Genomic DNA, 57,671 nt, shown 5'->3' with positions numbered 1-57,671 from the left:
AACTTCTGATAATAATATTTATAGAGCTATAATAGAGAATAATACAAAAAATAAAGAAGTATTCATAGAAAAATCTGATTCAGCCGCGGAAGAACTTAATGCTAAAGTAAGATTATTAAATGATAGTCCTGGTAATGATGAAATCGTAATCAAACAGCTATTGCAAAATTTATCCATTGCGGAAACTTATCGAAAAGACTTACGTAATGGAATAAAAAATAATGATCCAAATAGTAGTTTAGCCTCAAAATTAGATACATATAGTTTTCAAAGAGACATCGTTGAAAATTATATTTCTAAATTATACGAATCTTCAAAAGGAAATGCAAAAACTTTTGTTGACAGTTCTATTATTTATAGAAATATAGCTATGACTATTCTTGTTATTATAATGATTCTTTTAGTTATAGTTCCAAGACTACTAGGTAAAACACTAAAAGCAGTTCTTCTTGAAGGAGTGAATAATGTAAAACGAATATCCTATAATCTCTCTCAAGGAAAGTTATATATAGATAACGAATATAGTTCAAAGGATGAAATGGGTGAAATGTTTAATGATCTAAGCAAATCCATAAATATGTTAAAAGACTATATCAAAGATATAACACATAAATTAGAGGAATTATCTAATTGTAACTTAAATCTTACTATAGATAAATCAGTTAACTATATTGGAGATTTTATACCTATACACATATCTTTAGAGAAAATAATAAATAATCTAAATGACAGTTTCTCAGATTTAAATAAATCAGTTGATTTCACTGCAAATAGTTCAAAAGAAATTGCATCCATAACAAAAGTACTTTCTGAAGGCGCTTCTGAACAAGCTAATGCCGTTGAGCAGCTTCAAAACAACTTTAGTTTAATGATAGATAAAGTTAAGACCAATACAAAAAACTCTGAGAAGGCATATGATTACTATAGTGAAACCAGAAAGATTATAGACGAAGGAAACAATAAGATGGAGCAGTTAATGAACTCAATTAACGAAATAGCTGTTTCATCTAATCAAATTTCTGTTATTATAAATGCTATTCAGTCAATATCAGAACAAACAAATTTACTTGCATTAAATGCAGCTATTGAAGCAGCTAGAGCCGGAGAGGCCGGTAAAGGATTTGCTGTTGTCGCTGATGAAGTAAGAAAACTTGCTGATCAATCTTCTGAATCTGTTAAAACTATTACTCAAATTATTGAAAATTCATTAAAGGCCATATCTAAAGGTGAATCTATAGCAAATGAAACAAAAATTTCTTTAAATAATATTGTTAGCAATGTTGAGTATACATCACTGCTTGTAAAAGAAATAGCAATTTCTTCTGAAGAGCAAACAGCTTCTGTATCAAATATGACATCACATGTAAATATTATATCCGATATAGTTCAAACTAATTTAGCAACTGCCGAAGAAACTTCTGCTTCAAGCGAAGAGTTAGCATCTCAATCACAAATTATGTATGATCAGATTTCTGAGTTTAAGCTCCGAGGTTAGTAATATCCATTTTACTGCGGATCTCTGATAGACTATTAGTCCTTAGTTACCCATTCAAATAGTTGATAGTAACAAAATGGTTGTTTTGTTACTATCAACTATTTTTTATATGTAAAAACTATGTTTATTACAAACTTCTCACCTATAGGACTCGATGAATCAAAAGAACTTTTTGTAATTCAAATATCACAAAAAGTTCTATTAATTTTCCTATATTAATATTAAATTATTAGAATTCAACCATGACTTTTTCAAAAAACTTTATTATATTATAGGTAAGCCGCTTAAGAGTTTGGCTATAGTTATAACTAGTATCTATAAATGTAACTTAATTGCATCACTATACCAGAAATAAGTAACATATTGTTTGCAGTGTTTCATTTGAATTTTATTGTAATGATTCTTGACTAGAAATCGAAACATAATATGTCACTTGTTCCAGTAAGTCACACATGAGTCTAAGTTATATATGCTTATTTATATATACAGCGCAACTATATTATAAGTTTGATTTATGCTTCAAAATATATCACCAGAAAGAGAAGGTGCTCTTTTACGCAGTGTTTCATTGAGAATTAGGCTGTAGGATTTCTTCAGTAGAAGTTGTTCCAGTTATGCTTGTCATTTGCTTGTCAAATGAGCATGCATAACTGGGTACAACTTCTGCTGTTAGAAATCCACAGACAAATTCTCTAGAAACCGAGTAACAGAGCACCTTCTCTTTCGGTAAGTTATCACATAATTCTAAATTACATACTGTTTATCTATGATCTTCAAATATATATTGATTAACTATTGATTCAAGTAATTCTTGTCTTCCAGATTTATTAGCAATAGCATTATTATTTAATGCATATGCTTCTAATTCCTTGAATCCAACTTTTCCTTCAATTATTTCTTTACCTATGCCTTGAGTAAAGCTTGAATATCTATCTTTTACAAAGTTCTCTAAATCACCATTTTCTAAAAGTTTATGTGCAACTCTTAATCCTTTAGCAAATGTATCCATTCCAGCTATATAGCCTAAGAATAAATCTTCTTTTTCGAAGGATGCTCTTCTAACTTTAGAATCGAAATTAACTCCACCTGGTGCAATTCCACCATTTTTAAGTATTTCATACATAGCTAAAGTTGAATCGTATATATTTGTAGGGAATTGATCTGTATCCCATCCAAGTAATTGATCTCCTTGATTAGCATCTATACTTCCTAAGAAATTATTAACTCTTGCAAAATGAAGTTCATGTTGGAATGTATGTTGTGCTAAAGTAGCATGGTTTGCTTCTATATTAACTTTAAAATATTTATCAAGATTATATTTTTTAAGGAATCCTAAAACAGTTGCTGTATCGAAATCATATTGATGTTTTGTTGGTTCCTTTGGTTTTGGTTCAATAAGGAATTGACCTGTAAATCCTATTTCCTTTGCGTAGTCAACAGCCATTTGAAGTAATCTAGCGAAGTTATCTAATTCTAATCCCATATCAGTGTTTAATAAAGTTTCATATCCTTCACGTCCACCCCAGAAAACATAATTCTCTCCATTAAGTTCTTTAGTTACTTCTATAGCTTTCTTAATTTGTGCTGCTGCATAAGCAAATACATCTGCATTACAGCTAGTACCTGCTCCATGAACATATCTTGGATTACTGAAACAATTTGCTGTTCCCCATAAAAGTTTCTTGTTGTATTTTTCCATTAAGGATTTACATAACTTAACTATTTCGTCTAAATTCTCGTTAGTTTCTTGTAATGTTTTTCCTTCTGGAGCTATATCTCTATCGTGGAAGCAAAAATATTCGATATTTAGTTTATCCATTAATTCAAAAGCAGCTTCCATTCTTGCTTTAGCTAAATCCATTGGGTCTGTTTCATTATCCCATGGACGAATCATTGTTCCAACTCCAAATGGATCTGATCCGTTAGCAGTTAATGTATGCCAATAAGATAAAGAAAATCTTAGATGTTCTTTCATTGTCTTATCACCAACTACTTCATCTGGATTGTAATACTTAAATGAATATGGATTTTTAGAATCTGCCCCCTCATAATTTATTTTCGAAACGTTTTCAAAGTATTCTCTCATATTAATACCCTCCTTATTTTAATTTACAAATAGAAATTATTTGTAGTAAATAACTTAATTCTATACCTTTAATAAAAAAGGCCCTCAACCATTTTTAAATAACTTTTTAAATGTTATTTTATAAGTTTATAATACTTTCTTTTTTTTAAATCGTCAATAGATTTTTTGAAAACTTTTTCATTTATTTAGAAACAAATTTCCACTAGTAGCTTTAAGTACTTGTTATTCTAAAAATATGCAATTTCATTTCTAAAAATCGATAGTAGCAGGCACCTAAGATAACCTGCTACTATGACTTATTGTCATCTATTTATAATAATTTTAATTAAGGGCTTAATTTATTATTTATTTAAGACCTACTTTTTATTCTTAGAAGATATATCCAACCATACTGCGATTAATAATATTAATCCTTTAACAATATACTGCCAGAATGTTGGAGTATTCATCATACTCATACCATTATCCACACTTGCCATTACAAGTGCACCAACTAATGCTCCGACAACTGATCCAGTACCACCTGCTAAACTTGCACCACCTATAACACATGATGCTATTGCGTCTAATTCTGCATTTTGCCCGGCAGCAACTGATCCAGCATTTAATCTTGCTGTAAGTAATATTCCTGCTACTGCTGCTAGTAATCCAACCATTGAATATACTACCAAAATATGTTTCTTTACATTTATACCTGATAATCTTGCTGCGTCTCTATTACCGCCAATTCCATATACTCTTCTACCAAATATAGTTTTTGTTCCTACAAATGATAGTACCAAAGCTATAACTAACATTATAAAAACTGGTATTGGAAAACCTTGATAATCGTTAAGAATTAATACCAATCCTAAAGACAATATTCCAATTGCTGCTATTATTGATACATCAAAAGCCATAGGTTTTACTTCAATGTTATACTTAATTTTGTTTTTTCTATTACCTAATATTAAATATGCTGAACCTGCAACTGCTAGTACAACTAATACATATCCAAATGCAGTTGGCAAATACGCTTGCCCCATTGTCTTGAAGTCTGCTGTCAGTGGAGCTACAGTATTACCACCTGTTATACCTATTAATATTCCTCTAAAAACAAGCATACTTGCTAAAGTAACTATGAATGATGGTACATTTCTAAATGCTATCCAATATCCATTCCAAGCTCCTATTACTATCCCAAGTAATAATGTTATAACCATGGTTGGAATAGCTGAAAGACCAAACCAAACATTTAATATAGCTGCAATTCCTCCAAGTAACCCAAGGGTTGATCCTACCGAAAGATCTATCTCTCCCAGGATGATTACAAATACCATTCCTATTGCAAGTATTCCAGTGATTGACATTTGTCTAAATAAATTTGATAAATTTCTAGTAGTCAAGAAATTTCCGCCTGTCAAAACCGTGAATAAAATCCATATTGCTACCGTTGCTATCAATATTGTTGCCATTTTAGATTTGAATATATTGCCTAATCCTATTTTTCTTTCCTTCTCCGAACTTACACTTTTGCTTAATTGCATATCTATACCCCTCCTACAGACGTTATAATTTCTTCATTATCTATTGCGTCATTTTCTTCGTTTTTCTTACCAACTGAATATGCCATAATCATTTCTTGAGTTAAACCATTATTATCAAGACTCGCTTTTATTTCACCTTCATTCATAACTAGAACTCTGTCACTAATTCCGAGAACTTCTGGTAATTCAGATGAAACCATTATTATTGATATACCTTGCTTAGCTAACTTAAAAATCAATTTATAAATTTCAAACTTAGCTCCAACATCAATCCCTCTAGTTGGTTCATCTAGTATTAGAATCTTAGGCTCAGCTAAGAGATTTTTTGCTAGTATTACTTTTTGCTGATTACCACCACTTAGGTTCTTTATTGCTAATTCTGTTGATGCAGTCTTTATCTTTATTTCATCAATGTATTTAAGAACATCCATCATTTCCCTGTCACTATCTATTACATCAAGTGCTTTTTTATATTTTACAAGATTACTTATAGTCATATTCTTAGCAACACTCATTCCAGCGATTATTCCATCTTTCTTTCTATCTTCTGGAACCATAGCTATACCTTTACTTAAAGCATCATCTGGATTTTTGATATTGACTTTTTCACCTTCAAAATATATTTCACCATTTCTTTCGCCTTGAAAACTTCCATATATACTTGCTACCATTTCAGTTCTACCTGAACCAACTAATCCTGAAATGCCAAGTATTTCTCCACGCCTCAATGTAAAACTCGCATTTTTAACTCTCAATAAATTACTATTAAATGGGTCGCGAACATTGAGATTTTTCACTTCAAAGAATTCTTCTCCAATTTTATGTTCTTCTCTTGGAAATAAATTTTTCATTTCTCTTCCAACCATCATTTGTACTAATCTATCTTGATCTATTTCTTTTATAGGGACTTGACCTATTGTCGAACCATCTCTAATTACAGTAACATTATCACATATTCTCGTAACTTCGTTAAGTTTGTGAGAAATATAAATACAAGTAACTCCGTCTTTTCTTAAGTCTTCTAAAATTCCCATTAAGACTTCTACTTCACCTTCACTTAATGATGCTGAAGGTTCATCTAAAATTAATAATTTTGCATCTTTAGATAATGCTTTTGCAATCTCAACTAATTGCTGATGACCAATTCCTAAATCCCCTGCTCTAGTAAGAGGATTAATATTTAATTTAACTCTATTTAATAATTCATTAGTTTTATTTAATTGCTCACTAAAACTTACTAGCCCATGTTTGCCAATTTCATTTCCCAAAAAAATGTTTTCTGCAATAGAAAGCTGTTTTATCAGAGCTAATTCTTGGTGAATAATCGCTATACCAACTTTCTCAGAATCTTTTATGCCAGTTTGATTTAACTCTTTTCCCTCAAAGATTATTTTTCCTGAAAAAGATCCTGCAGGATGTTCTCCACTTAAAATTTTCATTAGAGTAGATTTTCCGGCTCCATTTTCACCACAAAGTGCATGTACTTCTGCTTTCTTAACTTTTAATGTTACTCCATCTAATGCCTTTACTCCAAAGAACTCTTTTACTATATCTTGCATTTCTAAAATATACTCACTCATGAAATACATATCTCCTTTCTATATTGGGGTTTGAAACTATAATTTCAAACCCCAATATTCTAATTACTTACTTGGTCTTTTATCTTCTGGCACGTTTTTATATACATCATCAAACTTTTGGAATCCATCTTTTATAACAGTATCTTTCATATTATCAGCTGTTACTGCTATTGGATTAAGTAACACTGAAGGTACATCCTTTTGACCATTATTTGTTACACTTCCACTTGTTTGAATTTCTTCACCTTTACCCATTTTCACTGCCATTTCTGCAGCTTTTGCAGCAATATCCTTAATTGGTTTATATACTGTCATAGTTTGAGTTCCCTCTACAACTCTTTGGCATCCTGCTAAATCTGCATCTTGTCCTGAAATCGAAACCTTACCTGCTAAGCTTTGAGCTTGTAACGCTTGAACAGCACCGCCTGCAGTACTATCATTAGATGCAACAACAGCATCAATCTTATTGTTGTTTGCAGTTAATGCATTTTCCATTATCTTTAACGCTTCTTCTGCTAACCAGTCTTTTGCCCATTGGTCTCCTATTATTTTAATGTCACCTTTATCTACATAAGGTTTTATAATATTCATTTGACCTTGTCTAAATAATTTCGCATTATTATCTGTTGGAGAACCTCCCATCATAAAGTAGTTTCCTTTAGGAGTTTTATCAACAATTGCTTTTCCTTGTAATTCTCCAACTTTAACATTATCAAATGATACATAATAATCTAAATCACTATTTGTAATTAATCTATCATAAGCTAAAACTTTTATTTTATTTTGATGAGCTGATTCAACGATAGGTGCTATAGATTCTCCATTATGAGGAATTATTACCAAAACATCTATTCCTTGAGATATAAGATTTTCACATTGTGACATTTGAGTTGGATCATCTCCATTTGCAGATTGGAAAACAACATCTGCCCCAAGCTTTTTAGCTTGTTCTTCAAATATATCTTTATCATGTTGCCATCTTTCAAGTCTTAAATCATCAAAGCTTACACCAATTTTTATTTTCTTATCCCCTCCAGCTGATGTTTGAGCATCTTTCTTCCCACTACAACCTGTTAGTGCTGAAAATATTAATACTCCACTTAGCGCTAAACCTAACAATTTAACCATTTTTTTAGACTTCATTATTTATCTCCCCTTTTTTCATAATTGTTTATCTCTTTTACAATGCTAATTATATTATCAAAAGTAAACGTTTCAAATAGACCCATTTGCTGACTTATAATTTTATATTGCCGTATTCAAACAGCAATTTTTTACCAGTAAATAAGCTAAAATAGAAAATAATCTAGGTTAATCTCTTAAATATAAGAGGTCGACCTAGATTATTTGTTTATTCTACAAATTAGTGTAGTAAAATATTGCTCAATAGATATCAAACCGAAATAGAAGGTACTCTATTACTCGGTTGCTAGAAAAAACATCTATGGATTTCTACCAGTAAAAGTTGTTCCAGTCCTGCTTGCTCCTTAGGCAAGCTAATGACAAGCAGGACTGGAACAACTTTCACTGAAGAAATACCTATAGATATTTTTTCAATGCAACACTGCGTAAAAGAGTACCTTCTATTTCTGTTACAGTATATATTTAAAATCATAAATCAGCTTCATAGTTTAGATACCTATATGGATATTTAAATTAAACATTAGATTTATTAGTAGAATAACTATTCATATTTATTAACTTTAAGTTTTAGTTTAGCACTATACCAGAAATAAGTAACATATTGTTTGCAGTGTTTCATTGGAATTTTGATGGTAATGATTCTTGACTAGAGGTTGTTCCATAATGCTTGTTCAACGCATGTCGTTGAGGCAAGCATTGTGGGTACAACTTCTAGTCGTAGAATCATCCATCGAAATTCCTAGAAACCGAAACACAATATGTTACTTATTTCGGTTTGTTATCACATAAATCTAAGTCATATATTGTCTATCTATTGATATTTTAAAATTTACTGGACTTACGCCTTCATATTTTTTAAACACTTTGCTAAAGTAATTAGGGTCATTGTATCCTACCTTATAACAAACTTCTTTTACGTTCATCTCACCACTTAATAATAATTCCTTAGCAATATCTATTCTGCATTTATTCACATAATCAGAAAAATTAACTCCCGTCACCTCTTTAAATGTTCTACTAAAATAATATACACTCAATCCGAAATTATTAGCTACTTTCTCTAATTCGAGTTCTTCCTCAATATTTTCTCTGATATAATTCTTCACATCTTCAAATAACTTCATTTTTATTTTATTAGTGTTCCTACTTTTATTTTCCTTAACGTTAATAGTATATTGGTCCTTGAGTAACTTATCGTTCACATCATCTATATAGATTATATTTACATTATCCGAATTATACACTAAACATTTAGTCGCCTGTCTATAAGACTCAACTATTTGTTCCACTGAATCAAATGTTTCCCCAAGTCCAGCCCTTACTGAAACGTTGAATCTCTTTTTTATTTCTCTCCTCAGATTAAAGGCAAGATCTATCTTTAGGTTCTTAAAGTCACTAATATTTTCATTTTCTATTTGTATAAAATATGTTAGTTCTTCATAAAACACATAATTTCCTATACATTTATATTTTCTATTAATATATTCCTTAATATACTCCCCTATTTTTATTTTAATCTCATCTTTTTCATTTCTGCCTATATCTGTATAAGCATATTTATCCTTTATAGATATGACCATTGCATAACTGCTTACAAAGTTCATATTTAAGCAGCGTAAGTACATTCCATAATCAATACCTTTTAACTTATCATTTATGATTAAATCACTTAATTGATTTTCGAGAACAGGTAATAAGGTATATATCTTTTCTTTATCTTCAATTTCACTTTTTCGTTTATTTTGTTCTTTTTTAACCGAGCGAATACCTGCAGAGACTTTTTCAACTATCTCTTCTTTTGTGAATGGTTTCAAAAGATATTCTTTTACGTTTATTTTTACAGCTTCCTGTGCAAAATCAAAGTAATCATATGCTGTTAAAATTATGCTATATAAGTTTGGCAGTGTAGCACTTATTTCCTTTAGGGCTTGTATACCATCAATTCCTGGCATTTTTATATCAATTATAACCATGTCAGGCCTAATGCTTTCAGATAATTCTATTGCCTCTCTTCCATTTTTAGCTTCATATACCTCTAATTCTTCGGAAAAATTATCTTTTAATATATGCTTAACTGTTTCTCTATCATATTTCTCATCATCAGCAAGTAATATTTTCATCATTATTATCCTCCCCCATTATAGGTATTCTCAAATAAACTTTTGTCCCCTTACCCTCTTCACTTTCTATTTCAAACATGTTTTCTCGATCATATAAATATCTTAACCTTTTTTCAACAATATTTAACCCAAGGCCTGTTGTATGTCCAGTATGTTTCATTTCGTAGTTATAATTATTAATCTTGTCCAAAATTTCTTTTGGAATTCCAATACCATCATCCTCAATCATGATCATACAAATTCCATTTTTCTCATTAATGCAGATATTTATATATCCGCCTTCTTCTTTGGGTTCTATTCCATGAATAAATGCATTCTCTACCAAAGGTTGTATTGTCATTCCAGGAACCTTTACTTTTTTCATATCCATATTGGTGCTTAAATTAAATTTTATTCTGTCGTCAAACCTACATTCTTGAATATAGATATAATCTTTTATTATGTTTATTTCATCTTCCAAAAGTGCATTTGTGCTCATGGACCTCAATGAATATCTCAAAATATTAGATACTGATTTTATCAACTTGCTTGTTGTTGTAGCATTTTCCATCATAGCCGTAGCATTTATACAATTCAAAGTATTAAATAAAAAATGTGGATTTATCTGAGATTGTAATACTTTTAAATCAAATTCCTTCAAAGCATTCTCGTATTGAAGATTTTTCATTTCCTCTTCTTTTAATTTCTTTTCTAATGTAAGTTTTTCACTTATAGATCTTATAAGATCTTTTATATCCTTTATCATTGTATTAAAAGTTTTCGTGAGCAAATCTAACTCATATATATCTGTTTTATCACCTTCATAGTATTCGAACTGCCCCCTGGATACCTTATTTGAAATATCAACAATTCCTTTTAAACCTTTTGAAATATTTTTAATAAATAAAAGTGCATATGAAACACACATTGATAAAATTAATATAAGGTATATAGTTAGGGATACATATATTAATCTACTATGTTTATTTAATTCTTTATATGCTACGCTATTAGTTTCTAAATAATTCTGCATTAATGTAGATGCATATTCTTTAGAATATCCGGCAATATTTTTAGCTGATACAAAATCGTCATAATAAAAAATATATCCTTCTTTGTTTTCATAAGCCGAAATTGTTTTCTTAGAATTTTCCACATAAGAATCTAAGGTATTATCTAAATCTCTTAAAATATATTGGCTCGTATTATCAGAATTACTTTTAAGTGTCTCGATTTCCTGTTTAGCAATAAATATCTCATTATTATAGCTTTCTTTCTTATCTTCAGCCCCACTTAATATATATTGATTAAATCCATCTAAAGAATTATCAATATGCTGCTTAATTTCATTGGTAATAAGCATATTATTAAGCATATTTACATAACCATCTTCAATTTTCTTACTCATAGCCAAGGATATAATATTACATATGCCTACTGGGATAATTAAACATATAACAAATATAATAAATTTGCTATTTAAAGTTTTGATTTTCAAACTTATCGTCTCCCTGCTTATAAATATCTATATTACGTTTATTGACTAACTTAACATTTGTTAAGGATTTAGGATTAACTTCAGACTTTTTTTGAATTTTATCCATTATAATATTTACCGCCTTATACCCCATCTCATCACTTTTTTGAACTATCGTTGCTGAAACTAGTCCAGTTCTTATGTTATTTAAAGTTTCTTCTAAATCATCAAAACATATAATTTTCACTTTACCTTTAGCATTTAAATCGTTTACTGCTTTAGCGGCTCCTATTCCATCTAATGCTGACGTGCAAAACAGTGCATCTATTTTATCATTTCTATTTAGTATTTTTCTTGTTACAATCTCCGCTTCAAGAAGCATTGCATCAGATGAATCCACATCCACAATCTTTAGGTTTGAGTTTGATGTAATATAATCTTTAAATCCGTCCACTCTTTCCCTTTGATTTTTAACATCCTTCCCCCCCATTACTATTGCAACATTTCCATCTACTCCAATTTGCTTTACAGCTTCTTCTCCAGCAACTTGTCCCGCAAGAATGTTATCTGTTCCTACATATGCTATTCTATTGCTATTTTCTTCATCTGAATCTATTGTCACAACCGGTATTCCTTTTTCTATAGCACTATTAATTTGCTTTGCATACTTTCCTTCTTCTTGGACATAAGTTATTATTCCACTAACCTTAGCCGATGTGGCCATGTCAAAAAGTTTTAGACCTTCTTCTGTATTTGCAGTAGTAGGCCCCAAAAATTCAACTACCGCCCCTCTTTCTGCTGCTGCCCTTTCTGCTCCTTTCTTTATGCTAAGCCAATAGGGATTTGTCTTAATGTGAGATATTAATACTATTTTAGGTTTTATATTTTCATTTTCTACCTTCTTGTCCTTTAATAGATTGAGAAAAAATAAATTACTACCTAAAAAAAGCACTACAAGTATAATCCCTAAAATACTCTTTAAGTATTTCATTAACAAGTTCTCCTTTTCATTAGAATTAATTCATAAAATTTATTTAATTAAAAACTACTTTTTAAATGTTCTTTAATAATGTTATTCTATATTTCTTCTTTTTTTAAGTCAATGTTTTTTTGTATAGCTTTTCATAAAACTAAAATTAACCACAATCTTTTCAAAATAAACCTCTGACCATATTTACATTTATTAAATACTAAATTTGAGTAATAAAAAAGAAATATGAGAAAATATTTTTGTTTTTCTCATACCTCTAAATCATTGTTTTAAATTCTATAACTAGCTTATTTCAAATTAAAATTTATATTTATAATTTTCATAATTCCACTTTTGCAGATCATATTTTAAATTTCAACACCATTTCATTAAGTTTTTGAGCAAGTTCAGCTTGATTTTGAGCTGTTAAAGCAACTTGTCCTATTGCTTTTGTCGTTTCATCCACACTTCCTTTTATTGTTTCAGCATGTTCTGATGATTTTTGCGACGCCACTGCAACATTTTGTATTGCCTCACTTACTTGTCCAATTGTAGCAGCAAGTTCCTCAGACATAGATGCTATTTCCTCAGACATTTTGCTTACAAACTCTGAATCTCTATAATATGTATTTCCAACTTTCTCAAACTCTTCGAACTGTAGATCTACATCTTCATTTATAAATTTCAATACTTCATCACCGTTTTCAGATAGATTTTTAAATGCATCTTGAACCTTAGTAATAGTATCCTTAATCCCTATTACTGCTTGTGATGATTGTTCTGCAAGTTTTCTTATTTCTTCAGCAACAACAGCAAACCCTTTGCCTTGATCCCCTGCTCTTGCAGCCTCTATAGACGCATTTAATGCTAATAAATTTGTCTGTTCAGATATGCTTGCAATTGTATCTGCCATTACCCTTATATTGCCTACAACCTTGCCATCTTCAATCGCCATTAACATATTATTTTTCTTTTCCTTATATAAACTTCTAACGCTTCTTATTGCTTCTTTCCCTTTTCTCTCGACTTCAGCAGCTCTTTCTTTTGATTGATTAGCATTATTACTTCCAACCATTGCTTCTTCTGAAAGTTCATTAATACTTGAATCTACTTCTTGAACAGATGCTGATACTTCTTCTGAAACTGCGCTTGTTTCTTGAACTCCCGATACAATATTTGTTAGTGCATTATCAATTTCTTCAGTTTTTACCGATAATTCTTCTACTGTAGCTGACAGTTCTTCACTTGATTCACTCATGACCTGTGAATTACTTATTATTGTCGTTACAAGTTCTTTAATATTCTGCTGAGCTTTTATTAGCGCTCTGCCCGTTTCTCCAAATTCATCCTTCCTTGCAATTTCAAAGTTCTTAGACAAATCAAAGGCAGCAAGATTTTTTGCGATCCCCATCATTTTAATTAATGAACTGTTTATATCTTTCGATATAAGTAATCCTATGACAATAGCTAGCAATAATCCTACAATCATTAATACTGTCATAATATTATCACTATTTAAGTATATAGAATTATTCTTAATATTATGTTGTTTTGCACTTTCAATATTTATATTTATTACCTTATCAATATTCTCCATCAATTCTTCTCTAATCTTTGGTATCTGTTGATATTCTTTTGCTGCTTCGTCGTATTTTCCACTATCAACAAGTTTAATCACATTATCTGTTTTTATTCTATATTCGCTAAGCTGATTTTTAATTGTTGGCCATACTTCTTTTTCTAAAGGATCCATAAAAATATTTTCATAATTCAATATATCCTCATCATACTTCTTTATATTTAGTTGAATATCTTTCTCTAAATCAGTTTTTTTCGAAATATCTCTTATATAAACAAGTTCTATAACATCACTTTTAGTACTAACTAATGATTGTTTTATTTCAGTAAGTAATTGTATAGATTGTAAATCATCACTATACATTGATTTCGAATTTGCATCTACTGTTTTTAGTGATGCTTTTCCTATTATAGCAACGACAGATATCAATATCGCCATAATAAGAAAAGATAAAAGTAATTTAGTCTTTACTTTAATATTTTTTATAAACATTATAATTTCCCCCTTTTTCTCAATTAAAAATATATTTGATAGAATTATAATATTTTAGTAAAACATGTAATGATAGTATGTCAATTATATAAATTTATTATGTCAAAACCATGACAATTGGATTATTATGGAATCAAATAATCTTTCCATCAAAAAAAGGACTAAGTTTTTTCCTTAATCCTTTATTTTAATCAAAATCTATTTCATTTCTCCAACTTGTTCGTATACATGCATCTCAAAAATCCGCCCCATTTGTCCAATAGATTCTTCAATAAAAGCGAATCCAATTGATATGATTCTAGAAAAACATAAGCTACAGTATCGATTAGATTACCATAGCTGTTAATTAGTACATTAGTTCAACTTTTCCAAAAAATTTTGTAGCATTTCCGCAGTAATTCCCCATATATTATAGGTTTCATATTTATAAAATAAAGATTTGTAATTAGCTTCTCTAAATTTGTAATTTTCTCTATTAACAATCAAATCGTAGGGAAATTCTTTGGCTCTCTCTATATTTATTTTGTTGTTAAACTCAAGGGGTTGATGTTCTAAAAGATAAGATAATGGTACATAAAACACATGATCAACTTCATCTTCACTTATTTTTATTTCCTCAATATTTTTAATAACCCCTACATATGGATGAATTATTATACCATCATATCTAACTACGGTATCTAGTTCATTTATTAAATTAATATTCTTTATACCAAGCTCTTCTAACATTTCCCTAAGAGCCGCTTCTTTAGGAGTTTCATTTTCGTCTATCTTCCCTCCCGGAAAACAAATATCACCCGGCTGGCTATTTAGTTTCTTTGATCTAACCTCAAATAATACATGCACTACTTTATTAATTTCTACTAGCGGAATAATTATAGATGATCTTCTCATTCTTTCCCAGCCATTGATATATGGCTTACTATTTCCTATTTTATTCGTTATATTCTCTAAATTCATATGCTATAATCTCCCCCTAACTAGTTATTCTATAGATATATTATATCAAATTCTTAACTTTAAAAACACAAAAGCTGCACTTTGCTAATAATTATTATATAACGAGCTCGCTCAAAGATACCTCAATAGTGTAAACTTTTTCTTCTATTTAAATAATGCAACATAATGACCTCTATTTTCATCTTTCGGTATCCGAACAATTTTATTTTCTCCTCTATACAAAAATAAACAGAGTTGTTAGAAATTTAGTTTCTATTTCTAACAACTCTGTATGCTTCTAATAATATACTAAAAAGCTATTTCCTCATACAATTCCTTAATTGAACTAAAGCTATATGTGGGTTTAAATTCCGTGTTTTTCAAATCTTCCTTTGTTGCTTCTCCTGTGAATACTACAGCAGTATCAACGCCGCCATTTATCCCACAAGCAATATCAGTATACAGTCTATCCCCTATAACAAGAGTTTCTTCTCTTGAAAACCCAGTTTGTTCTAAACACATTTCTACAATGGTCTTATTAGGCTTACCTATATATAAAGGTTCCCTTTTTACTGCATGCCCTATCATTTCGCATATTGATCCACAGTCTGGAATAAAGCCAAAAGTAGTTGGACAAACAAGATCAGGGTTTGTTGCTACATAATCAATATTTCTTGTAAGTAATAATTCACATATATTTTCTACCTTCTTATAGTTTAATTCATTATCAAAACCTACAACTGCACAAACTATATCGTCATCTTGTTCTTCTGTAACATTCACATTAAATCTTCTAAGTTCTTCAATAAATGATTTTGTTCCAAGAACAAATATTTTTTTATCATCATAAGTTTCTCTTAGATATAATGCTGTTGCATATGATGATGTTACAAAGCTTGTTTTATCTACCTTGATATCAAACTTTTCAAATTTTATGATATAATCCTCAATACTTTTAGTAGAATTATTAGTTATAAAAATATATTTTCCACCAATGCTTAAAACATAATTCATAAACTCTAAAGTTCCAGCAATTAATTTAGTATCTAAAGCTATTGTTCCATCAATATCTAATAAAAATAGTTTTTTATCTTTTAACATAATATTACTCTCCGTAAAATAAATTTGTTAATTTATCTGCACATTCTTCTAATTTATTTTCATTTTTCGCATATTGTAAAATAGTAAACCTTGGTCTTATTTCAAGAGCATGAATTATACTTCTGCGGAATAATTCTTTTTCAATACCTAGCGTTTTAGGACTTGACTTTGCTCCAATACAATCTAATAACTTTATAATTTCTTCAGCAGTCGGAACTTTAATCCCATATCTTTCTTCTATTTTAAGTTCATTATATATCCATGCTGATATAATGGTACCTACTCCGACTGAATTTCCATGAAGCGGATGTTCCAAATTCCTTGAAAGTTTATCTATTTCCCAATAATGAGAAAGATGATGTTCTGCTCCTGACGCTGGCCTTGAATTTCCTGATAAAGTCATAGCTACACCAGATAAAATAAGTCCTTCTGCTATATATCCAATTGCTTTTGGATCTCTATTAACTGCACCTTCTATATTATCAAAGCATTTATTCATAGCATCTCTTACTAGCTTTTCAGTAGTATGACAAAAATATTCGTCATTTTTTTTATGAGACAACATCCAATCTGAAAGCGCTGTATATTTTCCAAGTATATCTCCAAACCCTGCACATATCATCTCAAAAGGAGCATTTTTCATAATATTAGTATCTGCTATAATAGCATATGGATGAGTTCCTGGATATGTTACTTTTGCTCCATCAATAATTAATGGTGATACTGTTGATGCATACCCATCCATAGACGGAGCAGTTCCAATGATAACATATGGTATTTTGGTTCTTGCACTAACCATCCTGCTTATATCATTAATACTCCCTGACCCTACTGCAACAATAAGTTCTGTTTCATCATCAACTTCAACAAGTATTCTACCTATTGCTCTTTCATCAGGAACTAAATCTCCTTGACTGCTTAAAATAATGTTTTTAGTTCTATAGCCTGCCTCATCAATTATACTTTTCACATCTTTACCTAATACTTCATAAGTGTTATTATCACTTACTAATAAAATTTTACTTGGCAGGATTTCTTTCACAACATCTAAAATTTTAATATATACACCTTCTCCGACATATATATGTTTCATTTCTATCTTATGTTGCTTTCCACAACTGCACTCAAACTCCATATCTGCCATTTCTTTAATTTCTTTACTTAAAATATCATCCAAAATAAAATCCCTCCCTAACCTTGTGCCTAGTCACTATGATCCTTACGATTTAATTTAAATAAAAATATCATGCTAACAAGAACTAGTATGATTTCAACAAAGATTTCAGATGCTGATTCCACCTGAAGCAAGTTTTACATAATTTACAATTTAGTTTAGCCACATCTAAATTATATAATATATTACCTCTAATTAACAGCGTACAAGTTCCTTATATTTAGTGTAAAAAATCATAGTCTTTTTTAGTCTATATTACAATATTAAGCTATTGAAGTTAATGTTATAATATAAGGATAAAACTAATATTTATCCTATTTAAATGTTCACTTTAGAAAACCTTCAAACAAACATTAAGGTTCTATTTTTTCTGCTTTATTTTATTAATTATTAAAATAATTATTCACATTTATTCTTATACAATGTATAATTAAATTAATGTTATGTTTAAATTTGTATATAAAAGTATAATGTTTATATACAAACTATAAGAAAAATCTATAATTTTTCTTAATATTTTTATTTTAACTTTTATGAGAATTACATTTTATTAAAATAAACACTAAATTAATTAGAGGAGATTATTTATGATACATATAACTAACTTAAAAGACAGTTTACCTATTTTTAAAGCTTTAAGTTCTGACGTAAGAATTAATATATTAGATATTTTATCACAATTCAAACAATTAAATATGAATGAATTATCTGAGAAGCTGGATTTAACTAATGGTGCGGTTACTATGCATATAAAAAAATTAGAAGAGTGCGGATTAATAAAAACAACTAACTTGACTGGGAAGCATGGACTTCAAAAAATATGTTCTCTTCACGAGGATAAATTTGTAATTGATATAGGTAAGCAAGATTTAGAAAATTCGTATGATATAGATTTAAATATAGGTCATTATTCCAATTATGATATTGCTCCTACTTGCGGAATCGCTACCAAAGAAAAAATTATCGGAGAAGTTGATAATCCAAATTACTTTGCAGACCCTGAAAGGATTAATGCTGATATACTATGGTTCACTAAGGGATACATTGAATATAGAATTCCTAATTATCTAAAACCTAACGAAACATTTTCTGATCTTCAAATATCTATGGAGATAAGCTCCGAAGCACCTGGTTCTTGTAGTGATTGGCCTTCTGATATTCATTTCTATGTTAATAATGTTAATATAGGTAGTTGGACCAGTCCTGGAGATTTTGGTGATAACAAAGGAATCTTAACACCATCTTGGTGGTTGTCAAATTGGAATCAATATGGACTTTTAAAACTTTTAAATATTAATGCATTTGGAACTTTTATTGATGGAATAAAAATTTCAGATATCACTTTAGAAGATTTAGGTTTGACGTATAAAAGTGATATACTTCTTAAATTGGCTGTTCCAGAAGAAACAAAGCATGTTGGTGGATTAACTATCTTCGGAAAAAACTTTGGTAATTATAGCCAAGGCATAAACGTGAGACTTGTTTATAATGAATTAACTCAACAAGATATTTAAGAAATAATATCGGTTATAAAATATAGATATCTATTTTTTTATAAAACAAAAACATGAATGAATATGAAGTAACTTCATATTCATTCATGTTTTGTTTTATGAGAAATTTACTTTTTGTTCTCAAAATTTTTTCATATACTATCTCATGAGTTTTCCCCATAAAGACACTCCATTTTTATCAATTACAGTAAACACTAAGGTTTGCTTTTTATTTTCCCAATCCCATGATGGGATTACTTTTCCTTTATATTCTACTTTTTTACCATTATTATTCGAAAGTTCAATAATTATATTGTTATCGCCACTTAATTCCCATTTTCCAGATTGTTTTTCGTTCTTAATCTTCCCATTACTTGTAAATTCATATTGTTCTGACGGTATTATTTCATTAATATTTTTATCCTGTAATATTAGTTGCCAATTTCCTATTAGAGCATTTTTTTCAATCGCCTGTTCTTTTTCTCCAGTATACCTTTCTGGTGATACTATAGGCCATCCATCTTCTGACCAAAGAATTTTTCTAACATTTAAATAGAACCAATCTTTATTTTTCTCTGTTCTCACATGATGAACTATATAGTAATTTCCATTATCATTCAATACAGAGTTATGTCCTGGTGCCATCCAGCCTTCATTATCACCAAATTTATATCCACCTAAAATTTTATTCCCAATTTCATTTGGTTTTGAATTTGATATATCAGTCATATCATTTCCGTTACTGTCTAAATAAGGTCCTTCGATATTATCAGCTCGGCCCACTCTAACATTGTAATCTGAAGATAGCGACCCATATGAAACAAACAAATAATATTTCTTTTGTTCTTCATTATAAACTATATAAGGCCCTTCCACAGCTCCACTTACGCCTGCGTCTCTTTTTGAAATATTTTTTCCCATATCATTTTGATTTTCAGGTTTTCCAGTGTTTTTATCAAGCTTTACAATATATATACCATTCCAAAAGGAACCGTATGTCATCCACATTTGCCCATCTTTATCATATACTATATTGGGGTCTAATGCATTTTTATCATCCCCTTGATTGGTTTTCAAAACAACTCCTTTATCTTCCCATGGTCCTTCTATTGATTTACTTTTTAATAATCCAATATACGATCTATTCTTACCGAAAGTTGATGCACAATAATAAAGATAATATTCCTCTCCTACCTTTGTTACATCCGGAGCCCATATTCCTTGAGCGCGACTCCATTTCTTTGCTTCTTCTGGGATTCCTTTTAACGCTTGACCTACGAACTCCCAGTGAATTAAATCTTTAGATTTACGAACCTGTATTCCTGGAGTTGCCGGTCCACCTACCCTCGCATCAGTGGAAAATACATAATATGTGTCTTTATCCTTAAATATTGATGGATCATGAGCACCTAAAGTTCCCCAGTTACCTTTATCAAGAACAATACTTGAATCTCTTAATTCTTCAATTTTAGGATCTTCCGGAAAACTTATTTTCGCCAAACTACTTTCACTGTTTTGTTTTGATGAACATCCTATCATGATGGTGATACCTGCCATAAAAGCTGTTAACATTAATGCCAAAATTCTCTTTCTCATTTTTCTACTCCTCCACTTAATAATAAAATAGGATTTAGTACATGAAGCCTATGCACTAAATCCTAAGTTCTATAAACTAAAATAGTTTATAGATAAATCATTTTCTATTTCTTACAGCAATATTTAAATAAAGTATTCTTTATTTAATCTTTCCTAAGCGAATTACATTCCAAGATGCTTTTCCTAAAGAAGAATTAATAATTCCATCATTTAATTCACTTCTATCTACACATTTCGGAGTAACTGCTTCACCTTTTGGAGAATTTACAATTTTCATATCTTCATGTTCTAATACAATATGTTCAATAATTTTATAACCTACAAAACTTCTTACATCGCAAGTCAATTCAATATTTTCCTCTAGATTACGATTAACTGCAAATATAGTAACTTCGTCCTTTTCTTCATTATACACTGCTATAGATTCAACATCTGTCACATCTGTAAAATCGATAGTGTCATGTTTTGGTGAAGATATTACTGGTTGAAGCGCGATTCCTCTACCATATTTTGAAGCATGTAAATATGGATAATAAATAGTTTGTTTCCATGCCGGCCCATTTTCTTCTGTCATAATTGGCGCTATGACATTAACTAATTGCGCTAAACATGCCATTTTAACTCTATCAGAATGTTTCATTAGAACAATTAACATTAATCCAACTAAAAGTGCATCTTCAAAATTATAAACATCTTCTAAAAGTGCAGGCGCTTTTTGCCATGGATGATTTTTCATTATATTATCATCATCTTGATTCGAATGAAACCATACATTCCATTCATCAAAACTCAAATTCATGGTCTTCTTACTGCGTTTTTTAGATTTTATGTAATCACAAGTAGCAGTAACGGTTTTAATAAAGTGTTCCATATCATCACTTTGAGCCAGGAAATTTGCAGTATCATTTAATCTATTACCATAATATTGATGAAGTGATATAAAATCTACTACATCGTAAGTATGATCAAGAGTTGATGCTTCCCATTCAGGGAAAGTAGGCATGGCTGTATTTGAACTTCCGCATGAAACTAATTCGATATCTGGGTCTATTAATTTCATGGCCTTACCTGTTTCTAGAGCTAATCTTCCATACTCTTCAGAAGTTTTATGTCCTATTTGCCATGGTCCATCCATTTCATTTCCTAAGCACCATGTTTTTATTTTATGTGGTTTATTAACACCATGTTTTATTCTTAAATCACTATATTTTGTACCACCTATATGATTACAATATTCCAAAAGGTTGCAGGCATCTGCAATTCCTCTTGTTCCAAGATTTACTGCCATCATTACTTCAGATCCTACCGCATTAGTCCATTTTGAGAATTCGTTTAATCCAATTTCATTAGTTTCTAAGCTTCTCCAAGCTAATTCTAGTCTCTTTGGTCTTTCTGATATCGGTCCAACACTATCTTCCCAGAAGAAATTTGATACAAAATTCCCACCCGGGTATCTTATAATAGGAACATCTAATTCTTTTACTAATTCCATTACATCAGTTCTGAAGCCATTTTCATCAGCTGACATATGATCTGGCTGATAAATCCCTCCATACACAGCCCTTCCTAAATGTTCAATGAAAGAACCATAAATTCTTTTATCTATTTCGGATATTTTGAAGTCTTTGTCTACTACCATTTTTGCTTTTTTTGCCATTATAATTCATCTCCTTAAGTATTTAGTTTGGACTTTTCATATTAACCCTTTACAGCTCCAGCTGTCATACCATCAACAAAGTACTTTTGGAAGCACATAAATAATATGAATATAGGTAAGATTGAAAGGAAAGAACCCACAAATAATAAGTTGAAGTTGTTTCCATAAGGTGTCATTAAAGTATTTAAACCTATTGGTAAAGTGAATTTTTTAGCATCCTTCAATACTAACATTGGCCATAATAAGTTGTTCCAGCTACCCATAGCATTTAAGATTGCCATTGCTGCAAAGGATGGTTTCATGATTGGTAATATTAATCTAAAGAAAATACCATATTCTGATGCTCCATCTATTCTTCCCGCTTCAACAAGATCCTTAGGAATTCCCGATAAATACTGTCTAAAGAAAAATATTGTCGAAGCATTTGCTATGCTTGGTAAAATAATTCCGGCGTAACTGTTTGTTAAATGCATAGTACTTACTTGACTATAAAGAGGTAACATTAGAATTTCAAAAGGCACCATCATAACGAATAGAACACAAACAAACAAGAAATTTTTCCCTTTAAAATCATACATTGCAAACCCATATGCAACAAATGCACTAATAAATAATTGAAGTGCTACTTGACCTATTGTTAAGAACAAGCTGTTAAAAAACCATATAAAGAAACTATTTTTTGCTGTAAACAAAATAACATAGTTTTTAATAGACATTTTAGATATATCTATTGATGCATCCATACCTTTAGCAACTACTACTGCACCGTCTTTAAAAGTCGAAATGAAAAGTGTGTAAAAAGGAATTAGTAGTATTACTGCTATGACAGTGAATAATATAAAAATCATCACTTTAGTAGGCATATTATTTCCTTGTCCTGCTATTTTTTGAGTGTTTTTTTTAGTTCTTTTTCTACTATATAAACTTACATTACTTTGCATACTAATCCTCCTTATTAAATGTTCCATTTAACTTTAATTGTACTAAGTTAATAGCCATTCCTACGACAAATAGTACTAAACCTACAGCAGATGCATAACCCATAGCATTCTTTTCAATACCTTGTCTATATAAATATCCTACAATTGTAAGACCTATATTATTTGGCGAATTGTTACCGTTATATACCATGTAACTTTCTATAAACATTGCAAGACCTGCATATATTGATATAGTAAGTACATAAATAGTTGTTGGCTTAAGCTGAGGTATTGTAACATATCTAAACTTTTGCCAAATACTTGCTCCATCAATATCTGCCGATTCATATAATTCTGCTGGAATGTTCTTTAATCCCGATAAGAAATATAGCATATTAACGCCTGTCCATCTCCAACAAGCTAAAACTAATAGAACAATAAAGCCTGTAGTTCCATTTTTGAGCCATTTATATGGATCCATTCCAAATAATGCAACGAATTGATTCATTAAAGAAGTAGCTTGTTCTCCGAAGCTGAACCTAAAAACTATACCTGCAACAGCAACAGATGTCAAAGCTGGTATGTATAATGCTGCTTTAAAGAATTCTCTGCCAACCATTAATTTACTGTTTATAATGCATGCTAGTACCATTGGAATTGGAATAAGTAATATTAGTGTCCACACCATATATTTAACACTATTCCATAATGCAATTAAAAAAACCTTATCTCCTAATAATTTCGTATAGTTTTCTAAACCAACAAATTTCCTTGAACCCGGTAATACATTTTGAAAACTCATTATTATCGTGTTTATCATCGGAGAAATAAAAAATACTAAAAACACAAGAATAAATGGCAATATGAATACATATGGTGCTGCTTTTTTATTGTATATAAATCCTTTAAACATTACTTAACTTCCTCCTATTACACACTAAAATAATACAGAGGAGCTATTTTTATAGCTTTATTTTTTGTTAAATAGCTTCCCTGTATTATTATTTTATTATTTCAATTCATTTTCAGCTTGTTGTTGTGCTTCATCTAACGCTTGTTTTATATCTTTTTTATCTTCAAATATACTATTTAAAGTAACTGTACATAAAACATTATTGATATTTGGACTAGCTTCAGTTGATTTAATTAATGATATTTCGTTCTTAATTTCATTTAATGTATCAAAAGGATTAGTCTTGAAGTATTTTATAAACTTATTATCTTTGTTTTGAGTAAGCTCTTTATTAGTCCATAAATCTGTATTTACTGGATCAAACCCTAATTCATTCCATATAGCTTTTTCTCCATCTTCAGAAAATTTAGCATATGCTATGAATTCTTTAAGGTTTTGTTTGTTTTTAGCAGTTTTAGTAACAGCTGTACCAGTACCACCTAAACCTACAGAACGTGGTTGACCTTTTTCAAATACAGGAGCTGGAGCAATTGCCCATTTACCTGCTTGATCAGGCATATATTGTAAAAATCTTGACATATACCACATTGCTTTAATTACAACTGCATAATCTCCATTATTTATTGCACCTTCAGCATCTGTTGTATCAGGTTGCCCACCCGGAATAGTAGCTATAGCATGAGCATCTTGCATGTCTCTTAAGGTAGTAAGTGCTTTAACCATTTGAGGGCTGTTTAATTGTGGCTTACCACTTGCATCAGTATAGTCAGATTTTTGTTCTGCTAACATAAGACTTGTTTGCCAAATAGCACTTGTATCGGCTGTACCGAAATTTTTACCAGTTGCAGCATAATATTTAGCACCTGCTTTTTTGAAATCATCCCAAGTTACTATAGATTTATAATCAATTCCTGCTTTTTCTAAAAGTTCTGTGTTATAGTACGCAACAGTAGCACCAACATGATAATCAAGTCCATATACATGATTGTCTTTACTGTAAATATCTACACGTGATTTAACTACCTTGTCCTTATATGGTGCATATACATCATCAAGTGGCTCTAGCTGTGGTTCTCCCTTTAAGAAGTTAGGGAATTTACCTAATTCTATATCTACTGCATCAGGAGCACCTTGTCCAGACAATAGAGCTGATTGTAATTTATTGTGCATATCATCATAAGGTAGCACTGTAACATTAATATTTAGTTTCTTATCCGGATTTTTTTCATTCCATTTAACTACCATCTCATCCAGGAAAGTTTTATGCATATCAACGAATGTCCACATTTCTAATTGATCACCTGAGGCTGAAGCAGTTGAATTATCCTTTCCGCTTTCGCCAGCACTTGTAGCAGAACTATCACTACTACCGCATCCAATTAACATCGATGCTGCAAGAGATGTTGTAACAACAGCAGTTGCAAGTTTTTTTAATATTTTTACACTTTTCATATTATTTACCTCCCATTTTTATAAATGAAGTTAATATATTAGCGAACATTATTCTTCTCGTGAAAGTTGAAGTAACATATCTCAAAAAAATAATGGCCAAAACAAATGAATTATTTATTATTTCTTATTTCTTCTTTATACGTTTACTTTAAATATATATTGATATAAGGTTCAAACACAGCATACATTACTCAAGGTTTATTTTATACAATTCTAAAATATATTATAATAACCACTTATTTTATAAATATCGATTTTTTCTTCAATTTAATTATCATATGTATATTTTTGTAATATTCTATAAATTTTATTATCAGTAACCCTTTTCATTTATGGTATTTTGGTTTGTCCTTATATATTTATTATATACCTACATCTTCCAAAGTCAACACTTTATATTATAATTCATTAAATTATTTTAATCTTTTTTAAACTATAATATATTTATTATTTTAGAAATTCTTGAAGTTAAGCACTTCAAATGATATACTAAATCTAAACTTATCTAAAACAAATCCCCTACAAAGTTACAATTATTAATTTGTAATTTATTTCTTAAACAGAAAACCATTACATGATTAAGGAGACTGATTAATATGAAAATATTTGTACCCAATTTTCATCGTGAAGGCCCTGGTGTAGATAAAAATGAACCCGAAAAGAAAGGCATTTCACTATTTTTTTATCTACTATTAAATAAATTTTGGGACATACTTAAACTTAATATGATTTTTATCCTATATTCTATTCCTATAATTACTATAGCTCCCGCTTTTGGAGCAATGACATCAATTACCATGTCAATGGTTAGAGACAAGCATGTCTTTATTTTTTCCGATTTCCATGAAGCATTTAAGCTTAATTGGAAGCAATCAGTAGCTTGTGGAATTATAAATACTATAATACTTGTATTACTTAGTACCTCTATTTTGTTTTATTTTAAATTATCACAAAATAATGTTAACTTTTATATAGTTCTATTCTTATGTATTTTTATTACAGTATTATTTTTATTTGCTTCATTATATATTTATCCTTTACTTACTACCGTATCTCTTTCGCTAAAGGATATTCTTAAAAATTCATTATTACTAAGCATCGTTTGTTTTAAAAACACATTAATTGGCGCGGTGGTTTGCGGAATAATACTTGGATTTAATGTTTTTTTCTTCCCTCTAACAGTTCCTCTATACCTATTTCTTACATTTAGCCTTTTATCTTTCATTTCAAGCTTCGCAACTTGGGGAGCCATAAAAAACTTTATACTTAAATGAGTTTAACACATATACTTTATATGAAAAAAATGGCACTCATCTTTATGTATCCAGTTTCGTAAAAAACCGGATACATAAGAGAGTACCATTATTTATATAAAGTATGTCTTAAAAAAAATCAATTATAATCTTTATTACAACTTCATTAAAGATTGATTAAAAGTTCTACCGGACAATGATCTGATCCCTCAATGTTCATATGTACTTTAGCATCTTCTAATTTATCTTTTAAAGATTCTGAACTCAAGAAATAGTCTATTCTCCATCCAGCATTGTTTGCCCTTGCATTAAATCTATAAGACCACCACGAATATACCCCTTCTGTATCAGGATAGAAATATCTATATGTATCAATAAAACCTGAATCTAATAATTTAGAGATTTTATCTCTTTCTTCATCTGTAAACCCAGCATTTTTTCTATTAGCTTTTGGGTTTTTCAGATCTATTTCTTTATGTGCAACATTTAAGTCTCCACATATTATTACAGGCTTGCTTTCTTCAAGTCCTTTTAGATATATTCTAAAAACATCCTCCCATACCATTCTATAATCAAGTCTTTCTAAACCTTGTTTCGAATTCGGAGTATAGACATTTACTAAATAAAATTCATTAAATTCTAATGTAAGAACTCTTCCTTCATTATCATGATCTTCTATTCCAATACCTTTCTTAACAGATAAAGGTTCTTCTTTAGTGAACACAGCAGTGCCTGAATATCCTTTCTTCTCTGCGTAATTCCAATAGCTATAATATCCTTCTAACGCTAAATCTATTTGCCCTTCTTGTAGTTTACTTTCTTGTATACAAAATACGTCTGCATCCTCTTCTTTAAAATAATCTAAAAAGCCTTTTTTAACACAAGCTCTTAATCCATTAACATTCCACGAAATTAATTTCTTCACGTTTATATCCTCCTGCTCTAGAAAAATTGTTTTTACCAATAATAATTATTATATATTATTATTACTACTTAATCTATACATTCACTAATAACTGATTAATTCTTAGTTTGTTTATGCAATTTGCAAATATATTTTGAATTCCCATAGAAAACGAAAGAAATAATAAAAAATTCACCATTATACTGGTGAATTTTTCATTTTATCTAGTTCTAGATTTACTTTTAGCTTTTGATTTAGCTTTCTGGCTGCTCTTACCTCTAACATTCCCAGGTTTATTTTTATCTTTTTGAGATTTATCTTTACTACCATTAATCGATTTATCATTATTACCTTTACGAGCTGCGTTTTTGCTTTGACTTCTTCTATCTTTATTTTCTTTGCTATCTTTATTGTTGTATGTATTACCATATCTTGAACCATTACTTTTATCCTTTATAAGGCACTTCGGCCCATTCCCAATTAAATCTGTTCTTCCAGCTTGTGTTAAAGCTTCATAAACTAATGTATAATATTTAGGATTTTTAAATTGTAAAAGTGCTCTCTGCATAGCTTTTTCATGTTTAGTTTTCGGAACGTAAACTTCCTTCATAGTCATCGGATCTAATCCTGTATAATACATAGTTGTTGCAAGTGTCCCTGGAGTCGGATAGAAATCCTGTACTTGCTCAGGCTGATAATTTATATCCCTTAAATATTCAGCAAGCTCAATAGCAGAGTCTAATGTACTTCCTGGATGAGATGACATCAAATATGGTATTATGTATTGTTTTTTACCAAGTTTCTTTGTTATCTTTTCAAATTTCTCCACAAATTTATCATAAGTTTCCCCTGCAGGCTTACCCATATACTTTAATACATCTTTTGAAACATGTTCCGGAGCTACTTTTAATTTTCCACTCACATGGTGCTCAACCAATTCCTTAAAGAAAGTATCATCTTTATCCGCCATTATATAATCATACCTAAGACCTGACCGAACAAATGCTTTTTTAACTTTAGGAACTTCTCTTATTGATCTAAGTAAATCTAAATATTCCGTGTGATCTACATCCATATTTTTGCAAACACTTGGTGACAGACATTCTTTTCCTTTACATGCTCCAAAAGACAATTGCTTTGTGCAAGCTGGCTTTCTAAAGTTCGCAGTGGGTCCTCCAACATCATGTATATATCCTTTGAAGTCTGGAAGCTTAGTAATATCTTCAACTTCCTCTAATATAGACTCTTTGCTTCTACTTTGAACGACTCTTCCTTGATGAAATGTTATAGCACAAAACTTACAGTCTCCAAAACAGCCTCTTGAGCTTACTGTGCTAAATTTAACTTCTTCAATTGCAGCTATTCCACCTTTCCCTTCATACATAGGGTGATAATCTCTCATATATGGAAGCCCATATACTTCATCTAACTCTTCTCTACTTAAAGGTGCTTCTGGAATATTTTGCACCACAAATTTATTCCCATGTTTTTGAACAATAACATGACCTCTTACTGAATCTTGTTCTTCATATTGAATTCTACTAGCTTCTGCGTGCTTATATCTATCAGTACAAACTTCCTTATAAGAAGGTATTTCGATATAATCTTGAACATCTTCTAAAGTCTCTGTCATATAACAAGTTCCTCTAAGATAAGTTATATCCTTTGCTGGAACCTTATTTTTCAAACTTTCTGCAACTGCGACTATTTGCTTCTCTCCCATACCATAAATTAAAAGATCAGCTGTACTATCGACTAGAATTGATTTTCTAACTTTATCACTCCAATAATCATAATGCGCAAACCTTCTTAGACTAGCTTCTATACCTCCAATTACAATATCTACATCTTTATAAGCTTCTCTTATTTTATTACAATATACAATTGTTGCCATATCAGGTCTAAGACCCATTTGTCCACCTGGAGAATAAAAATCTTTTTCTCTTAACCTTTTACTTACAGTGTAGTGGTTAACCATAGAATCCATATTACCACCATTAACTAAAAACGCATACTTCGGTCTTCCAAGCCTTTGAAAATCATAAATAGTCTTCCAATCCGGTTGGGCTATTATCCCTACCTTATAACCATTAGCCTCAAGTACTCGCGAAATAATCGCAGTTCCAAAACTATGATGATCTATATATGCATCAGCTGTAACAATTATAAAATCTAATTCATCCCAGCCTCTTTCTCTCATATCTTTTTTACTTATTGGCAAAAACTTCTTTTCAGTTGTCATCTTTCCACCTACTTATTTTTCTTGTAGTTTTGCATATAAAATTAATATGCTGATAAATTTCTCTTTGCATATTATAGCATAAAGAGACTCCATTCTGTATCAATCTAAGAATTTTTCTTGATAAATATATTATTCACTTGTTTTAGTGATCATAATTAATATTTTTTCTCATTTATTTCTCTTTGATATGTAACACTTTTTAATTATGTTTAATATATTAACACTATAACAAATGATCAAGGTATACAAAGGAGAAATGAATAATGAGTAGATGTTGTTATAATAGATGTTGTAACAGATGTTGCAATAATTACAATGGTTGTGGAAACTTTGGTGGATACGGCTGCGGTGGATTTGGTGGATGTGGATTTGGTGGAAATAATTTATGGTCACTATGGCCATTATTATTCTTCCTATAAAATAAATAACTGATCCTGCTAGTTTATCCTCTCACCAGTAGTATAATTAAAGTAAACTTCCCACGATTTCCTTTATATTTAAAAATAATATAAAATGTAAAGAAGACCCAAAAGATATACATCTTTTAGGTCTTTTTTATTTATATATTTCTAATTAGTTCTTAAACGAATGTATCGGTGCAGGAATTCTTCCACCTCTTTGAGAAAATAACTCTGATGACTTTCCGTTGACTTTCATTACAGGTGCTCTACCTAATAAGCCACCAAACTCAACCATGTCTCCTACTTCACATCCTGGTGCTGGTATAATTCTAACAGCTGTTGTCTTGTTATTAATCACACCAATTGCTGCTTCATCAGCAATCATACCTGCAATTGTAGATGCTGGAGTATCTCCTGGAATTGCAATCATATCAAGTCCAACTGAGCATACACATGTCATACCTTCTAATTTTTCTAAGTTTAATGATCCACTATTAACTGCATCTATCATACCTGCATCTTCTGATACTGGAATGAAAGCTCCACTTAATCCACCAACGTGGCTACAAGCCATAACTCCACCTTTTTTAACAGCATCATTAAGCATAGCTAGAGCTGCTATTGTACCATGAGTTCCAACTTGTTCTAATCCTATTTCTTCTAAAATTTCAGCAACAGAATCTCCAACAGCTGGTGTAGGAGCTAAAGATAAATCAACTATACCGAAAGGTACATCTAATCTTCTTGATGCTTCATTTGCAACTAATTCACCCATTCTTGTAACTTTAAATGCAGTTTGCTTAATTGTCTCAGCAACAACATCAAAAGATGCTCCTCTTACTTTTTCAAGAGCTCTTTTAACAACTCCTGGTCCACTTACTCCAACATTTATAATTCTTTCTGCTTCTCCAACCCCATGGAAAGCTCCTGCCATAAACGGATTATCTTCTACTGCATTTGCAAATACAACTAGTTTCGCACATCCAAATCCTTTAGCATCCTTAGTAAGCTCTGCAGTTCTTTTAATAACTTCTGCCATATCTCTTACAGCATTCATATTTATTCCTGATTTTGTACATCCTACATTAACAGATGCACAAACCTTTTTTGTCACTGCTAATGCTTCAGGAATTGAACTAATTAAGATTTTATCTCCTTTAGTGCAGCCTTTTTGAACTAAAGCTGAAAATCCACCCAAGAAATCTATCCCTAAAGTTTCTGCTGCTCTATCTAAAGTTCTTGCAAATTCAACATAACTAGTTTCATTTGTTGCTCCTGCAATTATTGACATAGGAGTTATTGAAACTCTTTTATTTACTATTGGAATACCAAATTCCGTTTCTATTTGTCTACCAACTTCAACTAAACGTTCTGCTGATTTTGTAATTTTATCATATATCTTAATTCTGGCTTTATCTCCATCTGGATCTATACAATCAAGTAGAGATATCCCCATTGTAATTGTTCTTACATCTAGTTTTTCTTCTTCAATCATTTTTATCGTTTCAAGTATATTATTAGTATTCATAAGCCCCTCCTAATTATAGTGAATGCATTGACTTAAATATTTCTTCTCTTTGGATCTTTACTTCTACCCCAAGTCTTTCTCCTTCAGCTGTAAGTCCTGTACGAACTTCTTCAAAAGTCGCATTCATATCTTTACAGTCTAATACCATTATCATAGTAAAAAAACCTTGCATTATAGTTTGGTTAACATCTAATATGTTAATACTATATTCTAACATCTTCTGACTTACCCCTGCTATAATACCAACTTTATCTTGCCCAATTACTGTTAATATTGCTTTCATGCTTATCTACTCCATTCGTTAAGTTTATTTTTAAGATCCTTCCTAAGACATATCTAAAAATAATAAATCACTATACTTAGATTTTCTTACGTAGGTGATTTATTATTATATATCTTATGTCTAAAAATATTATCCAATTCACATTGAATTGGATAATATTTAGAAAGTATCATCGTTGCTATCTTTATTCTATAATTTATATTATATTTTGTCAATTTTCACAGAACATTTTGTAGTATTTTTTTCTTTTTGTTCGTATTATCGCCTTAGATTCTTTAATATTTTTAATATATTATTTGGCTTATAGGTATAATCAAAACATTCTCATCATATAAAACAAAAGAAGTAAGCATTTCCAACTTACCTCCTTCAAAATTAACATTTTAATTGTTATTATTATCTTTTGCACTCAATTTTGTAGTACTTAAATGCTCACCAGATATTCTTTCTTTATTCTTGGATTTTTTATAATCATTTGAAAAACATATTCTTAGACTTTCATCATTACTTTCAGCATTCACTTGATACGTTACACTCTGAACATATCCATGGATGAAATCATCTTTACTGAAAAACAAATTTATTTCTGTTCCTACTTTAGTAATGACATTAATAATATCTTTCAAATCTTTAGATTCTTTTGTAAAAACTACATCACCACTATCCAAGAGACAAAACTCAACCTTCATAGCTTTCACCCCTTCCTCTAATGAAATTATATATAATATCTCTCCTGTATTTCAATGATGAAATTCAAGCGATTACCCCTATTTATTTCGATTAGACTATAAAAATCACAAGAAATTTTATCTATACATTAATTACTGCAATATTTTGCTTAAATAAAATTATAACCTCTATCTATCTCGACTCTATATAAATATTTATAAAACAGAATAGCACCTACTATTTTGTAAGTGCCGTAGTTATTCTATTGATCTTATCTATATATTACTAACGATATCTTTAGTTACCTTCTCATATTACCATTATGCTTACATTAAATAAGTGTATTATGTTATCTATTCCAACTATTTTTGCATATCTTATATACTTCATACATTTCTTCCTCAGTACATTTTTCAAATGCACCATAGTTCCAATCCCATCTTCCATAAGGTTCTCTATAACTTCCACGATATCTTATTTTAGGATGTTCCATCACATTTAAATTGGGATCTGTTCCTTTTATTAAAGAAATTAAATCATTCTTATCTAAATCAAGTTTCAAATTCATATCCCCTTAGATTATATTAGTAAATTATATTCCAATTTAAATATTATATTCATCTATAAAATTAAATGTTTAAATTAAATTCGTTTGGAATTACATCCCACCCTATGGAATTAAAAGCTACATCAGTATCATGATTATATTTCTGAGTAAAAATAAAACCTGTTTTAATTCCAACTTCTTTTAGCTTTTTTAAAGAACGATCCAACATACTTTTATTAATCTCATTTACTCTATATTCCTCATATATTGCAATATGATATATAAATCCCCTTACGCCATCATTACCACACAATAGAGCTCCTATAACTTTTCCATCCCCATTACAAGCTACTGAACTAGTTTCTGGATTTTTCTTTAAATATCCAATTAAATCACTTTTTGTAACAGAACTTTCCAGAAATGAAGATCCAAAAATATCACTCCACAATTTAAGTACTTGATCTATATCTAACTCTTTCATCGCTTGAACTACAATACCATTATTCATTTATAATGTATCCTCCATATAATTCTTTAGTATTTAATTATATTTTAACACTCTATTATTTTAATAGATATATAAATCTAAAGACATTACTTCCAATCATTTTATTTTTTCTAAACTCTTATAATACTCTTTCATTACATACTCATCACTTGCTCCAAACATCTTTTCTAAACATTCTAATCCCACTCAATTGTTAATATCTCTAACTCGCCTTCCTTAAGTGAAACCTTATATCCATCAGTTATTAACCAAGTAGCCAAATCTGTAACCATATTTTTTCTAATTTCATCTCTTTTACTAATGGCAAATACAGCTGAAACCTTATTTATTCCTGCTTTCTTTCCTTGTTCTATGTTTCTCAATATTATGTTCTTATTTTCGTTTAACTTCTCTTCATATTCATTCACAATATTTCCTCCCTCTAATCTTACATACAATTTCAAAACATCTATCTTCGGGCGACAGGTATAGTATTAAATTATAATACTATTATAAATTTATGATACGAAACTCTAAGATATTCTCTATTTTATGGTTTTCTATAAAAAACGTTACAAAATAAAAGGTTGTCTTAAAAGCAATTTAAGACAACCTTTATCTAAATAATATATATTTCTTATGCGACCATTTAATAATTAACTAAGTTATAAAAAATTATCCTTATAAATATATAACATATACCTATTTAGTTTCAACCTCTGAAGTCACATCTATTCCTCTATGTTCAACCGCTGTAGAGAATACTATTTGAGTTTCTGTATTCCCAAACTTTTGTAACTCTCCAATAAAAGCATCTAATTCTAAAGTAGTATGATACGCTACTTTTATGAGCATAGAATATTTTCCTGTTACACAATTACATTCAAGAACGTTTGAACAGCTAGCTATAAAAGGATAAAATTCTGGTTTTTGCTTTGGTGACATTTCTAAATTAATAAATGCCTTAATGTTATATCCAAGTTTCAAAGGATCAACATGTGCAGAATACCCAGTTATAACACCCGCTTGTTCTAATTTCTCGATACGGGCAGATACTGCTGGTGTTGATAAAAATACCTCCTCAGCTAAATGCTTTAGTGGATATCGTGCATTTTTTTGTAAAAGTTCAATAATCTTAAAATCAATCTTGTCCATTTTAATACCTCTATTCCATTTAAAATAATTATATTACTAAATACTAAAAAAGAACATATCAAATAATCATTTATTATCGATACGCTCCTTTGCGTTAATTTATTAAATTATCTTTGTAAAAACTATTTTTACATTTAAATTGATTACATTTCTATGTATAATTATTCATTTCACACAATTATCCTATTTATATTTTAAAGTTATTATTGAAATTTTACAAGAGTTTTTTACTATTTTGATTTAAAAAATTAACCACAATTGTATTTAAACTCAATACAACAATAAAAATATTTAATTTTTCTCTTTAGTGAATCAGCATCAATTATAATTACAAAGATATATCTTATAGTTTCTTAATTATTATATGTTTATATCCTACAAAACTCGAATATTTAGCAAAAGTTTTATACTTATATTCGCATTTTTACTTTTAATTTCTAGCTTTATAAAATTAAGCATCTTTATATCTGAAATAATTTTAATTAAGTATATTATACTCTTTTTTAGATTTTTTTCACAATTCTTTTTCTAATATTTACATTAAGATTAAAGCATGATAATCTTCATTTCAAGAGGACAAATAAAAAAATAAATATTTAATTTTTTAGATTTAAAATCTATTTCTTTTATATATACGAGAGTTAATAACCTATTAATTTAAATTTTAAACAAAATGAAAGTGGGGAATTCTAAATGAAAATTCGAATGGAATCAGATTCAATAGGAAGTATGGAAGTGCCAGCAGAGGCTTATTATGGTGTACAATCTTTAAGAGCTAATAATAATTTTCATATAACAGGAAAAACTTTGCATAAAGATTTAATAATAAGTCTTGCGGAAATAAAAAAAGCAGCTGCAATTACTAATAGAGATGCAGGTCTTTTAACTACTACTATTGCTAATGCTATAATAAATGCTTGTAATGAAATTATTTGTGGAAAATTACTTGAGGAATTTATAGTTGATCCTATTCAAGGTGGTGCAGGAACTTCTGCAAATATGAATGCTAATGAAGTAATAGCTAATCGCGCTATTGAATTACTTGGCTCATTCAAAGGCAACTATGACATCGTTCATCCAAATGATCATGTTAATATGGCTCAATCAACTAATGATGTATTCCCAACTGCTGGAAAACTAACAGTTTTAAAAATGCTTCCAAGAACAATTTCGGAGCTTCATAGTTTATATAATGCTCTTAAAATAAAATCGTTAGAATTTGATAATATAATAAAAATGGGACGTACCCAACTTCAAGATGCAGTTCCTATGAGACTCGGACAATCATTTAATGCTTTTGCATCAATGGTAATGCGTGATATCAAGCGTTTAGAAGAAGCTCAAAAAGAAATGCTTACTGTAAACATTGGCGCCACTGCTATCGGGACATCTATAAACGTGAGTACTGAATATTTTGAAAATATCATCCCAAACCTAAGAAAAGTCAGTGGATTTAAAATAGAGCAAGCCAAAGATTTAATTGATGCTACTCAAAATCTTGATAGCTTTGTAAGTATTTCAAATGCTTTAAAGACATGTGCTGTTAATCTTTCTAAAATGGCTAATGATCTTAGATTATTGTCCAGCGGACCTAAAACTGGATTTGCTGAAATAAACTTGCCTCCAATGCAAAATGGTTCATCAATTATGCCAGGTAAAGTAAATCCTGTTATTTTAGAAGTAGTTTCCCAAGTTGCATTTAACATTATAGGTAATGATTTTACTATAACTATGGCTGCTGAAGGCGGCCAGTTAGAATTAAACGCCTTCGAACCAGTTCTTTTCTATAACTTATTCGAATCTATCGAAACGCTTCAACATGCTACTAGAACTTTAGTAAATAACTGCGTTTTAGGAATAACTGCAAATGAAGATAGATGTAAAGAACTTTTAGATAACAGTGTAGGAATGGTAACAGCTCTTTGTCCCTATATTGGATATAAAAAATCTTCACAAATTGCAAAAAAATCATTAGAATCCGGCATTCCTGTGAAGGAACTTGTATTAAGTGAAGGATTGCTATCATTAATGGAATTAGATAGAATTCTAGATCCAATTTCAATGACAGAATTGAATCCTTCAATTATTATGGAAGAGAAAGCAAGCGAAGCCATTTAGATGCATAATATATATTTTCACTTTTATTTTTATTTCACTTTAGAAAAAGGTAGTAATCTTCTATGCGAATACAAAAAATTACTGCCTTTTTAATCCTTTTATAATTTTAGCTAAAGATTTATTTATGTATATTTCTATAAAACATGAATATTTTTTACTTATTTACGTATACTTATAATGTACATGATCTTAATAAATTGTTGTATTAACCTAAAGAGGCAGCATATGCAATATATGCTGCCTCTTTATTATTTTTCCTTTTCTAATCACAATAACTTTTCAAATAATCTCCAAACATCGAAACTCAACTTATACAATATTCATTATTTATATAAGTAATAGGTATTTTCTCATATCTCTCAAAATTCTTATTATTTTGGCTACTCCATAAATTCATATAATCTTTATTTAAATCATTATCTAACTCTTGAGATATTATTTTTCCACGTAAAGGATTTTCCTTGTTGGACTCAAAGTAAACCGCTCCAAATATAGAAGAAAAATTATCTTCTATTTCATATCCTCTAGGCAGTTCCTTCTTTATTTTATGCAGCAATTCATATAAGTCATATCCTTCCACTTCACAAGTTACATCTTGCGAAAATAAAGAAAGTGAATTATTATAATAATTCTTTTGTCTTTCAACATGCAGCACAAACTCTTCTACATAATAGCTTTTATTATAAGCCAGCAGCAAAGGAATCTTAATATCTATAGAGTATTCTACTAATTCATTATCCTTTAATTCAAAAGTATGTTCAGCTCCTTCAAGTCCCTTAGTATAAAATTCAAAGTTGAAACTATCATTTTCAAAAATGTTATTCCTTACTTTAAGCCGAAAACCACTTTTTGAAAAGTATACCTCTGCTTGTTCACACCCAAAATTATCAGTATACAAAGCAGAATATTTTAATTTGACCATATAGTATATATACCCCTCCTATATTTAATTTTTCTCTCCTACCCATTTTTCTCAAATTCAAAAGTCCAAACCATCATACCATAATTATCCATAAATTTCAAAGGTTATTTTCGTTATAAAATAAAAGTTAAATTTTGGGGTTCAAAAAATGATAACTCATGCTTTTTAGCAAGTTCCTGAATTAAATCATTTACATATTCAGCCTTGCTTATCACACAAGACATTATTATATGGCCCTCAGATTTATCAAAAGCAATACTCCAAGGACATAAATCTAAGTTATTTATTTCCTCTTCCCCGATATCATCTATTTCCGGATGTTTTGATGTTAATTCTTCATAGAAATCCTGTATTCGTTGCGTCGGCCCAATCAGCGAAGTATCCCCTTCACATAATTTCTCATATAGTTTTCCTGCCTCTTCTTCATTTTTAACACTTTTACTATGCCACACTGCACAATCCCAGCTCATTATTTAATCCCCCTGAAAATTATATTTTGATTGTCGTTTCTATGGAATTTTACATTTAATATCTTTTTATACCAATTTAGTATATTCTTATTATAAGATATTATTTTTCTTTTTTGAAATAATATTTATTAATATTTTTCTTTTTAATTTCCTTAAATATAAATATAGTTGAACCACCTATCAATCCCCCGATAATAGCACCCGCAAAAACGTCAGACGGATAATGTACATATAAATATAGTCTAGAAAATCCAATAAGAGTTCCTAAAATAAGCGCACAAATTCCTGCTTTTCTGTTCATATAATATATAATTACTGCAGATGCAAATGAACTCATTGTATGCCCTGATGGAAATGAGAAATCCTTTGGCGGACTTATCAGAAGCACATCTAGTATTGGTCTTGCATCGAAAGGACGAGCTCTAGCAACCAAAGGTTTTAAACTGAAATTTCCTACAATTAAACATAATAATAATGAAAATATAATCATATATCCATATTTTCTATACTTATTACTTGCAATAAGTATAAGTCCAGCAATAGACCATATTGTTAATTTATTCCCCAAACTTGTTATCAAAGGCATTGCTATATCTAAAATAGTGTTTCTCATATGCAATTGAATAAATTGTAGGATAGTATTATCTATACTTTGAATAATATTCATATAACCACATTCTTTTCCTTTCTGTATAATGATAAAACAATATTTAGGTTATTCACCTAAAAAATAAATATCATTTTTATTTATCTATAGTCATTTTTCGTATTTAAAAGTATAATTATAATGTATTTAACTATTTCATTATATTATATTTATAGAAAGAAGGTAATTATTTATGTACAAATTTAAAGATGAATATAGAACTGGAATTGATTTTATTGACGAACAACATAAAGTACTCTTTGAGATAGCTGATAAAACTTATAATCTTTTAAAAAATGATTTTGCTCTTGATAAATACGATAGAATAGTTGGACTAATAGAAGAATTACAAGATTATACCGCATTCCATTTCAACGCTGAAGAAGAATATATGCAAAAAATAAATTATAAGAGAATGTTTACTCAAAAAGTTGCTCATGATGCTTTTATTAAAAGAATCAATGATGTAAATTTTTCAAAGATAGATGAAAATCAAGAAGAATATATAACTAAAATCCTTCAACTTTTAAATGATTGGCTAACTGAACATATACTAGAAAACGACATGCTTATCGGAAAATAAGTTCTTTATTTAGAAACTCCTTTTAAAAAAGTTCTAGTTATAATACTTCCACCATGCATTATAACTAGAACTTTTTTATTTACTTATTATCAGCCGAACACACTCTATCTCTTCCAGTTTGCTTTGCTTTATATAAAGAGTCATCTGCCTGTTTTAGTAGCATTTCAATATTATCAGTTGATTCCGGGTAAGCAGATACCCCTACAGAAACAGTAATTCTTATTATTCTACCAGCAACAATTTCAAACTCATGATTCTTTACTTCATCACATATTCTTTTTCCTATATCTATAGCCCTATCTTTAGAGCAATCAATTAGTAAGACACAAAATTCTTCTCCTCCAACTCTTGATACAGCATCAAATACTCTACAAGTATTTTTTAAAATAACAGCTAATTCTCTTAAAATTATATCTCCAACTGCATGACCGTATGTATCATTAACACGCTTAAAATGATCTATATCAACCATTAAGCAGGATAACTTTTCATCCTTTTCCTTTGCATTTGCGACACTTTTATTAAATATCAAATCAAATTGCCTTGTATTATTTAATCCAGTCAAAAAATCTTTTGTAGCCTCATTTTTATATCTCTTATACAATTCATTTGATGACCTAACATATTTTAATAAATAATAAGACAATATAGCTGCAATCGTCGAAATAATAAAATACTCCAAAAGTATCTTAAAAACATTATCCTCATTAAATAACAAGTAATAATATGTACCTATTATGAAAAACGTATTAACTAAGTATATCGCCAACCACTTTTTAACCATATTTAACTTCAATTTACTAATTATTGGATATGACAATATTATTATTAGAATTTGAAAAACTGCAACTATTGATGATTGATTTATTCCAAAATATAAAGTCCTAAATATAACTACAATTATTCCTGTAATTAGTGACGGTAGAATTCCACCAATGTAATATATTAACATTAATGCTATAACTCTTAAATCTACTAAAGTTTTTGTACTGTCAATATTTATTGAGTAAATCATCATACCTATTGCGAGAATTCCACCTCCTAAACCAAGTAAAATATTTGTGCAAATTTTGGAGTTGCATTCAAAAGGTGCATCCTTAAATAAATGTCCACCTATAAATATTGCTGAAATTAAAAGAAGTATATTAATAAAAAAGTTACTCATTATCCTCACCTCCAATTCTATTTCTTTAGCTATAGGTATATAAATAATAGTTATTGTTTAAAATTTATTATTACAATTATACCACTAACTACCTTTTATGACAAATAGTTTGTATTTAAATTAAAAGCCCAATACAAGGCCAATTTTAGCCTTGTATGAGCTTTTGATTTATTAGTTTATCCATGGTTATTTCGAAAATATTTTTTCCACTAGTTCAATTAATTCATCAATAATCATATCTTTTTTTATAAAATAAGTAGCCCCCAATGCTTCACACACACCTAGCTCGTTCGAAAAGTTATTTTCTCCACCGTCTGAAAGGACAATTACGTTTATATTACTATATTCTTCTCTTAATTCTACTACAAGTTCTAAACCAGTTTTTTGTGGCATATATATATCCGTGATTATTAAATCAATATTTCCTGATTTTTTATATATCTCGATTCCTTCTTCACCATTTGATGCTTCAATTACATTATAATCTGCATTTTCCAAGATAAGACTTATAAATTTTCTAACACTTGGCATGTCCTCAACCAATAATATATTTTTTTGCTTCTCACTCATTACTTTTCACCCTTCCTTTTCTGATTTTACTATACAAACTCAATATTTACGCAATAACTCATTTTTTATATTGTTATCTATTTCATATATAAAAAAAGACCAATAAAAACTAATATATTTCTAATTAGTTTAAATTGGTCGGTTGCACAACTAGCTCTAAATCCTTAAAGTGCCCAAATATAAAGAATTTTTCATAGCTTCCAATCTTGATATTATTATTCGAAATTTATGTCTATGTTATCATAATTATGCAAAAGATTCAATATTAAACATATAATATGTTAACTACAAATTCGACATCGTTCGAATAGATCATCATTTCTTCAGAAAGTTTAATCTAATTATTCTCTTTTCTTTCGTTCTCTTCTTGTTTCTTTATTTTGCTTAAAGTAATCTTTATTGTATATTCCATATCTTCTGTACCTCACACTAAAATACTCATTAAAATGAATAATGAATCTTTATATAAGTATTATCAATTATTTTATATTTGAATTTCGCTTTAATGCTATTAATAGCTGAGATTTTTTCTAAATAATACATATCTGCTAAAGTTAAATCTCCTAATTCTGAAACAAATTCAAACTCTGAGTTTGTTTTCAAATTATCATTTATAACCTTTATAATTTTATCTCTTGTATTCATAACACATCCACCTCTTATATAAATAATTTTAAAATTTAATTTATCACTTATTTTATAAATAAAAAAACCAATCAAAACTAATTATAAAAAATAAATTAGTTTTGATTGGTGGGTTGCATCATTAACTCCAAATTCTCAAGATGCCCAAATAAAGAGAATTCTTCATAGTTCCCAATCCTTGTATACATATGTAATTTTATGTCTTTATATGTATATATTATCACATTAATACAAGAAAAATCAACATTAAATGCAATATTTTCCTAATAACATTGTAAATTTTATTTAATAACTTTATCAATTATTGTGTAAACCTTGTCTAAATCTAGATATTTATAGTCTTTTACACAATTAATATTCTGCCACCTTATATTTAAATAGCTTTCGACATTGCTTTTTATTAATAAAAAATGCATGCTTTATAATAATTTTTATGTGACAAAATCATAACAATCTAATGCTATCTAATTAGTTTATCTTTTATTATAATTTTAATTTTAATTTCTAATTATCAAACTATACATAAAATACCTATATAATCTCTAAAATGTTTTTTATTTATTCTCTTACATTTAAATATATAATTTTACAATAATGTACTATATAATTAATTATATCTATAAATAAGATGGAGATATATAATGTTTAAAAATAGATTATATACAAAAACATATATTGTGGTAAATCTATCTATAACATTATTTACTTAATACATTCAAAAAATAACACAAGATAAAATAAATTTATTTATTTTATATATAATTTTTAGGGGGAAATAAAATGAGAAACGTAAGATTAATAGCAAGTTCATTAGTAGTAGCATCAATATTAGCATTAAATCCAATCAAAGCAAATGCTGAATGGATACAAGATAATAATGGATGGAAGTATACAGAAGGTAACTCATATGTAAAAGGAACATGGAAATCAATAAATGGAAATTGGTATTATTTTTTTGCAGATGGATATATGGCGCATAATACTTCAATAGATGGATATTATGTAAATTCAAGTGGAGCATGGGTTACAAATTCAAATTCATCTTCGTCTACAACTTCATCTGAAACTAAAATTGTAACTTCATCAAGTCCTCAATATTCTGTTGCTGATATAAATGATGAATGGAGAACAAAATACTTTAGAGGACAGGTAGGTCTTTATAATGGAGTTAAAAACACATACTTAGATAATATAACCAAGGCAGTTGGAGATGGTAGTCTTTCGCCAGAAAGCGCTAAATCTCAAATAAATGCTATTGATGGCTGGTCAGAACCAGACGGCGTAACATCATACAAGATTATTTCCGTTGATGTTAATGTTTATGAAACTCCAATTAATGATCCTCTAAAAATTTTGGGGTCATTTTATCAAAATAGAATGTTAATTGGTGGAACATATGAGAATTCATATGCATATTATGATTCTTCAACAGGCCAATATAGAATTGTTCTGGTTGCAGTTGATTTAATCAAGAGAATAACTACTACTACTACTACTGTAATCAGATGAAATTAATTTAATACATATATAAAGAGAGTCCTTATGGACTCTTTTTCATATTTTTGATTTATTAGATTCTATCGCAGTGGCATGGCTTTACTTCTAAATATCTGGATAAAAATTCATCTGTACTTTTATCCAAATTAGATTCAGCCCATCCACGTTTAAATTTTAGAATTTCTTTTTCTACACATGATAAAATATTCCATTGTTTTGGATAATCATATTCTTTACCCCCTACTACCTTTTATTGACCATCCCCCTTCTATAAGCGTACATGTTGAGTTTCCTAATATATTACACGTATAATTAATTATAGTTGTGTATAAAAAAATACACACATCTATAGATATTAAAATCTATTAGATGTGTGTATTTAAATCAATACATTCTAACCTTATTAAGCTAGTATTTTAGCCTATTTAGTAAGAGCTTCTTGAACTGCAACTGCAACTGCAACAGTCATACCAACCATTGGGTTGTTACCTGCTCCGATTAATCCCATCATTTCAACGTGAGCTGGAACTGATGAAGATCCTGCGAATTGTGCATCTGAGTGCATTCTTCCCATAGTATCAGTCATACCATAAGAAGCTGGACCTGCTCCCATGTTATCTGGGTGAAGAGTTCTTCCTGTACCACCACCTGATGCTACTGAGAAGTATTTCTTACCTTGTTCGATACATTCTTTTTTGTATGTTCCAGCAACTGGATGTTGGAATCTTGTTGGGTTAGTTGAGTTACCAGTGATTGATACGTCAACACCTTCCATATGCATGATTGCAACACCTTCTCTAACGTCGTCAGCACCGTAACATCTTACTTTTGCTCTTTCTCCGTCTGAGTATGCTTTTTCTTTAACTACTTTAACTTCTCCAGTGTAGTAGTCAAATTGAGTTTGAACATATGTGAAACCATTGATTCTTGAAATGATGAATGCAGCATCTTTTCCAAGACCGTTTAAGATAACTCTTAATGGTTCTTTTCTTACTCTGTTAGCTTTTTCAGCTATTTTGATAGCACCTTCAGCAGCAGCGAAACTTTCGTGTCCTGCTAAGAATGCGAAACATTTAGTTTCTTCTCTTAAAAGCATAGCTCCTAAGTTTCCGTGTCCTAGACCAACTTTTCTGTCGTCTGCAACAGATCCTGGGATACAAAATGCTTGTAATCCTTCTCCGATTGCTTCAGCAGCATCAGCAGCTTTAACGCAACCTTTCTTTATTGCTATAGCAGCACCTAAAACGTATGCCCATCCAGCGTTTTCGAATGCGATTGGTTGAGTTTCTTTAGCAATTGTATATGCATCCACTCCAACTTCAGCACAAACTGCCTTTGCATCTTCTAGAGTTTTCATTCCGTATTTTTCTAATACTGGAGTGATTTGGTTAATTCTTCTTTCATAACTTTCAAATAATGCCATTTTAAAAATCCTCCTTTACAAATAATTATTTATGTCTTGGGTCTAATAATTCAACAGCGTCAGCAACTCTTCCATATTGACCTTTAGCAGCTTCTAATGCTTCGTTAGCATCCATACCTTTAGCGATACTTTCCATCATTTTTCCTAAGTTAACAAACTTATATCCAATGATTTCTTTGTCTGCATCAACAGCAACATCAGTAACATAACCTTCTGCCATTTCAAGGTATCTTGGTCCTTTAGCTAAAGTTCCGTACATAGTACCAACTTGAGATCTTAACCCTTTTCCTAAATCTTCAAGACCTGCTCCGATAGGTAGTCCATCTTCTGAGAAAGCAGTTTGAGTTCTTCCATAAACGATTTGTAAGAATAATTCTCTCATAGCTGTGTTTATAGCATCACAAACTAAGTCTGTGTTTAATGCTTCTAATATAGTCTTTCCTGGTAATATTTCTGAAGCCATAGCAGCTGAATGAGTCATTCCTGAACATCCAATTGTTTCAACTAACGCCTCTTGGATAATACCACCTTTAACGTTTAATGTTAATTTACAAGCACCTTGTTGTGGCGCACACCAACCTATTCCGTGAGTTAAACCTGATATATCAGTAACTTCTTTAGATTGAACCCATCTTCCTTCTTGAGGAATTGGCGCAGATCCGTGATTAGGACCTTTAGCAAGTACACACATTTCTTCAACTTCTTTTGAATACATCATATATTTTTGCTCCTCCCTAATTAATAGATAATTACAAATATTAAATCTTATTTCTAAGTCTTAAAATTGCAGTTGGGCATAAAATAACCCAGTGGGGCACTTTTCCCTAATCCTATTCTAGCAAATGATTGGACATGCTACAACCTTTATTTAAAAATTTATGCACATTTATCTACTTTTATTTGAAAATCTACACTAGAAAAGAATAAAAATCTTTTATTAGCTTTAATTAGATAAAATACTGTCTAATATTTTTATTATGTATAAACTAATGGATAATGTATGATTATTTTCCACAAAAAATAAAAAATGAAAAATACCTATTGAAATATCTTTTAAGACGTGATACAATAATTTTTGTCAGTTTACGTGCCGCTGTGATGGAATGGCAGACGTGGTGGACTCAAAATCCTCTGGTAGTGATACCGTGCCGGTTCGAGTCCGGCCAGCGGCACCATTTATTTTGGTTGATTGCTGTATTACTTGGTTTAAATACCTTGTAGTACAGCTTTTTTTATGTGTTTCCCACTTCTGCATTTAATCCTGTTTTTCCCATGCTTTAATCACTCAAACCCACTGATAATGCGTATTATAGAGCTTTGTAATATTTTAATAATAATTCCATATTATCTTAACATTTTCCTTTGGGACATCCATCGATTTTAATTAATTTTGTGCTTATGATTACCACTAAGTGTTAATTTAAACCCTATAAAATTTTAATAAACAGTTCAAAATTATATAAAAAACTATTTATAATAAAAAAATTTCAATAAAGAACATATAACATTAATTGGTTACATGTACATTATTGAAATCGTATTATATTAATTTGTATATTACTTCTTTATTTTAGAGCGTAATTATATGAATAATTAGAAGTTTCCTTTTAACAAATAAACAACATTAGTTAAAATTATTTATCTATCCTATATTTAAATATATTTGTTTTATAACTAAAGACTAATATATGAAATTTAGGCATACTTTTATATCTTGCCACTAATATATTTCTTGTATCATCATTTTCAATATTTTCAAAGTAATCCATAAATGAAATACCAACGATTTTTTCGTTAAAAGAATTATAATATTTTCTAACAAATTCTTGAAATAGCCTTCTATCCTTATTATTTTCTATAACTTTTTTAAACAGATAATCATTATAATTAATTTTTGTTCCCATAAATTCTATATCATCTTGGCTATAATTATAGGTTTTTAGAAAGTCCTTAACTTGTTCTTCAAATACATCCGTGTATATGCAATTTATTAATACTATTTTAACTTTTTTGTCTATAAGCTTTTTCAATTCATCTTTCTTTACACTCTGAATATTTTGTGCCTTTTCGCCATTCAGTAACTTAGTCAGATTTTTTTTAAATTGACTTCCACTTATTGCAATATCATTTACTATAACTAATTGATCTATTTTCTTATCAGTATTGATTAAATTATAATCATCTTTAAAGCGTCGTAAATTAATACTATTTCTATCAAATTCCTCTTTAAACTTTCCTAAAATTATTTGATGTAATCCATTATCATCATTCAATTTTTTAAGTGGAAATATACATGTATTTTCTGTATTTATCTTATTAATTATTTCCTCCTTGAAATTTATCAATTCTTCTTCACTCATATATTTATATCTAGAAATAACTTTTAAAACAACATGAAAATATTTCTGCTCTACGTGTTCTAAGAACTTTCCAATTCTTCTTTTGGCTTCATATTCATCAACATCACTTTGATTTTTTATGACTTCAACTGCTTCTCCATAATATTGACAATTTGAAATTGATGTATTTATCTCATAGTTTTCTTTATCAAACTGTCCGCTTTTATTGTCAATTATTTCTAAAATGCGTATGATAACATCAGGTATTTTAAAGATAGTATTTTCAAATTTGTAAGTATATTGGTAATTTATCAATTCAAAAATATCTCTTTCTTCAAATCTTCTAAATAAATTAGTAGAAGCAACCTCGTAATAATTTAATTCATTTATTTTATATTTACTTCCATTGATTTTAATTGATAATGAGTTCGTAATATCCCTTTCTATTTTAATATTTTCTATTTCCATGAGTGCCTCAATATCTTCTTTCCCTATAATATTTAATATTGCCTTTACCTCATCCTCAAAATACTTATTTACATAATTTATTTCATCATAATTCATATTTTTACCTATGGAATTTTGAATAGTTTTTATTAATTCATATAAGTTATCCTGTTTAATTTCTACATTTCCATATAATATAAATTTCTCAAAATCATTCTTATATAATGAGTTATAATATTTAAGCAACTGAATCTCCTTTGAGTAATTTGTGACTTTCTCATTTATCAGAAATTTTCCAATAGCCTGTAATTTACCTAACTCAATTGAATATATATCTTCCCCATACCTTTCAATGCCTTTTGTAATCTCTTCGTCTAATTTTTCCACATATGACATTTGTTCGTAAGCTTTTACAATTACGCTAGGTACAAAATCAATTTTAAAATTTGATATTTTATAAGTTCTTCCTAAATCATATACCTTATCTTCAATTACAGCATCACATAGTGTATCAAGTAATTGTTTTAAAAAATTACTTTCATTATTTATTATATATTTGTCTTTATCAATTACTAATGCCTTATCAAATTTGCTAACATTAATATAAATTTCTTTATTTTTTCTAGTAAATGCTCCTCGCTCAAATATGTTTACATATTTATTTCTAAATTGTGCAGTATTTTTTATACTTACAGTAAAATTAATCGCTTCAAAATAATTCAAATATTCTAATTTTTGTTTAAAATCTAATAGCTCATCTTCTAAATCTAAAATTGCATATGAATATTTTTCATCTTTATACCAAATTTCTTCTTCAATTTCTGTTTTGTAATTGCTTTTACCTACAGTGTTGTTAATAACATCAGTTGTACTTCTAATCATTAATTTATTGACTTTTTGCAACAATATTCTATTATTCAAATATATATTTTTTAGTGCAACTTTTTCTGACGGAAAATATCTTACCTCTGGTTCTAAGCACCATAATAAAAACTTCAATTTCCTTTCTTCTAATATTTTTCTTATATCGGAAATTTTGGAGCTTTTCATATCAAACAAATAAATTATGAAATAGAAAGCACATTCTTTTTCGATATTAGTAACACCAATCTCATTATTCATTCCAATTTCATTAAACGTACTCATAAGAAAACATACTAAAACATCATCTCTTATGTCTTGTCTAAGTATATTAGAATCATATTTATACCAATCATTATATTTTATATCATATTGATATCCATCAAATTTATCTATCAATCTCTTCCAAATGTCTTTTAATTTACTTTCATTGTCTAGAAACAAGGTCATAACGGCAGTGAAATTATATAAATATTGTAATGAACTTTTATCAAACTCATCCCATCTATATTTAGTTATTGAATATATGGTATTTATTAAAATTTCGTTATTATTTATTGATTTAGAGTTTTCTAATATATTATTGAGGATTTTAATTATTTGTGTTACATCGTTATATCTTTGAAGTCTACTTAAAAAGTTTTCCAATAATTTAGAATTCCATTTAATACTTTTAGTATTAGAAACAATATTAATAAAATTTATAAATACAGTATCTAAATTTAAATTAAATTCGCATTCTACACCTGATAGTAGGATAATCCTATATAACTCTTTTAATTCATATGTATTCAACTCTTCTTTGTTATAGAAATCAATAATCTCTTTTATATGCTCATTAGAAATTGCGTCAAGATGTTTACTTAATTCATTTAAAAAATTTCCTCGTGAAAGTCCACTAATTTGGGAGTAATATTTTTTACTCTCATCATAGTACTTAAAAAATACATTTTTATAAAAATGTTTAAACATACTTCCACGACCTACATCTGTCGATATAATATATTCTATTATCTCATCTTTTTTCAGGCATAAATACTGCTCATCAATTAGATGTGTTAAATAAAATGGCAATTGCTTAACATCAAATTCTTCCTTACTTTTTTTCAACATATCATTAACCATTTCAATAGCTTTATCCACTATTATTTGGGGCGTATTTTCATTTATTCCATCTATAAAATACTTAGTAATATCTTGATTTATAATATCATATTTATATTCTGAAACCTTACCAAATAAACATTTTTCATTAAATTCTAATCCTAATTCACCGATTTTATCACTAATCTTTTTTCTAATTTCTTTAGCTCTTATTTCATCTTGTATAAGAATAACCATATCATCAACATATCTAAAGTAATATTCGAATTCATCATCTAAAAACGAAACAATAAAATTATCAACTTGAGCTAAATATATTTCGGCTAAATATCTAGCATATGCAGGACCTTGTGGAACTCCTTTCATATTTATCTGTGTAGTAACATTCAATAAATATTCACACATGTTTTTATATTCTTTCATCTTACTATCCGGAATATTTGAAATAGCAATTTCCATCAATTCTTTTGGTTTAGAATATAATATTTCTCTTAGTTGTTCTATTTCAATGTTATCGTAAAATCCTTTTAAATCTAATTTTATTATGTAATACTCATCATAACTCTTGCTATATATTTTATCTTGAATTGCTTTAATGTATTTTAACCACAGTTTATTCCAACTAATGAAAATATCACTAACCCTCATATCATTATTTAATCTATAACTATAACTTGAATTTGAACTCATTCCATATAACATTTTGTTTATTTCCTTCATAATAAACGAAGTTAAAACTCTATCTTTTCCTGATAATGAATATAAGGTTCTTTTCTTTTCTTCCTCATTACGTACAAATCTATATGATTCCAATTTAGGATATTCACCAATCTTAATTTTGTTTATATCTTGTAACAAATTTTTATAATTTAGATTGTTTATTTCATCATAAATAAAATTTAAAGGAACTTCATCATTTAGTGCTAAATATGCTTTTTCTGATTTGATTATCCATTCTAATATCTTTTCATCTAAATTGATAACTTTTATATCGACATTGTCTAATAAGTGTATGGCATTTTCTATTTGATTACTTTTACTATACTCACAAGTCATATTATACTTTTTTTCAAGAAATTTTATATTTGGTGGATATAAATTTCCCAACATCAAAAGCTTAGATTTTGTTAATTCTTCGTTATATATTTCTATATCACCAGAAAAGTACTCAATTAAACAATCTATTCCATAATTATCATTTTCGTTTGTCCTTAGTCTTATTAACGTTCCAGCTAAAACTGTTCTATCTAATTCAGTCAAATCTCTGATTTGTTTTTCAAGAATATATCTATATATACTACATCTTTTTAATTGTTCCAATGTTTCTCTAAAGGACTGATTTTCTACCATTGATGCAACATATGGTTGATACTCTACGATTTCTTCAATATCTTTCAATTCTAAATTATCAACTAATGTTTTTATATCATTTTCTTTTGAATTAATAAGTAATAGTAACTGATTTTGCATAATTTCATTATTTAATTCAGATATATTTCTAATTTCATTTATATTCTCAATACAATACGAATAATGATTACTTTTTAAATGATATGATAATGGTATTTTAACCCCTAGTCCTATCTTGTTGTTTTTGCTCGTTCCCGTTTTGGGAAATAAATCTAATGCTATTTCATCTTCTGATTTTTTTATATATTTAAAATTTACATTTTCGTATATATTATTAACTATTTGATAACCTAATTCTTTGCTTATCTCTCTATTAAGAAATACCCACACATGTATTCCTCTATTTCCAGAGTACTCTATTAGGTAATTTATATTTTTGTTTTTTAAAAATTGACATAAAACTTCAACTTCTGAAAATAATTTATTTTTGTATATTTTATCATCTTCAAATCTATAACTTTCATCTAAAACTTTAGATTTTATATCAAAATCAAAACATAACCATCTCAGTTTATTCAAATTTTGTTGGTATGTCATTATTGACATTTTATTTAATAACATATATCTAATTTTATTTGCATCTATACTACTGTATGTTGTATTGTATACAACTTTTCCATCCAATGCTTGTACCTGTTTAGCATACACCTCTCTATTATAAAAGAATTTTTTTAATAAAATACTTCCTACTTCTGAATATACATCCATTTTCTTCTCCTTAACTAATCATCATTTTACAATTACTCCATCTTAAAACTTTGCAGAAAACTAAACTTCCCATTATAGACATTATACGAATCTTAATATTAATCCCAATCTACTTTTTACAAAATAATAAGGATACGCTATATTTTCCATAAATAGCATATCCTTATTATACTACAAATTTTTATTATTTTACCTATATTTCCCTCAATAATATTTCATTATTTCCACAATACATTATACAAATTAAATTTCTAACCACTCTCCATCCCTATCAACCCTATAACCATCTGGCGTAATACAATCATAATACATCTGCCCATGTTCATTAAAAGCATAACATCCACTATCAATCCAAAGCCATAGTGGTTTCTCCTTGCTGCCTTTAACCATTTTGCAATTTGAATCTAGGTAATGCCAACACTTAGTTATTTCATCATAGTACCAATTATCTTGTAAGGCATATCCCTCGGAATCAAAGATATACCACTCTCCGTCAATCTCTTTCAAGCCATTATCTGATGTATAATAATACTTATTTATAGTATCAGTGCAATACCACCAACCGACATCGTTTATATTCCATCCTAGTTTCCACTCTTTATCACTAGAATTATCGACTCCGATTAGTCCGCTAGCAATAGCTCTTGCAATAACTTCTGGATTATAGATATCTGCATCGTTACTATCAGCAAATAAGCACTCCACTAAAATTGCTGGCATTACTGTATTATTAAGAACAATAAGATTTCTTGTTTTCACTCCTCTGTTTGGTAAATTTAAAATACTTGATAATGAATTACTTATTTTAGCTGCATATTGATTAGCTACTTCTGATTTTCCTGTAACGCACACTTCTGGACCAGTCCCTCCCCCTGCGTTAATATGAATTTCTACATATATCTCTACTTCAGAATTCTTTGCGGTTTCATTAGCTTGATTTGCTCTAAGATAACAATCTTCAAATGTATAACTATTACTTTTATCTATCCTAAGTAAATTAACGCCATATCCTTTCTCCTTTAAGTATTCTGCTACTAATGTTCCAATTTCCCTAGCGCAATTACTTTCATCAAGTCTATCAATAACTCCGCATCCAATTTTCCCACTTGCAGTATGACCTGCTGCTACTATAAATTTTCTCATTTTTATACACCTCCACATGGGAAATACCTCTAAAAAAGCGTTTATGTTGCAGCCAATAACTTTTATAGATGCATATTCCCAATTATTTTTTATTTCATATGGGATATATGATATTTTGTCATATATACTAAATATAGAGGTTATTTTTTATAGCCTTCTATATAACCCCGAAGAATATTTATTGATAAATATAGGAGGTCTATATGGATTTTAATTATGTTGAAGAATTAGTTTACAAATGCAAAAGTGGAGATAAATTATCAAAAGAAAAGCTAGCACAAGAATTTAGACCTTTAATAATTAATATTTCTAAAAGAACTTTTATAGATGGTTATGAAATATATGATCTTCATAATGAATGTTATAAATCTCTTTTTAAATGTCTTGAACTATATAATTTAGACAAACATAGATTTGTTGCATATGCTACAAATGCAATTAAAAATAATATGAATGATTTAATTAAAGGAACTTATTGATTTTCTATTCTTTAAAGATAATACAATTCAAACCTATGCTTATATTAAGAATATGTGTTATTCTACTGCTAGTCTTAAGAAGAAGGTCATACTAAAGAAGATCTTTAACCATATAAATCAAATTTACAATAAACCTCAACAAAAAAGACTCTAAGGTTAATTAAGCCTTGGGGTCCTTTTTGTTTATATTTAATTTTCTAGTCAAAGTTAAAACTACTCACTACATTTGTGCTCTCTTCTTTATAAATCTCAACTACTTCATCAATTAATTCACAAACACAGTTAAGATTACAAATCTCACAGCTTTTAATAATTCCCTCAGCCAATAAAGAACAACCTAAACTATCATCATAAGTAGAATTTCTAATAGCCAGAGCCATCTGCTTCTTATCAAATACTTCTCCCTCTTTAGATTTCATTTTGATTTCATCCTTAATCATTTCACAACACACTCCATAGCTTATTAGCAGCTCAAAATTTCTCACTGCTAATATAGATATATGTTTCATTATATTAAATCACATAAAAATTCAAGTCTTTTTGAAGCATGTAGTCTTCAAACCCGCATTATTGGCGCATATTCTTCAGAATATATATTGTTCTCCATATATATGGTAATATTCTCGAGAATAAATATGGCTTAGAATATATATTCTTCACCATATTTATGGTAAACCATACTAGAATATAGCTATTCTAATCATATATCCTAAGTGAAATACTTAAGTAAGGAGATATATTTATGGCAAAGAAGAAAAAATCTGATGTACCTATAAATGATTTTGCTTGTGAAGATGAGCTTGATATATGTGGATTTAGCGATACCCCTGTTCTACTTGGAGAATGTATTTCATCCTTTTCATTTGATGATAGTTCTTCATGTGAAGAGTCTGAAACTAAATCCACTAATCTATCAAAAGAAAATACCATTAATGAGATTAAACCAATAGATAGTAATAACGTAAGTTTAAATTTACTTATTAATTCTAATAGTAGTAATACACATACTTCTTCAATAAAAACTACCTCTAATTCTAGAGATACACTTCCAGACAATAGAAGAGCTCCTATAGTTAATGGATGCGCCCCTCCTGTCGATGGAGAATATTTGGATGTTAAAAGAACCTATATGCTCCGAAGCTCTACTGTTAGAAAATTAAATGAACTAAAAAGTATTCATCCTGATTTGAATACTTATGTAAGCTCTATAGTAGATATGGCTATAGAGCATTATTACAATCATGTAATCAATGGAGGTTCTCAAACATAAGTAAATTTTCTAATACTTCTATTAATTAATTTTTATTTCATTACTATTGTTATAATTTGTTTCTTTTCATATATCCAATATGAGGAGGTGATTAATTATGGAAGTAAATGAATTAATTAATCTTGCAGTTAATAATGGTTTTCCTGTAGCGGTTGCAGTTTACTTGCTTATCCGCTTAGAGAAACAAATTAATGGCCTATCAAGTTCAATTAATAAACTTAATACCATAATATCAACTAAGCTTGGAGTTGTTATAGATACGAATGGATCTAATGATGATTCTCATAAAGTAGCTTAACAAAAGGCAGTGAACATTTGATTTTTTGAATGTTTACTGCCTTTTATACCTTCACTTATTATTTAATTTATTTGTTAACAGTAATTAATTATAATCCTCATTCATTTTGTAAATATATTATTTTATTTTTCTTTACCTAATTTAAAAGAATCGAAGATATTAATACTCTTCAAGCCACTGCAAAGGTACGTTTAATAGAATAGTGCTATAAATATAATTACTTCGCTCATTATTCGTTGAGCTTGAAGTAATTAATATCTTTTAAATTAACTCGCTTTCGTTCAAACAACTGTATTGGATCATCTTCCCAAAAGCAAACTGGACATATATCATAGTTTCCATCTGGTTCTTCATCAAATGTAAAACATCCACAACAGGGGCATTTATATTTGTTTTAGAACCATTATTACTATAAAAGTATTCTTTTAAAATATGCAAAGCATCTTGCATGTTTTTATTGCAAGCCAAGGATGCTTCAATTATTTCATAAGGTGGTTCATCTAAATCAACTATAATTTTATCAAGAAATACACTTAATTCTGTCTTAGAATATATTCCGCATGCTATTGCTATTCTATATATCTCAACTTGCTCTACTAAATCTATGCTATTCTCCCTAATATATGATCTTTGTATCATAAACTTATATCTCTATATTCAAATATTTTATTGGAACATAATCAGTTAGCCATACCTTATTTTCAGATAAATAGAATTTAAAACCATCTTGATACATTTGATGACTGTTAATTTTAAAAATAACTAATTCACCATGTCTCTTCCCCACTTTTGTAGCAGTTTCTATATCTTTAGATAAATGAACGTATTGTCTATTTTGTTTCTTAATTCCTTCTTTACATATACTATCTCTAAATCTAGTTGCAGTTCCATGATATAACACGCGTGGTGGTTCTATTGGTTTTAATTCAAGATTAACCTTGATTAAATGTCCTTGATTTGCTTTAATTTTAGTTTTATCTTCATTAAATGAATATCTTTGTTTATCATCTTCCATAACAATTCTTTCAATGTCTTCAATTGTAACCTTATATCCTCTTTTATTTATTCCCTTAATTAAATCATAAACATTAACACATCCATATTCATCTAATGTTAATCCAATCTCTTCTGGCTTATGTCTTAATACTAAGCTTATAAACTTACTAACTCTCATATCTTCTTTGATTCTCATTACTTTTACCCCTCTAATTATTTTATTCTTGTGCTACTAAATAGCACTCATATACTTTTTTCATATATCTAAGACTAAAGTATTTTTTCTTCAAAACAAATATGGAATTTAAAGGTAATAAAAATTCACACTCGTTTAAATGATCATTTTCATGGTAAAATTCTACATAATCACCTTTTATTCCTTTAGGCAAGTGCAACTTTAATAAGCAGTTATACTTGTGAGTATCTGCAAAATCTCTAAGTAAATCAGGAACCAATGTTGTATCTATAAATGCCTTATCTGTAAATGTATGCCCAACTTTGATTTTTTGCTTTTCAAACAACAGTTTTAATAATTCCATCATTTTTTATCAAGTAAATATTTTACCTGAATTCGTAATCTTTTATTTTCTTTCTTCAAAGATAAAAATCTCCAAATAAAATATATAGCTGCCATAGGTATTATAATAATACTACATATTATTCCAATTGGTATTATCCAAATAATCATAAAATTATGAAGGGATGTTTCTTTTAGATTTTTCCCCTCATACTCTACTCCCGCCTCTTGAAGTTTCGATATCAGTGTTTCATCATTTAGATTAGGAGTATTTAGAATTTTTCCTTTGTATGCTTCATTACCTTCACTTGGTGTTATTATAAGCTCTTCACTTGTTACTTCTACTTTCGAAAGTTGTTTTTCATCTAGTAATCGTATAAATTCATTATAGCTAATTTCCTTAGTAGAGGCAGTGTCTCTAGCATAATTAAATGCTATTGTAATAGGAAATATTAGTAGGAATAAAATGACTATACCTGATATAATCAAATATTTACTTTTACTTGATTGCATATATTTATCTCCTTGTTCTTAATAATTTGAAATTTACTCCATAAATTCATTTTTATAGTGTACTTAATATATTATAACATGTTTTTAAATAAGTTTATTATCTAACCTTAACTAAGATTTCGGGTAATCTAAAGCTTCAATACTAATTCCTCTTTACTCTTAATCTACTTATCATTTTTAAAAAAAAGTTTGAATTATTTATGTGATAACTCAAATCTACCCATATATCCTATATGAAAAGAAAATGAAGGAGGTAAACAAATGGCTGTAACAAAATCAATTCAAACCGTTTCATTAAGTATTGAGGTTCAAAGTGGGACCGATAAGGCTGGCGACGCGATCTATAGCAAGAAGAGTTTTTCTAATGTAAAAACTGATGCTGCTGC

At 29.0% G+C, this 57,671-nt stretch carries 49 protein-coding genes, 1 tRNA gene, 3 pseudogenes and 2 riboswitches (2 of these 55 running past the window's edge); of the genes and pseudogenes, 12 read left to right on the top strand and 41 right to left on the bottom strand.

What is annotated here, in order from left to right; genetic code table 11:
• Positions 1-1,495 carry the 3' portion of a methyl-accepting chemotaxis protein gene (locus D2A34_RS10400; RefSeq protein ID WP_119366568.1) on the top strand. It extends 242 nt beyond the left edge of the window, so 1,495 of the gene's 1,737 nt are visible here — the last part of the coding sequence; the start codon falls outside the window, past its left edge; it ends in the stop codon at positions 1,493-1,495.
• 760 nt (positions 1,496-2,255) lie between these two features.
• On the opposite strand, the gene xylA is transcribed toward D2A34_RS10400, so the two are convergent.
• The 11 genes from xylA to D2A34_RS10345 form a co-directional block, all read right to left on the bottom strand.
• Entirely contained in the window at positions 2,256-3,581 is a 1,326-nt protein-coding gene (gene xylA, locus D2A34_RS10395) for a xylose isomerase (protein ID WP_119366567.1), read from the bottom strand.
• A 356-nt stretch (positions 3,582-3,937) separates the two neighbouring features.
• On the bottom strand, positions 3,938-5,107 hold the full coding sequence (locus D2A34_RS10390) for a sugar ABC transporter permease (protein ID WP_079441638.1): 1,170 nt from the start codon (positions 5,105-5,107) through the stop codon (positions 3,938-3,940).
• A gap of 2 nt (positions 5,108-5,109) precedes the next feature.
• Complete coding sequence (locus D2A34_RS10385) at positions 5,110-6,687, bottom strand: xylose ABC transporter ATP-binding protein (protein WP_079441639.1); 1,578 nt, start codon at positions 6,685-6,687, stop codon at positions 5,110-5,112.
• Between the two features lie 63 nt (positions 6,688-6,750).
• A complete protein-coding gene (gene xylF, locus D2A34_RS10380; protein ID WP_079441640.1) occupies positions 6,751-7,830 on the bottom strand; it encodes a D-xylose ABC transporter substrate-binding protein in 1,080 nt (359 codons plus the stop codon).
• Positions 7,831-8,621: 791 nt separating this feature from the next.
• Positions 8,622-9,953 carry a response regulator gene (locus tag D2A34_RS10375; RefSeq protein ID WP_119366566.1) on the bottom strand — a complete coding sequence of 444 codons (1,332 nt, stop codon included), beginning with the start codon at positions 9,951-9,953 and terminating at the stop codon, positions 8,622-8,624.
• Positions 9,931-11,337 (bottom strand): sensor histidine kinase, encoded by a 1,407-nt coding sequence (locus D2A34_RS10370; protein WP_243128315.1) that lies wholly within the window; start codon positions 11,335-11,337, stop codon positions 9,931-9,933. The genes D2A34_RS10375 and D2A34_RS10370 overlap by 23 nt, the downstream gene beginning before the upstream one ends.
• 67 nt (positions 11,338-11,404) lie before the next feature.
• Positions 11,405-12,397 (bottom strand): substrate-binding domain-containing protein, encoded by a 993-nt coding sequence (locus D2A34_RS10365; protein ID WP_119366565.1) that lies wholly within the window; start codon positions 12,395-12,397, stop codon positions 11,405-11,407.
• A 340-nt stretch (positions 12,398-12,737) separates the two neighbouring features.
• On the bottom strand, positions 12,738-14,450 hold the full coding sequence (locus tag D2A34_RS10360) for a methyl-accepting chemotaxis protein (protein ID WP_119366564.1): 1,713 nt from the start codon (positions 14,448-14,450) through the stop codon (positions 12,738-12,740).
• 351 nt (positions 14,451-14,801) lie between these two features.
• Positions 14,802-15,407: an NUDIX hydrolase gene (locus D2A34_RS10355; protein WP_119366563.1), complete on the bottom strand. Its 606-nt coding sequence runs from the start codon at positions 15,405-15,407 to the stop codon at positions 14,802-14,804.
• Between the two features lie 288 nt (positions 15,408-15,695).
• Entirely contained in the window at positions 15,696-16,487 is a 792-nt protein-coding gene (locus tag D2A34_RS10350) for an HAD-IIA family hydrolase (protein ID WP_079441646.1), read from the bottom strand.
• 4 nt (positions 16,488-16,491) lie between these two features.
• Positions 16,492-17,664 (bottom strand): sn-glycerol-1-phosphate dehydrogenase, encoded by a 1,173-nt coding sequence (locus tag D2A34_RS10345; protein ID WP_119366562.1) that lies wholly within the window; start codon positions 17,662-17,664, stop codon positions 16,492-16,494.
• 584 nt (positions 17,665-18,248) lie between these two features.
• Between D2A34_RS10345 and D2A34_RS10340 the strand changes: the two genes are divergently transcribed.
• Positions 18,249-19,175, top strand: a complete 927-nt coding sequence (locus tag D2A34_RS10340; RefSeq protein WP_079441923.1) for an ArsR/SmtB family transcription factor — start codon at positions 18,249-18,251, stop codon at positions 19,173-19,175.
• A 138-nt stretch (positions 19,176-19,313) separates the two neighbouring features.
• On the opposite strand, the gene D2A34_RS10335 is transcribed toward D2A34_RS10340, so the two are convergent.
• From D2A34_RS10335 to D2A34_RS10315, 5 genes are all read right to left on the bottom strand, one after another.
• Positions 19,314-20,750, bottom strand: a complete 1,437-nt coding sequence (locus tag D2A34_RS10335; protein ID WP_119366561.1) for an arabinan endo-1,5-alpha-L-arabinosidase — start codon at positions 20,748-20,750, stop codon at positions 19,314-19,316.
• 139 nt (positions 20,751-20,889) lie between these two features.
• On the bottom strand, positions 20,890-22,407 hold the full coding sequence (gene arfA / locus D2A34_RS10330) for an arabinosylfuranosidase ArfA (RefSeq protein WP_119366560.1): 1,518 nt from the start codon (positions 22,405-22,407) through the stop codon (positions 20,890-20,892).
• 41 nt (positions 22,408-22,448) lie between these two features.
• Positions 22,449-23,348: a carbohydrate ABC transporter permease gene (locus D2A34_RS10325; RefSeq protein ID WP_079441920.1), complete on the bottom strand. Its 900-nt coding sequence runs from the start codon at positions 23,346-23,348 to the stop codon at positions 22,449-22,451.
• A 1-nt stretch (position 23,349) separates the two neighbouring features.
• Complete coding sequence (locus tag D2A34_RS10320; protein WP_079441919.1) at positions 23,350-24,240, bottom strand: carbohydrate ABC transporter permease; 891 nt, start codon at positions 24,238-24,240, stop codon at positions 23,350-23,352.
• 96 nt (positions 24,241-24,336) lie between these two features.
• A complete protein-coding gene (locus tag D2A34_RS10315) occupies positions 24,337-25,692 on the bottom strand; it encodes an ABC transporter substrate-binding protein (RefSeq protein ID WP_119366559.1) in 1,356 nt (451 codons plus the stop codon).
• A gap of 596 nt (positions 25,693-26,288) precedes the next feature.
• Here D2A34_RS10315 and D2A34_RS27555 point away from each other — a divergent pair.
• Positions 26,289-26,600: pseudogene (locus tag D2A34_RS27555) on the top strand (DUF624 domain-containing protein); the annotation flags it as partial.
• 122 nt (positions 26,601-26,722) lie between these two features.
• On the opposite strand, the gene D2A34_RS27205 reads toward D2A34_RS27555, so the two are convergent.
• The 3 genes from D2A34_RS27205 to D2A34_RS10300 all read right to left on the bottom strand — a co-directional run bounded on the left by D2A34_RS27205 (position 26,723) and on the right by D2A34_RS10300 (position 30,091).
• Positions 26,723-26,944 carry a hypothetical protein gene (locus D2A34_RS27205; protein WP_242966173.1) on the bottom strand — a complete coding sequence of 74 codons (222 nt, stop codon included), beginning with the start codon at positions 26,942-26,944 and terminating at the stop codon, positions 26,723-26,725.
• A 167-nt stretch (positions 26,945-27,111) separates the two neighbouring features.
• Entirely contained in the window at positions 27,112-27,870 is a 759-nt protein-coding gene (locus tag D2A34_RS10305) for an exodeoxyribonuclease III (protein WP_341456932.1), read from the bottom strand.
• Between the two features lie 199 nt (positions 27,871-28,069).
• Positions 28,070-30,091 (bottom strand): YgiQ family radical SAM protein, encoded by a 2,022-nt coding sequence (locus D2A34_RS10300; protein ID WP_119366558.1) that lies wholly within the window; start codon positions 30,089-30,091, stop codon positions 28,070-28,072.
• Between the two features lie 263 nt (positions 30,092-30,354).
• Here D2A34_RS10300 and D2A34_RS26665 point away from each other — a divergent pair, with 263 nt between their 5' ends.
• Positions 30,355-30,510: a hypothetical protein gene (locus tag D2A34_RS26665; RefSeq protein ID WP_182629352.1), complete on the top strand. Its 156-nt coding sequence runs from the start codon at positions 30,355-30,357 to the stop codon at positions 30,508-30,510.
• A gap of 154 nt (positions 30,511-30,664) precedes the next feature.
• Here the strand turns inward: D2A34_RS26665 and D2A34_RS10295 are convergent, their stop codons facing one another.
• The 7 genes from D2A34_RS10295 to D2A34_RS10265 form a co-directional block, all read right to left on the bottom strand.
• Positions 30,665-32,020 (bottom strand): PFL family protein, encoded by a 1,356-nt coding sequence (locus tag D2A34_RS10295; RefSeq protein WP_079441915.1) that lies wholly within the window; start codon positions 32,018-32,020, stop codon positions 30,665-30,667.
• A 13-nt stretch (positions 32,021-32,033) separates the two neighbouring features.
• Positions 32,034-32,303, bottom strand: coding sequence for an ACT domain-containing protein (locus D2A34_RS10290; RefSeq protein WP_077869930.1), 270 nt, complete (start codon positions 32,301-32,303; stop codon positions 32,034-32,036).
• Between the two features lie 383 nt (positions 32,304-32,686).
• Complete coding sequence (locus D2A34_RS10285; RefSeq protein WP_079441914.1) at positions 32,687-32,992, bottom strand: hypothetical protein; 306 nt, start codon at positions 32,990-32,992, stop codon at positions 32,687-32,689.
• A gap of 329 nt (positions 32,993-33,321) precedes the next feature.
• Entirely contained in the window at positions 33,322-33,534 is a 213-nt protein-coding gene (locus tag D2A34_RS10280; RefSeq protein ID WP_079441913.1) for a hypothetical protein, read from the bottom strand.
• Positions 33,535-33,601: 67 nt separating this feature from the next.
• Entirely contained in the window at positions 33,602-34,027 is a 426-nt protein-coding gene (locus D2A34_RS10275; protein WP_079441912.1) for a GNAT family N-acetyltransferase, read from the bottom strand.
• A 176-nt stretch (positions 34,028-34,203) separates the two neighbouring features.
• Positions 34,204-34,434 carry a hypothetical protein gene (locus D2A34_RS10270; protein ID WP_079441911.1) on the bottom strand — a complete coding sequence of 77 codons (231 nt, stop codon included), beginning with the start codon at positions 34,432-34,434 and terminating at the stop codon, positions 34,204-34,206.
• A gap of 274 nt (positions 34,435-34,708) precedes the next feature.
• A complete protein-coding gene (locus D2A34_RS10265) occupies positions 34,709-35,161 on the bottom strand; it encodes an Lrp/AsnC family transcriptional regulator (RefSeq protein ID WP_079441910.1) in 453 nt (150 codons plus the stop codon).
• 693 nt (positions 35,162-35,854) lie between these two features.
• On the opposite strand from D2A34_RS10265, the gene D2A34_RS10260 reads away from it, so the two are divergent.
• Entirely contained in the window at positions 35,855-37,279 is a 1,425-nt protein-coding gene (locus tag D2A34_RS10260; RefSeq protein WP_079441815.1) for an aspartate ammonia-lyase, read from the top strand.
• A 304-nt stretch (positions 37,280-37,583) separates the two neighbouring features.
• Here D2A34_RS10260 and D2A34_RS10255 read toward each other — a convergent pair whose 3' ends face one another.
• From D2A34_RS10255 to D2A34_RS10245, 3 genes are all read right to left on the bottom strand, one after another.
• Positions 37,584-38,201, bottom strand: a complete 618-nt coding sequence (locus D2A34_RS10255; RefSeq protein WP_079441816.1) for a DUF6304 family protein — start codon at positions 38,199-38,201, stop codon at positions 37,584-37,586.
• 113 nt (positions 38,202-38,314) lie between these two features.
• Positions 38,315-38,671, bottom strand: a complete 357-nt coding sequence (locus tag D2A34_RS10250; protein WP_079441817.1) for a hypothetical protein — start codon at positions 38,669-38,671, stop codon at positions 38,315-38,317.
• Positions 38,672-38,771: 100 nt separating this feature from the next.
• The gene (locus tag D2A34_RS10245) at positions 38,772-39,284 is read right to left on the bottom strand and encodes a phosphatase PAP2 family protein (protein WP_341467240.1); all 513 of its coding nucleotides are present in this window, start codon (positions 39,282-39,284) and stop codon (positions 38,772-38,774) included.
• A 226-nt stretch (positions 39,285-39,510) separates the two neighbouring features.
• On the opposite strand from D2A34_RS10245, the gene D2A34_RS10240 reads away from it, so the two are divergent.
• Entirely contained in the window at positions 39,511-39,900 is a 390-nt protein-coding gene (locus tag D2A34_RS10240) for a bacteriohemerythrin (protein ID WP_079441819.1), read from the top strand.
• Positions 39,901-39,979: 79 nt separating this feature from the next.
• Here D2A34_RS10240 and D2A34_RS10235 read toward each other — a convergent pair whose 3' ends face one another.
• The 3 genes from D2A34_RS10235 to D2A34_RS10225 all read right to left on the bottom strand — a co-directional run bounded on the left by D2A34_RS10235 (position 39,980) and on the right by D2A34_RS10225 (position 42,280).
• Entirely contained in the window at positions 39,980-41,065 is a 1,086-nt protein-coding gene (locus D2A34_RS10235; RefSeq protein ID WP_079441820.1) for a GGDEF domain-containing protein, read from the bottom strand.
• A 186-nt stretch (positions 41,066-41,251) separates the two neighbouring features.
• Positions 41,252-41,635, bottom strand: coding sequence for a response regulator (locus D2A34_RS10230; protein ID WP_079441821.1), 384 nt, complete (start codon positions 41,633-41,635; stop codon positions 41,252-41,254).
• 127 nt (positions 41,636-41,762) lie between these two features.
• A riboswitch (cyclic di-GMP riboswitch) is annotated at positions 41,763-41,846 on the bottom strand.
• Positions 41,847-42,076: 230 nt separating this feature from the next.
• Complete coding sequence (locus D2A34_RS10225; protein WP_079441822.1) at positions 42,077-42,280, bottom strand: hypothetical protein; 204 nt, start codon at positions 42,278-42,280, stop codon at positions 42,077-42,079.
• Positions 42,281-42,378: 98 nt separating this feature from the next.
• Positions 42,379-42,462: riboswitch (cyclic di-GMP riboswitch) on the bottom strand.
• A gap of 598 nt (positions 42,463-43,060) precedes the next feature.
• On the opposite strand from D2A34_RS10225, the gene D2A34_RS10220 reads away from it, so the two are divergent.
• Positions 43,061-43,789 carry a hypothetical protein gene (locus D2A34_RS10220; RefSeq protein ID WP_119366556.1) on the top strand — a complete coding sequence of 243 codons (729 nt, stop codon included), beginning with the start codon at positions 43,061-43,063 and terminating at the stop codon, positions 43,787-43,789.
• A 409-nt stretch (positions 43,790-44,198) separates the two neighbouring features.
• Here the strand turns inward: D2A34_RS10220 and D2A34_RS10215 are convergent, their stop codons facing one another.
• Entirely contained in the window at positions 44,199-45,200 is a 1,002-nt protein-coding gene (locus D2A34_RS10215) for a GGGtGRT protein (protein ID WP_079441823.1), read from the bottom strand.
• Between the two features lie 25 nt (positions 45,201-45,225).
• Entirely contained in the window at positions 45,226-45,918 is a 693-nt protein-coding gene (locus D2A34_RS10210; RefSeq protein WP_079441824.1) for an iron-sulfur cluster assembly scaffold protein, read from the bottom strand.
• A 371-nt stretch (positions 45,919-46,289) separates the two neighbouring features.
• On the opposite strand from D2A34_RS10210, the gene D2A34_RS10205 reads away from it, so the two are divergent.
• Positions 46,290-46,375: transfer RNA gene (locus D2A34_RS10205), tRNA-Leu, on the top strand.
• Between the two features lie 459 nt (positions 46,376-46,834).
• On the opposite strand, the gene D2A34_RS10200 is transcribed toward D2A34_RS10205, so the two are convergent.
• On the bottom strand, positions 46,835-52,069 hold the full coding sequence (locus D2A34_RS10200) for an RNA-directed DNA polymerase (protein ID WP_119366555.1): 5,235 nt from the start codon (positions 52,067-52,069) through the stop codon (positions 46,835-46,837).
• Between the two features lie 243 nt (positions 52,070-52,312).
• Positions 52,313-53,212, bottom strand: a complete 900-nt coding sequence (locus D2A34_RS10195; RefSeq protein ID WP_119366554.1) for an N-acetylmuramoyl-L-alanine amidase — start codon at positions 53,210-53,212, stop codon at positions 52,313-52,315.
• A 203-nt stretch (positions 53,213-53,415) separates the two neighbouring features.
• On the opposite strand from D2A34_RS10195, the pseudogene D2A34_RS10190 reads away from it, so the two are divergent.
• A pseudogene (locus D2A34_RS10190) lies at positions 53,416-53,845 on the top strand (sigma factor).
• A 43-nt stretch (positions 53,846-53,888) separates the two neighbouring features.
• Here the strand turns inward: D2A34_RS10190 and D2A34_RS10185 are convergent.
• Entirely contained in the window at positions 53,889-54,131 is a 243-nt protein-coding gene (locus D2A34_RS10185; RefSeq protein ID WP_119366676.1) for a hypothetical protein, read from the bottom strand.
• A 302-nt stretch (positions 54,132-54,433) separates the two neighbouring features.
• On the opposite strand from D2A34_RS10185, the gene D2A34_RS10180 reads away from it, so the two are divergent.
• Both D2A34_RS10180 and D2A34_RS10175 read left to right on the top strand, forming a co-directional pair.
• A complete protein-coding gene (locus D2A34_RS10180; RefSeq protein ID WP_119366553.1) occupies positions 54,434-54,961 on the top strand; it encodes a hypothetical protein in 528 nt (175 codons plus the stop codon).
• A 97-nt stretch (positions 54,962-55,058) separates the two neighbouring features.
• Positions 55,059-55,259, top strand: coding sequence for a YvrJ family protein (locus D2A34_RS10175; RefSeq protein ID WP_119366552.1), 201 nt, complete (start codon positions 55,059-55,061; stop codon positions 55,257-55,259).
• Between the two features lie 229 nt (positions 55,260-55,488).
• Here the strand turns inward: D2A34_RS10175 and D2A34_RS27705 are convergent.
• From D2A34_RS27705 to D2A34_RS10155, 4 genes and pseudogenes are all read right to left on the bottom strand, one after another.
• Positions 55,489-55,596 (bottom strand): annotated as a pseudogene (locus tag D2A34_RS27705) (CPCC family cysteine-rich protein); the annotation flags it as partial.
• A gap of 306 nt (positions 55,597-55,902) precedes the next feature.
• Entirely contained in the window at positions 55,903-56,451 is a 549-nt protein-coding gene (locus D2A34_RS10165) for an RNA 2'-phosphotransferase (RefSeq protein WP_119366551.1), read from the bottom strand.
• A gap of 22 nt (positions 56,452-56,473) precedes the next feature.
• Positions 56,474-56,797 (bottom strand): ADP-ribosyltransferase, encoded by a 324-nt coding sequence (locus tag D2A34_RS10160; RefSeq protein ID WP_119366550.1) that lies wholly within the window; start codon positions 56,795-56,797, stop codon positions 56,474-56,476.
• Entirely contained in the window at positions 56,794-57,285 is a 492-nt protein-coding gene (locus D2A34_RS10155) for an ATP-dependent metallopeptidase FtsH/Yme1/Tma family protein (RefSeq protein WP_119366549.1), read from the bottom strand. The genes D2A34_RS10160 and D2A34_RS10155 overlap by 4 nt, the downstream gene beginning before the upstream one ends.
• A gap of 261 nt (positions 57,286-57,546) precedes the next feature.
• On the opposite strand from D2A34_RS10155, the gene D2A34_RS10150 reads away from it, so the two are divergent.
• Positions 57,547-57,671, top strand: the 5' portion of a protein-coding gene (locus tag D2A34_RS10150) for a DUF1659 domain-containing protein (RefSeq protein WP_079441697.1). 100 nt of this gene lie beyond the right edge of the window; the window shows 125 of its 225 coding nt (coding positions 1-125); the start codon lies at positions 57,547-57,549; its stop codon lies off the right edge, out of view.

It is taken from the genome of Clostridium chromiireducens (genome assembly GCF_003575225.1).
GTDB classification, from domain to species: domain Bacteria; phylum Bacillota; class Clostridia; order Clostridiales; family Clostridiaceae; genus Clostridium; species Clostridium chromiireducens.
Note: the sequence above shows the minus strand (reverse complement) of the source record. Positions and strands in the feature narration are given on the sequence as shown.

Coding starts and splice junctions, on each gene's coding strand:
- D2A34_RS10215 (WP_079441823.1), bottom strand. CDS start 45,200: ATGGCATTATTTGAAAGTTATGAAAGAAGAATTAACCAAATCACTCCA.
- D2A34_RS10285 (WP_079441914.1), bottom strand. CDS start 32,992: ATGAAGGTTGAGTTTTGTCTCTTGGATAGTGGTGATGTAGTTTTTACA.
- xylF (WP_079441640.1), bottom strand. CDS start 7,830: ATGAAGTCTAAAAAAATGGTTAAATTGTTAGGTTTAGCGCTAAGTGGA.
- D2A34_RS10245 (WP_341467240.1), bottom strand. CDS start 39,284: ATGAGAAACACTATTTTAGATATAGCAATGCCTTTGATAACAAGTTTG.
- D2A34_RS10265 (WP_079441910.1), bottom strand. CDS start 35,161: ATGGACAAGATTGATTTTAAGATTATTGAACTTTTACAAAAAAATGCA.
- D2A34_RS10260 (WP_079441815.1), top strand. CDS start 35,855: ATGAAAATTCGAATGGAATCAGATTCAATAGGAAGTATGGAAGTGCCA.
- D2A34_RS10365 (WP_119366565.1), bottom strand. CDS start 12,397: ATGAAATACTTAAAGAGTATTTTAGGGATTATACTTGTAGTGCTTTTT.
- D2A34_RS10175 (WP_119366552.1), top strand. CDS start 55,059: ATGGAAGTAAATGAATTAATTAATCTTGCAGTTAATAATGGTTTTCCT.
- D2A34_RS10155 (WP_119366549.1), bottom strand. CDS start 57,285: ATGCAATCAAGTAAAAGTAAATATTTGATTATATCAGGTATAGTCATT.
- D2A34_RS10355 (WP_119366563.1), bottom strand. CDS start 15,407: ATGAATTTAGAGAATATAACGAATAAAATAGGAAATAGTAAGCCATAT.
- D2A34_RS10200 (WP_119366555.1), bottom strand. CDS start 52,069: ATGGATGTATATTCAGAAGTAGGAAGTATTTTATTAAAAAAATTCTTT.
- D2A34_RS10235 (WP_079441820.1), bottom strand. CDS start 41,065: ATGAGTAACTTTTTTATTAATATACTTCTTTTAATTTCAGCAATATTT.
- D2A34_RS10220 (WP_119366556.1), top strand. CDS start 43,061: ATGAGAAACGTAAGATTAATAGCAAGTTCATTAGTAGTAGCATCAATA.
- D2A34_RS10230 (WP_079441821.1), bottom strand. CDS start 41,635: ATGAGTGAGAAGCAAAAAAATATATTATTGGTTGAGGACATGCCAAGT.
- D2A34_RS10340 (WP_079441923.1), top strand. CDS start 18,249: ATGATACATATAACTAACTTAAAAGACAGTTTACCTATTTTTAAAGCT.
- D2A34_RS10375 (WP_119366566.1), bottom strand. CDS start 9,953: ATGATGAAAATATTACTTGCTGATGATGAGAAATATGATAGAGAAACA.
- arfA (WP_119366560.1), bottom strand. CDS start 22,407: ATGGCAAAAAAAGCAAAAATGGTAGTAGACAAAGACTTCAAAATATCC.
- D2A34_RS10350 (WP_079441646.1), bottom strand. CDS start 16,487: ATGTTAAAAGATAAAAAACTATTTTTATTAGATATTGATGGAACAATA.
- D2A34_RS10195 (WP_119366554.1), bottom strand. CDS start 53,212: ATGAGAAAATTTATAGTAGCAGCAGGTCATACTGCAAGTGGGAAAATT.
- D2A34_RS27205 (WP_242966173.1), bottom strand. CDS start 26,944: ATGGCTCCCCAAGTTGCGAAGCTTGAAATGAAAGATAAAAGGCTAAAT.
- D2A34_RS10290 (WP_077869930.1), bottom strand. CDS start 32,303: ATGAAAGCAATATTAACAGTAATTGGGCAAGATAAAGTTGGTATTATA.
- D2A34_RS10390 (WP_079441638.1), bottom strand. CDS start 5,107: ATGCAATTAAGCAAAAGTGTAAGTTCGGAGAAGGAAAGAAAAATAGGA.
- D2A34_RS10240 (WP_079441819.1), top strand. CDS start 39,511: ATGTACAAATTTAAAGATGAATATAGAACTGGAATTGATTTTATTGAC.
- D2A34_RS10295 (WP_079441915.1), bottom strand. CDS start 32,020: ATGAATACTAATAATATACTTGAAACGATAAAAATGATTGAAGAAGAA.
- D2A34_RS10165 (WP_119366551.1), bottom strand. CDS start 56,451: ATGAGAATCAAAGAAGATATGAGAGTTAGTAAGTTTATAAGCTTAGTA.
- D2A34_RS26665 (WP_182629352.1), top strand. CDS start 30,355: ATGAGTAGATGTTGTTATAATAGATGTTGTAACAGATGTTGCAATAAT.
- D2A34_RS10300 (WP_119366558.1), bottom strand. CDS start 30,091: ATGACAACTGAAAAGAAGTTTTTGCCAATAAGTAAAAAAGATATGAGA.
- D2A34_RS10225 (WP_079441822.1), bottom strand. CDS start 42,280: ATGAATACAAGAGATAAAATTATAAAGGTTATAAATGATAATTTGAAA.
- D2A34_RS10325 (WP_079441920.1), bottom strand. CDS start 23,348: ATGCAAAGTAATGTAAGTTTATATAGTAGAAAAAGAACTAAAAAAAAC.
- D2A34_RS10185 (WP_119366676.1), bottom strand. CDS start 54,131: ATGATTAAGGATGAAATCAAAATGAAATCTAAAGAGGGAGAAGTATTT.
- D2A34_RS10275 (WP_079441912.1), bottom strand. CDS start 34,027: ATGAATAATGGTATTGTAGTTCAAGCGATGAAAGAGTTAGATATAGAT.
- D2A34_RS10315 (WP_119366559.1), bottom strand. CDS start 25,692: ATGAAAAGTGTAAAAATATTAAAAAAACTTGCAACTGCTGTTGTTACA.
- D2A34_RS10320 (WP_079441919.1), bottom strand. CDS start 24,240: ATGTTTAAAGGATTTATATACAATAAAAAAGCAGCACCATATGTATTC.
- D2A34_RS10385 (WP_079441639.1), bottom strand. CDS start 6,687: ATGAGTGAGTATATTTTAGAAATGCAAGATATAGTAAAAGAGTTCTTT.
- D2A34_RS10370 (WP_243128315.1), bottom strand. CDS start 11,337: ATGAGTAAGAAAATTGAAGATGGTTATGTAAATATGCTTAATAATATG.
- D2A34_RS10210 (WP_079441824.1), bottom strand. CDS start 45,918: ATGATGTATTCAAAAGAAGTTGAAGAAATGTGTGTACTTGCTAAAGGT.
- D2A34_RS10335 (WP_119366561.1), bottom strand. CDS start 20,750: ATGAGAAAGAGAATTTTGGCATTAATGTTAACAGCTTTTATGGCAGGT.
- D2A34_RS10250 (WP_079441817.1), bottom strand. CDS start 38,671: ATGAGCTGGGATTGTGCAGTGTGGCATAGTAAAAGTGTTAAAAATGAA.
- D2A34_RS10160 (WP_119366550.1), bottom strand. CDS start 56,797: ATGATGGAATTATTAAAACTGTTGTTTGAAAAGCAAAAAATCAAAGTT.
- D2A34_RS10180 (WP_119366553.1), top strand. CDS start 54,434: ATGGCAAAGAAGAAAAAATCTGATGTACCTATAAATGATTTTGCTTGT.
- xylA (WP_119366567.1), bottom strand. CDS start 3,581: ATGAGAGAATACTTTGAAAACGTTTCGAAAATAAATTATGAGGGGGCA.
- D2A34_RS10255 (WP_079441816.1), bottom strand. CDS start 38,201: ATGGTCAAATTAAAATATTCTGCTTTGTATACTGATAATTTTGGGTGT.